The sequence below is a fragment of the Kitasatospora sp. NPDC086801 genome (assembly GCF_044745805.1).
GTDB lineage: Bacteria > Actinomycetota > Actinomycetes > Streptomycetales > Streptomycetaceae > Kitasatospora.
This window is the reverse complement of sequence record NZ_JBIVAX010000003.1, coordinates 115,344-173,014: the sequence shown is the minus strand read 5'-3', so window position 1 is coordinate 173,014 and position 57,671 is coordinate 115,344. Positions and strand designations below refer to the sequence as shown.

The following is a 57,671-nucleotide window of genomic DNA, read 5'->3' as shown; positions in this document are numbered from 1 at the left end:
CAGGCCGTGGTGAACATCGAGCCCAAGGCCGGCACAGTGGACGTCGCACCCAACGCGCTCAAGGTCGGCGCGACCGGCGGCAAGCTGACCACCGTCAAGGTCAGCGACAAGACCGGCGCGGAGGTGCCCGGCACCATCGCCGCCGACGGCTCCAGCTGGACCCCGTCGGCCGGCCTCGCGGTGGGCACCGCCTACCAGGTCAGCGCGATGGCCGCGGACGCCAACGGCGTGGTCGCCACCGCGGACAGCAGCTTCACCACGCTGACGCCGGCGGCCCTCGCCAAGGCCGCCGACAACGTGGACGACAACGCGACGTACGGCGTCGGCATGATCGTCTCGGTGAACTTCAGCAAGGACGTCAAGAACAAGGACGTCGTCGCCAAGGGCATCACCTTCGAGACCGACAACGGCACCGTGGTCAAGGGCCACTGGTTCGACAGCCGCCGGCTGGACTTCCGCCCCGAGCAGTACTGGAAGCCCGGCACCAAGGTGACCGTGCACTACCGCCTCAAGAGCGTCGAGATCGCCCCGGGGGTGTACGGCACCGACCGGGACGAGCCCTTCACGATCGGGCGATCTCAAGTTTCGACGGTTGACGCCGCCGCGCACACGATGACCGTCGAACTGGACGGCAAACCGTCCGAGATCGACATCACCTCCGGCTCGCCCGAACACCCGACCTGGAACGGCACCATGGTCGTCATGTCCAAGGAGGGCGTGGTGCGGATGCAGTCCAGCACCCTCCCCGGCATGACCGGCTCCCCGTACGACCTCCAGGTGCCGCACTCGATGCGGCTCACCGAGAGCGGCACCTACGTGCACGGCAACTACTGGAGCAACGTCTTCGGCGAGGACAACGTCAGCCACGGCTGCGTCGGCCTCAAGGACGTCAAGGGCGGCGGTGACTCCACCTCGATGGGCAAGTTCTACGACGGCTCGCTCGTCGGCGACGTGGTGGTCGTGAAGAACTCCACCAAGAAGGAGACCCTCGACCCGGCGAACGGCCTGAGTGGCTGGAACCTGCCCTGGAGCGCCTGGTAGACCGACCAGCGGACCGACCGGTAACCGCCCTGGTCGGGGCGGTTCCGTGGCAACCCGGGCTTGACGTGGACGCGGCCCGGGTTGCCTGCTTCCGGCCCCCGCCCGGCCCCCGCCCGGCCCCCGCCTGGCCCTCTCCTCGGGTTCCCCTCGGGTTCTCCTTGCACGCGGCATATGCCGACTCGGAGGAGATCGTTTGCTCATTGTCCGTACGCGGCCGCTTGCGTTCCGCAATGATGGACCGCATGGCGGGTTGGGGCGAAACAGATCAGTCATCAGTTCCCGGGGCCGGATTGGTCGCCGAGGCGTCGTGGATTGATGTCCAGGGCGCGCTGGCGGCGCTGGAACGGCTCAGCTCGGAGGAACTGGAGGAGATGTATTGCGGCAGGCTGAGCGATCAGTCCGTGCCGAACGAGGTACGACTGCCGTCCCGGCCGGAGACCGGCCCGGTGGCCCGCCGGCTGGTGCTGTCGGTTCTGGAGTCCTGGGATCTCCACCAGCACCTGGAGGCCGGTGAGTTACTCACCAGCGAACTGGTCTCCAACGCCGTCCGGCACGCCGCCGGACGCACCATCGGACTCCAGGTGATCCGCAAGCCCGGCTGGCTCCGCGTCGAAGTCCGCGACTCCTCCCGGGCGCTGCCCTGCATGATCCTCGCCGAGCCGAAGCCGGTGACCGAGCGGGGGCGGGGCCTGCGGGTCATCGACGACCTGGCCGACCGCTGGGGCGCCGACCTGCTGCCGCGCGGCAAGGGCGTCTGGTTCGAACTGAAGGTCCGCGAGCGGCACTGACCCTTCCGGGTCGGCCGGGTCGGCAGGGACTGCCGGGCCTTCCCCGGAAAACGCGCAGGGCCCCCGAAGTCGCCGTGGTCCGGCGGATGGGGGCCCCTGCAAGTCATCGCGCCGGCCAAGGGGGTGCGTGCCGCGCGATGGGCGTCGGCCGTGCCAGGTCGGGCCAGCCGAAGTCTCCACGCCCAGGCCGGCGGGCTGTGCCGCCCGCCGTTGGGCTGCTTCGACTATCGCACGGATCTCAGCATGTGGGCAAACCGGTCGACTTGGATTGAAAGGTTTGTAACCTAGTTCACCTTTGGAATTTGCATAGGTTCACGCCGTTGCCTGTGAATATTCACGATCAGCCGGGTGGGAGGGACTCCAGGGCCCCCTTCCGCGACCGGGCGCGGACGCTGTTCTCCCGGCCTGGGTAGCATCGGGCCCGTGAACCTGTACTGGCGCGTCGTGCTGCCACCGCTCAGCGCCTGATCGGGCGCACACACCGGTGACTTGATCCCCGCACTCCCTGGTGAGGCCGCTCCGGCCGCCAGGGGGTTGACGTGTGTGCTCGTTGCGAAACCAGTTCCCCTGACGGTCTTCGACGACGGAAGTTCACGACTGTGCCGAACCGCACCTCCGGGCCGAACCGCACCTCCGGGCCGAACCGCACCTCCACGCCCGCGCCCACCCGGCCGACCCCCGCCGCCCGCCGCACCGGCCCCCTCGGCGGGCCGGTCCCGATCCTGATCGCCGCACTGCTGTGGGGCACCACCGGGACCGCCAGTTCCCTCGCGCCCGACGGCGCCCCTTCGGCGGGCATCGGCGCCGCCGCGCTGGTCCTCGGGGGCCTCCTCCTCTTCCTCTCCACCCGCAGCGCCCGCGCGCTGCCCCGGGCCTGCGGCCGCCGGGAGCGGTGGCAACTCGTCGTCGGCGCGGTCGCGGTGGTCGGCTACCCGGTCACCTTCTACCCGGCGGTGGCCCGCACCGGGGTGGCGGTGGCCACCGTGATCGCGCTGGGCAGCGCCCCCGTCTTCACCGGCCTGCTCGGCTGGCTCACCCGGCAGGGGCGGCCGAGCGGCCGGTGGGCCGGTGCCACGGCGACGGCGGTCGCCGGCTGCGCCGTCCTGGTGCTGGGCCCCGAACTCACCGGCGGCGGTGCGGCGGTGGACGTCGTGGGGGTGGCGCTGGCCGCGCTCTCCGGCCTCTCGTACGCCGCGTACTCGCTCATCGGCGGGAAACTCATCACGCGCGGGCACCCGTCCGCCGGGGTGATGGGGGCGATGTTCGGCGCGGCCGGGCTGCTCGTCCTGCCGGTGCTGTTCCTCGGTGACCTGCGGTGGCTCGCCTCGCCGCGCGGCGCGGCGGTGGTGCTCCACCTCGCCGTGATCACCACCTTCCTCGCCTACCGCCTCTTCGGCCACGGTCTGCGCCGCACCTCCGCCCAGACCGCCACCACCCTCACCCTCGCCGAGCCCGCCGTCGCCGCCCTCCTCGGCGTCGCCGTCCTCGGCGAACGCCTCCCCGCCGCCTCCTGGTGCGGCCTCGCCATCCTCGCCGCAGGCCTCGCCGCCCTCGCCCTTCCCGCCAACCCCCGCCGCCGGCGCTGACCCGGCCGCCTGCGCGGGAAGTCGGCTGGGTCGACTTCCTGCGCATGGAGGGGGCATGGAGGCGCGGGGAATGTAGACCGGTCTACATAATTTCCTCTGCCTGAGGGCTGCGCTCAGATGTTGAGGTGGGTGGCGATGCCGGTGAGGACGCAGTCGAGGCCGGTTTCGAACTGCCAGGTGGGGTCGTCCTTGCGGGTGGCCTCGTGGAGGTAGTGCTGGTAGCTGGGGTAGCGGCCGGTGCCCATGAGGAAGGACATGCGGGAGGCGAGGCCGGCGCGGGTTTCGTCGCCGTCGGACCAGCCGTGGTCGCGTTGGAGGGTGTGCAGGGCGATCTCGGCGGCGACGGAGCCCTGGACGTAGCCGATGACGGTGCGGAAGACCGCCATGGTGGTGTCGGCGTCCAGGCCGTGGTCGGCGAGGGCGGCGAAGGCGCGTTCGGGGATGGCGAGCTGGTTGGGGGTGAGGGGGAGGGCGGCGGCCCGGACGATCCACGGGTGGGCCAGGTTCATGGCGCGCAGGTGGAGGGCCAGCGTGTGCATGGTGTCGCGCCAGCCGGTGGCGGGGGCGTCCAGGGGGAGTTCGCCGTAGACGAAGTCGACCATCAGGTCGATGAGTTCGTCCTTGCCGGAGACGTACCGGTAGGCGGCCATCGGGGCGACGCCGAGGGTGGTGGCGAGCCGCCGCATGGTGACGGCGTCGAGGCCCTCGGCGTCGGCGATCGCGACCGCGGCCTCGGCGATCCGGTGCGGGGTGAGGGTGGTGCGCGGCGCGGGGGCCGGGCGGGCGAGGCGCTCCCAGAGCGAGGCCTGGGGCTTGGCCTGGTCGTCGTCCCCGGTGGGGGCCTGCTGGGTGGGCATGGCGGCGGGCTCCTTGCGGCTGGGGTCCTCTCACCGTATCACCGGCGTGTACGGCGTATCGGAAGTGGACGGCGTACGCGCCGGTGTGTACGTTGTATCCAACAGATACGGTGTACGCATCGTCCCGGAGGGGGATAGCCATGTCCACGGACATCGCGGAGAAGGGCCTGCAGGTCGCGGTCATCGTCGGCAGCACCAGGAGCGGCCGGTTCGCGCCGGTCGTCGCCGACTGGCTGCTCGGCCATCTCGGCGCGCGCGGAGACATGACCGCCGACCTGATCGACCTGGTCGAGACCCCGCTGCCGACCACCTTCCCGTCCTTCGGTGGCGAACTGGAGCCGGGGGCCGCCGAGTTGCTCGCCGCCGTCACGCCCCGCCTGGAGGCGGCCGACGCCTTCGTGGTCGTCACGCCTGAGTACAACCACAGCTTCCCGGCCCCGCTGAAGAACGCCATCGACTGGCACAACGGCCAGTGGCACGGCAAGCCGATCGGCTTCGTCTCCTACGGCGGCCTCTCCGGCGGTCTGCGCGCCGTCGAGCAACTGCGGGTGGTCCTGGCCGAGGTGAACGCCATGACGATTCGCAACACGGTCAGCTTCCACGGCGCCGCCCAGTGCTTCGACGCCGACGGCAAGCCGAAGGACCCGGCCGCGGACGCCGCCGCCAAGACCATGCTCGACCAACTCGCCTGGTGGGCCGAGGCGTTGCGCGAGGCCCGGCGCGTCCGCCCGTTCGTGGCCTGATCCGCTCCGGCGACCGGGAGGCGGACGAACGATGGAGACGGTACCGGTCGAGGAGCGCCCCAAGCCGCCGCTGCTCGGCATCGTCGGGCTGATGCTCGGCATCTTCCTCTCGGCCCTCGACGGGCAGATCATCGGCACCGCGCTGCCGACCATCGTCGGCGACCTCGGCGGGCTGGACCACCTCTCCTGGGTGGTCACCGCCTACCTGCTCACCTCCGCCGCCGCCACCCCGCTCTGGGGCAGGCTCGGCGACCTGTACGGGCGCAAGGGTGCGTACCAGTGGGCGGTGCTGGTGTTCCTGGTCGGCTCGGTGCTGTCCGGACTGTCGCAGAACATGGGCGAGTTGATCGCGTTCCGGGCGGTCCAGGGAGTCGGCGCCGGCGGGCTGATGGTCGGTGCGCTCTCGGTGATCGGGGTGCTCCTCCCGGCCGGCGACCGGGGGCGGGTGCAGTCGGTGATCGGGGTGTTGATGCCGATCGCCTTCGTCGGCGGGCCGCTGCTCGGCGGCTTCCTCACCGACCGGCTGAGCTGGCGCTGGGCGTTCTACGTCAACCTGCCGGTGGGCCTGTTCGCGCTGGCGGCGGTCGGCCTCGGCGTCCGGCTGCGGACGGAACGCGTCCGCGCGCCGTTCGACTGGGCCGGGGTGGTCCTGCTGACCACCGGCATCCTCGCCCTCACCCTGATCGGCAGCTGGGGCGGCGTCACCTACTCCTGGACCTCGCCCCGGATCCTCGGCGCGGCGGTCGTCGCGGCGGCGGCGCTCGCCTGGTTCGCCCGGGTGGAGCGGCGCGCGCCCGGACCGCTGATCCCGCCCGCCCTGTTCCGCGACCGCAACTTCACGGTCGCCCAGATCCTCGGCTTCCTCACCGGCGCGGTGATGCTCGCCCTGGTCGGCTACCTGCCGCAGTACCTGCAGTTCGTCCAGGGCGCCTCACCGACCACCGGCGGCCTGCTCCTGCTGCCGCTGATGCTCGGCATGATGGGCGCCCAACTCCTCACCGCCCGGTTGATGGGCGAGCCGGGCGGCGAGCGGCGCTACCCGTTGATCGGCGGCGTCCTGGCGCTCGTCGGCGCGGCGCTGCTGCTGCTCCTCGACACCGACACCCCGACGGCCGTGGCCTCCGGGCTCACCGCCGTCGCCGGGATCGGGATCGGCCTGCTGATGCAGAGCACCATGCTGACCTCGATGGGCGCCGTCCGGCCCCGGGACATGGGCGCCGCGATGGGGGTGGTCACCCTGCTCCGCAGCATCGGCGGCTCGCTCGGCATGGCGGCGTTCGGCGCCGTCTACACGGCCCGGATGACGGACGTCCTCACCGAGCGGCTCGGCGCCGACCAGGGCGCCCGGCTGACCGGCGGCGGCGAACTCACCCCCGCCGCGCTCACCGGGCTGCCGGCCGGGGTCCGGGACGCGGTGGGGGAGGCGGTCACCGGCGGCCTGCACGGCGCCGTGGCCGGCGGGGTGGTCCTGGCCGTCGCCGCCATCGCCGTCGCCTGCCTGGCCCGCCCGAACCCGCGGCCGAACCCAGCCGAGGCTGCGGACCAGGGGTCCCGGGACGGCGCGTCGACCACGGCGCCGGCGGGCTGAACCTCGCCCGCCGCTGCGAGGGCGCGCCGGGTCGTCTCGGGCCGGGCGCCCCGCAGCGCCGAAGCCCCTCGCAGCGCCGAAGCCCCCCGCGCCGAGAGCCCCTGGACGGGTCCCGTCCAGGGGCTCAGGCGACAGCGGGCGTGATCAGCACTCGATGACGTTGACGGCGAGGCCGCCGCGCGAGGTCTCCTTGTACTTGATCTTCATGTCGGCGCCGGTCTCCTTCATCGTCTTGATCGCCTTGTCGAGCGAGACGTGGTGCCGGCCGTCGCCGCGCAGCGCCATCCGGGCGGCGGTGACGGCCTTGACGGAGGCCATGCCGTTGCGCTCGATGCAGGGGATCTGGACGAGGCCGCCGACCGGGTCGCAGGTGAGGCCGAGGTTGTGCTCGATGCCGATCTCGGCGGCGTTCTCGACCTGTTCGGGGGTGCCGCCGAGGACCTCGGCGAGGCCGCCGGCGGCCATCGAGCAGGCGGAGCCGACCTCGCCCTGGCAGCCGACCTCGGCGCCGGAGATGGAGGCGTTCTCCTTGAAGAGCATGCCGATGGCGCCGGCCGCGAGGAGGAAGCGGACGATGCCGTCCTCGTCGGCGCCCGGGATGAAGTTCAGGTAGTAGTGCAGGACGGCGGGGATGATCCCGGCCGCGCCGTTGGTCGGCGCGGTGACCACCCGCCGGCCGGAGGCGTTCTCCTCGTTGACCGCCATCGCGTAGAGGGTCACCCACTCCATCGCGTTGGCCGGGCCGATGCCCTCGGCGCGCATCGCGCGGGCGGCGGCGGCGGCGCGGCGGCGGACCTTGAGGCCGCCGGGCAGGATGCCCTCGCGGGACATGCCGGCCCGCACGCACTCCTGCATGACCTGCCAGATCTCCAGCAGCCCGGTCCGGATCTCCTCCTCGGAGCGCCAGGCCTTCTCGTTCTCCAGCATCAGGCCGGAGATCGACAGCCCGGTCTCCCGGGTGAGCCGCAGCAGCTCCTCGCCGGTGCGGAAGGGGTAGCGCAGCGCGGTGTCGTCGGGCTTGACCCGGTCCGCGCCGATGGCGTCCTCGTCGACGACGAAGCCGCCGCCGACCGAGTAGTAGGTCTTCTCCAGCAGCGTGGAGCCGTCCGCCGCGCACGCCCAGATGGTCATGCCGTTGGCGTGGTACGGCAGCGAGCGGCGGCGGTGCAGGACCAGCTGGGTGCCCGGGTCGAAGTCGATGGGGTGGGTGCCGAGCAGGTTGAGCCGCTTCTCGGTGGTGATCCGCTCGACGTCCTTGTCCGCCTGGTCGACGTCGACCGTGCGGGGGGAGTTGTTCTCCAGGCCGAGCAGGACGGCCTTCGGGGTGCCGTGGCCGTGGCCGGTGGCGCCCAGCGAGCCGTACAGCTCGGCGCGCACGCTCGCCACCGAGGCGAGCAGGTCCTCGGACCGCAGGCGCCGCGCGAACATCCGGGCGGCGCGCATCGGGCCGACGGTGTGGGAGCTCGATGGGCCGATGCCGATGGAGAAGAGGTCGAAGACGCTGAGGGCCACGGGGGACGTCCTTGTCTGTCTCGTGGAAGGACTGGCGGGCGGGGGACGACACGGGTCGGGGCACCGCGCGCACTGTCCAGTGTGCGCGGTGCCCCGGGATCCCAGGTGCCGCGGCGGGGTGACGCCGGTCACCCCGCCCGAACGATCACCGGAGTGATCAGAGGTTCGGGTAGAGCGGGTACTTCTCGGCCAGCGCGGTGACGCGGGCCTTGAGCGCGGTGGCGGTGTCCTCGTCGAAGGCAGGCTTGAGCGCCTCGGCGATGATGTCGGCGACCTCGCGGAAGTCCTCGGCCTGGAAGCCGCGGGTGGCGAGCGCCGGGGTGCCGATGCGCAGGCCGGAGGTGACCATCGGCGGGCGCGGGTCGTTCGGGACGGCGTTGCGGTTGACCGTGATGCCGACCTCGTGCAGGCGGTCCTCGGCCTGCTGGCCGTCGAGCTGGCTGTTGCGCAGGTCGACCAGGACCAGGTGCACGTCGGTGCCGCCGGACAGCACCGAGACGCCGGCCTCGGTGACGTCGGCCTGGAGCAGGCGCTCGGCGAGGATCTTGGCGCCGTCCAGGGTGCGCTGCTGGCGCTCCTTGAACTCCTCGGACGCGGCGACCTTGAAGGCGACGGCCTTGCCGGCGATCACGTGCTCCAGCGGGCCGCCCTGCTGGCCGGGGAACACCGCGGAGTTGATCTTCTTGGCGTACTCGGCCTTGGAGAGGATGACGCCGCCGCGCGGGCCGCCCAGGGTCTTGTGGGTGGTGGTGGTGACCACGTCCGCGTACGGCACCGGGTTGGGGTGCAGACCGGCGGCGACCAGGCCGGCGAAGTGCGCCATGTCCACCATCAGCAGCGCGCCGACCTCGTCGGCGACCCGGCGGAACGCGGCGAAGTCCAGCTGGCGCGGGTAGGCGGACCAGCCGGCGATGATCAGCTTCGGCTGGTGCTCCTTGGCCAGGCGCTCGACCTCGGCCATGTCGACCTGGCCGGTCTTCTCGTCCACGTGGTAGGCGGCCACGGTGTAGAGCTTGCCGGAAAAGTTGATCTTCATGCCGTGGGTCAGGTGACCGCCGTGGGCCAGGTCCAGGCCCAGGATGGTGTCACCCGGCTTGATCAGCGCGAACATCGCGGCGGCGTTGGCCTGCGCGCCCGAGTGCGGCTGGACGTTGGCGTGCTCGGCGCCGAACAGGGCCTTGATGCGGTCGATCGCGATCTGCTCGACCACGTCGACGTGCTCGCAGCCGCCGTAGTAGCGGCGGCCGGGGTAGCCCTCGGCGTACTTGTTGGTGAGTACCGAGCCCTGGGCCTCCATGACCGCCACCGGGGCGAAGTTCTCGGAGGCGATCATCTCCAGGGTGGTCTGCTGGCGGTGCAGCTCGGCGTCGACCGCGGCGGCGATCTCCGGGTCGAGGGAGTGCAGGGACTGGTTCAGAACCGTCATGGTGTGGTCTTCCCGGGAGGAGAGAGACGGGAGCAGGAGGGGGGAGCCTGGCGGGGCGGGCCGCCGCGCTGCGGCCGCCCCGTCACGAGCGGGTCAGCCGCCGATGAAGGCGGTGTACTCGTCCGCGCTGAGCAGTTCGTCGGTGGACTCCACCTGGACCTTGAACAGCCAGCCGCCCTCGAACGGGGCGCTGTTGACCAGGCTGTTGTCGTCCAGGACGTCCTGGTTGATCTCGACGATCTTCCCGGTCACCGGGGAGAACAGGTCGCTGACCGACTTGGTGGACTCCAGCTCGCCACAGGACTCGCCCGCGGTCACGTCGGCGCCGACCTCGGGCAGCTGCACGTAGACGATGTCACCGAGCGCGTCGGCCGCGTGGGCGGTGATGCCGACCGTGGAGACACCGCCCTCGACGGCGGTCAGCCACTCGTGCTCCTTGGTGTACTGCAGGTGCTGGGGGTTGCTCATGGCGTCATTCTCCAGGATGGGAAGCGGGTACGACGAAGCGGGCCGCCGCACGGACGGCTTCGACGCGGGTCTGTCGGGAAAGCGGGGCCCCGGCGGGCGCGGCCCCCGGCCTCAGCGGGCGCGCTTGTAGAACGGCAGCGCCACGACCTGGACCGGCTCGTGCTTGCCGCGCACGTCCACCGCGACGGCGGTGCCGGGGGCGGCGTGGGCCGCGTCCACGTAGGCGATCGCGATCGGCTTGCCCAGGGTCGGGGACGGGGCGCCCGAGGTGATCCGGCCGATCGGGGCGCCGTCGGCGGAGACCACGGTGTACTCGGCGCGCGGGACGCGCTTGCCCTCGGAGACCAGACCGACCAGCACCCGCGGCGGGTTGGCCTCGGCCTCGGCGGCGGCCCTCTCCAGTGCCTTGCGGCCGACGAAGGCGCCCTCGTTGGTGGTCTTGTCGAAGCGCACGACCCGGCCCAGGCCCGCGTCGAACGGGGTCAGGTCGGTGGAGAGCTCGTGCCCGTACAGCGGCATGCCGGCCTCCAGGCGCAGCGTGTCGCGGCAGGACAGGCCGCACGGGACCAGGCCGTGGCCCTCGCCGGCGGCGGTCAGCGCCTGCCAGACGGCCTCGGCGTCGCCCGGGTTGCAGAAGATCTCGAAGCCGTCCTCGCCGGTGTAGCCGGTCCGGGCGAGCAGCACGTCGCGGCCGGCGACCTGGGCCGGGAGGATCGCGTAGTACTTCAGACCGGGCAGGTCGGCCTCGGTGGTCCCGGCCAGGATCGCGGTGGCCTCCGGGCCCTGGACGGCGATCAGCGCGTAGGTGTCGCGGTCGTCGGTGACGACGGCGTCGAAGCCCTTGGCGCGGGCGATCAGCTCGTCCAGCACCAGCTGGGCGTTGGAGGCGTTGGCGACGACCAGGAAGGCGTCCTCGCGCAGGCGGTAGACGATCAGGTCGTCCAGGATGCCGCCGTCCTCGGCGCAGATCATGGTGTAGCGGGCGCGCAGCACGCCCAGCGCGGAGACGAAGCCGACCAGCGCGTGGTCCAGCATCTCGCCGGCCTGCGGGCCGGTGACGGTGATCTCGCCCATGTGGGAGAGGTCGAACAGCCCGGCCCGGGTGCGGACGGCGAGGTGCTCCTCGCGCTCGCTGCCGTAGCGCAGCGGCATGTCCCAGCCGGCGAAGTCGGTCATGGTCGCGCCGAGGGCGCGGTGCAGCGAGTCGAGCGCGGTGAGGCGGGGGGACGACATGGCCTGGAACTCCTCGGTCGGGGCACTCATGGGTGCACGCGCCGGAACCGGACCCGCACGGGGGCCGACCCTGCGCGCGGGCATGCGGCGGCGTGGGTCTCCCCATCTGTCGTCGAACCTGAGAGCTTCACCGCCCACCTGCCCGAAGCTGTTTCCAGCATCCAGGACAGCGTGGTGGCTTGCACCGTGGGTGGGCGTGCGGCAGGGCCGTGCGCCACTTTCCAGATGTGCCTAACCCGTGCGGTAGGGGGGCCTGAGAGATTCCGGGGAGGAGTTGCTCCTTCGGCGCCGGCTGTGCCGCCTGACGGGGCACTCCGGGCTCTCCCGCGCGGGTTCGAGCGGCCAGTATGGAGTTGTCGGTCCGCCGGCGCGCCGCGCCGTCGAACGCGCACATCATGGCACGTCCGCGCCGACGGCGGGAGAGGGGACCCGGTCACACCGCGCTACCCCGGACGCAGCCCTAGACTGCTGCGCGTCGGCGCAGCAGAGGGCGGCCGACCGGCAGAGGGCGGATCAGGCGCGCATGGGGTACCCGGTGGAGCAGCAGCAGGGGTGGGGCGGGCCGGAGTCGGCGCCGCCGGGCGGCGGGTGGCCGGCCAACGAGCTGGAGCAGGTGCTGACCGCCGCGCTGGGCGACCCGGGGGCGACGCCGCGGGTGATCGAGGTGCTGGCCCGCAGCCAGGTGTGGATCCCGCTGCCGGCCGGGGGTGACCCGCAGGGGCCCGCGCTGGACCTGCCGACCATCGAGCTGGCCGGCGAACCGTACGTACCGGTGTTCTCCTCGCAGGAGGTGTTCCTGCGGCAGGCACCGGGGATGGCCTTCGCGGTGGCGCCGGCCTGGGAGTTCGCCCGCGGGCTGCCGCTGGGCGTGGGCATCGCGGTCAACCCGGAGGCGGCGGTGGGCATCCCGGTGCCGCCGCAGGGCGTGGCGGAGCTGCGGCGCGGCCCGCGCGAGGAGCGCCGGGCGGAGCAGGAGCAGCACCAGCAGGGGCCGCACCAGGGCCAGGGCCAGGGCCAGGGCCAGGGCCAGCACCAGCACCAGGGCCAGGAGGCGCCGACCGGTGGCCGGGTGGCGCTGCGCGAGCCGGTGCCGGGGGAGGATCCGGAGCACTTCCTGGCCGCCTGCCGGGCCGAACTGTCGGCCCTGCCCGGGGTGTTGACCGCCCGCCGGGCGCTCGCCAGCATCGAGGGCGAGCCGACCGTGATGTTCGTGGGCGTCCAGCTGGACCAGGCGGCCCCGGCCGACCCGGGCGCGGTGAACGAGGCGCTCGGCCGCGCGCTGGGAACCGTGCCGCTGCCGGGGGGCGTCCACCTCGTACTGCTCGATCTCGTCGACGACCCGGTGGTCGAGTGGCTGCTCACCCGGGTACCCCCTTTCTACGCGCGGGGTTGAGCGGGGTTCGGATCGAAGGCACGTCGCCGTGGCGGTGGCCGGTGCCGCGCCATAGGGTGCGTGCAGACGGCCGACGGACCGGCAGGGTTGAGGAAAGAGGCGCGGCGAGGTGGGCGCATGAGTGCGGGAGCGGTAGCGGGCGGCGCACCGGGGCCCTGGGGCCAGGCATCCGCCGGGCTCCCCGGAGCGGATCCGGGCGTGCTGGAGCGCGCCCTGCGCGAGGTCGCGCCGGAGCGCTACGAGGCGTACGAGCAACTGCTGCACGCGCTGGCCGACGGCCGGGTCTGGATGCTGCTGTGGCACGGCACGCCGGGCAGCGCGGACGCCCAGTACGGGAACATGGAGATCAGCGGCCACGGCTACGCGCCGGCCGTCACCTCGTCCGAGCAGTTGGCGGCGTCCGGCTGGGCGCGGGCCCACGAGGTCATCTCCGGGCGGGAGATCGCCGCTTCGCTGTACCGGACCCGTTGGGGTCTGTGGCTCAACCCGCACGCGCCCGGCGGCGGGGTCGGTGTGCCCTGGGCGGACCTGCGGCGGGTCGCCGCGGGCCTGGAGCGTCTGCCGGCCGGGCCGTTGAAGCTGAGTGAGCCGCAGGTGAACGCCCAGCCGTTCTTCGCGCTGCTGGAGCGGCAGGCCGGTGAGGTGCGCGCGGTGCGGGCGCTGCGCCGGGCCTGGGTGCAGCCGGCCGTGGGGGAGCCGTACCTGGCGATCGGCCTGGAGCTGTACGAGAGTTCGCCGCCGGCGGTGGAGGCGGTGCGGGCGCTGATGCAGCGGGCGATCGCGGTGGCCCCGGAGGGGCTGGCGGTGTCGACCGTGGCGATGGCGGACGAGTACGACCCGGTGGCGCTGTGGATGCGGGCCCACGCACGCCCGTTCTTCGACCGGGAGGGCGGCCGGCCGCCGACCGGCCCCTATCCGCCGGTGCCGCCCCCGTCGTACCACGCGCAGCAGGGGCCGGGGTACGGCTACGGCACGCAGCCGCCCGCGCAGGGCTGGACCGGGCAGCCGCAGCAGCCGTGGCCCGGATACCCCGGGCGCTGAGCGCCAAAACCTTTCTCACGAAGCCGACTTGATTTCACATCAGGTCGGCTTCGGTGTTTTCCGGACGAACTTCCGGCCGGTACCGTCCGAAATCTTGACATGCCTGTTACAGCCGCGTGAAGAGGGATATACCGAGGATCGGGAGGCGCATGCGTACAGATCACAGTTGGGCATCTGTCGGTTGTCAGGGCTGGCGCAAGCCAGTTCGGATGGCAGAGAGTTCTGCGCAACGCACCGCGCGTACTGGGAACCCCACGAAGGTGAACGCGCACGCCGACCGCCAGAACCACGCGAAGCCCATCCCGCGTTGGGGCAGTACCCGTGCACGACGTACTGCCGCGAACACCCGTTCCAAGCACCTCCGCACGTCCGCAGCCGTACCGCCGAACCGGTGACCGGCGCCCGTGGGCCGGCCACCGTCGGCGAGGGGACCAACTGACCATGACCGCACCCATTGCAACCACCGGGAACGAACCGGGGGCGCCCGCTCCCGCGAGCCCGGCCAAGAAGATCGAGGGCCGCTCCCTCGGCCAGATCGCCTGGACCCGTTTCAAGCGGGACAAGCTCGCCGTCGCCGGCGGCGTCGTGGTGATCCTGCTGATCCTGCTGGCCGTACTGGCCAAGCCCATCGAGGGGCTGTTCGGCCTCGACCCGGACGCCCTGAACCAGGACCTGCTCGACGCCAACCTGGGCGGCATTCCGCTCGGTGACTGGGGCGCGATGAGTTGGGACCACCCGCTCGGCGTCGACCCGCTCCAGGGCCGGGACCTGCTCGCCCGCGTGATCGAGGGCTCCTGGGTCTCGCTGCTGGTCGCCTTCGGCGCGACCCTGCTGTCCAACACGATCGGCACCGTGCTCGGCGTGATGGCCGGCTACTACGGCGGCTGGGTGGACACCCTGATCAGCCGGATCATGGACGTCTTCCTGGCCTTCCCGCTGCTGCTCTTCGCCATCGCGATCTCGACCTCGCTGCAGGGCGGCGCGTTCGGCCTGCACGGCCTCCCGCTGCACATCATGGTGCTGATCTTCGTGATCGGCTTCTTCAACTGGCCCTACATGGGCCGGATCGTGCGCGGACAGACGCTGTCGCTGCGCGAGCGGGAGTTCGTCCACGCGGCCCGCAGCCTGGGCGCCCGCGGCCCGTTCATCCTGTTCAAGGAACTGCTGCCGAACCTGGTCGGTCCGATCCTGGTCTACTCGACCCTGCTGATCCCGACGAACATCCTCTTCGAGGCCGGCCTCAGCTTCCTCGGCGTCGGCATCCAGCCGCCGCAGGCCTCCTGGGGCGGGATCCTCCAGGACGCGATCAGGTACTACCAGGTGGACCCCCAGTACATGGTGGTTCCGGGGCTGGCGATCTTCCTCACCGTGCTCGCCTTCAACCTGCTCGGCGACGGTCTGCGTGACGCCCTGGATCCCAAGAACAACTGACGTCGCGTCAGAGCCCTTCTCCCTCCACATCCTCAAGGGGTTGATCTCACCCATGCGTAGGTCCCGTACCGTCGCCGTGATCGCGACGGCAGCCGCCGCGGTCCTGGTCGTGACCGGCTGTTCGTCCGGCAGCAGCAAGAGCTCCGGCTCGTCCTCCTCCGCCAGCGGCGCCAGCGCCGGTGGCGGCGGCACCGACGCGGCCACCAAGGGCATCGTCAACGCCTCGGACAAGAAGGGCGGGACGGTCACCTACGAGATGAAGGGCGGCCCGGACTCCTTCGACCCGGGCAACACGTACTACGCCTACATCTACAACTTCTCGCGCCTGTACGGGCGTCCGCTGACGACCTTCGCCCCGGGCGCCGGCGCGCAGGGCAACAAGCTGGTCCCGGACCTCGCCGAGAGCCTGGGCAAGGTCAGCGCGGACGGCCTGACCTGGACGTACAAGCTGCGCGCGGGCCTGAAGTACGACGACGGCACCGCGATCAGCTCGAAGGACGTCAAGTACGCCGTCGAGCGCTCCAACTTCGCGCGGGACGTCAACTCCAACGGCCCGACGTACTTCCAGGAGCTGCTGGTCGACAACGCGACGCCGTACCAGGGCCCGTACAAGGACAAGGAAGGGGGTCTGAACTCGATCGAGACGCCGGACGACCAGACCATCGTCTTCCACCTGAAGCAGCCGTTCGCGGACTTCGACTACCTGGTCGGCGCCCCGCAGACGGTCCCGGTCCCGCAGGCCAAGGACGACGGCGCCGGCTACGTGAAGCACGTGGTCTCCTCGGGCTCCTACAAGTTCGAGTCCTACGAGGACGGCAAGCAGCTCACCCTGGTGCCGAACACCAACTGGGACCCGAGCACCGACCCGATCCGCAAGCAGCTCGCGGACAAGATCGTGGTCCGGATGGGCATGGAGCAGTCCACCATCGACAAGGACCTGATCGCCGGCAACGCCCAGGTGGACCTGGTCGGCAGCGGCGTCGACCCGCAGACCCAGGCGCAGATCCTGCAGAACCAGAAGCTCAAGGCGAACACCGACAACGCCTTCGGCGGCCGCCTGGCCTACGTCGCGATCAACACCAAGGTCGCGCCGTTCGACAACCTGGAGTGCCGCAAGGCCGTCCAGTACGCGATCGACAAGGTCTCGGTGCAGACCACGCTCGGCGGCCCGATCCGCGGCCAGATCGCCAACACCGTGCTCCCGCCGGACGTCCCGGGCCACCAGGACTTCAACACCTGGGAGACCAACGGCAGCAAGGGCGACGAGGCCAAGGCCAAGGACGCCCTCAAGGCCTGCAACAAGCCCGACGGCTTCAGCACGGTGATCACCGCCCGCACCGAGCGCGACCCGGAGGTCCAGGCGGCGACCGCGATCCAGGCCGCACTGAAGAAGATCAACATCAACGTCGAGATCCAGAAGTACGCGCAGGGCAAGTACTTCTCGGACGCCGCCGGTGTCCCGCAGTTCACCCAGGACCACAACATCGGTCTGATGATGATGCAGTGGAGCGCCGACTGGCCGACCGGCTACGGCTTCCTGCAGCAGATCGCCGACGGCCGCGCCATCAAGGCCTCCGGCAACAGCAACCTGGCCCAGCTGAACGACCCCGGCATCAACAAGCTGCTCGACGACGCCATCGTCAACCCCGACCAGTCGGCCCGCGAGAAGATCTACGGCGACATCGACAAGAAGATCATGGACCAGGCGGTCTACGTCCCGCTGACCTACTTCAAGGTCTTCCTGTACCGCCCGGACAGCGCCACCAACCTGGTGTCCACCTCGGGCTTCTCGGGTGAGTACGACTACCTGAACATCGGCACCACCAAGTAAAGAGCCTGGCTCCACATCCCTGAAGGCAGGTGAAGGCAGCGGCCGCCCGCCGACGTCCGGCAGATCCCGGACGGCGGCGGGCCGCCGGAGCCGCCCAACTGTGTTTGCCTACATCATCCGCAGGATCTTCGCGGCCGTCGTACTGCTGCTGGTGGTCAGCGCGGTCACCTTCGCGATCTTCTTCCTGCTCCCGCGCATCGCCGGCGAGACCGCCGACCAGCTGGCCACGCAGTACGTCGGGAAGAACCCGTCCCCCGAGGCGATCGCCGCGGTCAAGAAGAACCTCGGGTTCGACCAGCCGCTGTACACCCAGTACTGGCACTTCCTCAAGGGCCTGGTCAGCGGTGCCGAGTACAAGTTCGGCCCGGATCCGGTCACCTGCCGCGTCCCCTGCTTCGGCTACTCCTTCAAGAACCACCTGGAGGTCTGGCCCGAGCTGACCAAGCGCATCCCGATCACCCTCTCGCTCGCCATCGGCGCGGCCGTGCTCTGGCTGGTCTCCGGCGTGGCCACCGGCGTCGTCTCCGCGCTCAAGCCGCGCTCGGTCTTCGACCGGATCGCCATGGGCATCTCCCTCGCCGGCGTCTCGCTGCCGGTCTTCTTCACCGGCGCGCTGCTGCTCACCCTGTTCAGCTACGAGTGGCCGATCCTGGACAACCTCCAGTACGTCGACTTCACCGACGACCCGCTGATGTGGGCCCGCAACCTGATCCTCCCGTGGATCTCGCTGGCCTTCCTCTACTCCGCGCTCTACGCCCGGCTCACCCGCGCCGGAATGCTGGAGACCATGAGCGAGGACTACATCCGCACCGCCCGGGCCAAGGGCCTGGTCGAGCGCAAGGTCGTCACCCGGCACGGACTGCGCGCCGCGCTGACACCCGTCATCACCATCTTCGGCATGGACCTCGGCCTGCTGCTCGGCGGTGCCCTCATCACCGAGCAGGTCTTCTCGCTCCCGGGCGTCGGCCAGTTCGCCGTCCAGGCGATCGCCGACAACGACCTGCCCAAGATCCTCGGCGTCACCCTGCTCGCCGCCTTCTTCATCGTCGCCTGCAACCTCGTGGTCGACCTCCTGTACGCACTCGTCGACCCCCGGGTGAGGCTCTCGTGACCGAGCTCCAGAACACCGCGGAAGCCGCCGCCCGGACCCCGGCCGGCGACCCCTTCCTCTCCGTCCGCGACCTGCGGATCCACTTCGACACCGACGACGGCCTGGTCCGCTCGGTGGACGGGGTCAGCTTCGACCTGCACAAGGGCCGCACCCTCGGCATCGTCGGCGAGTCCGGCTCCGGCAAGTCCGTCACCTCGCTCGGCATCATGGGTCTGCACCGCACCAAGCGGGCCCGGATCACCGGCGAGATCCGGCTGAACGGCGAGGACCTGATCGCGGCCGGCCCCGAGCGGGTGCGCCAACTGCGCGGCCGCGAGATGGCGATGATCTTCCAGGACCCGCTGACCGCGATGCACCCCTACTACACCGTCGGGGCGCAGATCGTCGAGGCGTACCGGGTGCACAACCCCCGGGCGTCCAAGAAGCAGGCCCGGGCCCGCGCGGTCGAGATGCTCGACCGGGTCGGCATCCCGCAGCCCGACCGCCGGGTGGACGACTACCCGCACCAGTTCTCCGGCGGCATGCGCCAGCGCGCCATGATCGCCATGGCCCTGGCCAACGACCCCTCGCTGCTGATCGCCGACGAGCCCACCACCGCCCTGGACGTCACCGTCCAGGCGCAGATCCTGGACCTCATCCGCGACCTCCAGGAGGAGTTCGGCTCGGCCGTCATCATCATCACCCACGACCTCGGGGTGGTCGCCGAACTCGCCGACGACATCCTGGTCATGTACGGCGGCAAGTGCATCGAGCGCGGCCCCGCCGAGACCCTCTTCGATGCGCCCGAACACCCCTACACCTGGGGCCTGTTGGGCTCCATGCCGCGTCTGGACCGCGAACTCCAGGACCGCCTCGTCCCGGTCAAGGGCACCCCGCCCAGCCTGATCAACGTGCCGTCCGGCTGCGCCTTCCACCCGCGCTGCCCGTACGCCGCCCTGACCGACGGACGCTCCACGAGCGAGGTGCCGGTGCTGGTCGAAGCCGCGCCCGGGCACCACGCGGCCTGCCATCTCCCGGCCGCCGAACGGCACCGCATCTTCGCCGAAGAGATCGCGCCCCGGCTGTGAGCCCGGCCTCGTACCACCTTTCTGGAGAGAACCGATGACGGACACTCAGGCGGCCACGACCCCCGCGCCCGCGCCCGCCTCCGACCGGGAGCCGCTGCTCCGGGTGACCGGCCTGACCCGGCACTTCCCGATCCGCGGCGGACTGCTGCGCCGCCAGACCGGCGCGGTGCGGGCCGTCGACGGCATCGACTTCACCGTCAACGCCGGTGAGACGCTCGGCGTCGTCGGCGAGTCCGGCTGCGGCAAGTCGACGATGGGCCGCCTGGTCACCCGGCTCGACGAACCGACCGGCGGGAAGATCGAGTTCGAGGGCACCGACATCACCCACCTGGGCGTCGGCGCGATGCGGCCGCTGCGCCGCGACATCCAGATGATCTTCCAGGACCCGTACTCCTCGCTCAACCCGCGGCACACCGTCGGCACCATCGTCGGCGCGCCGTTCCGGTTGCAGAAGGTGGAGACCGAGGGCGGCACCAAGAAGGCCGTCCAGGAGCTGCTGGAGCTGTGCGGGCTCAGCCCCGAGCACTACAACCGCTACCCGCACGAGTTCTCCGGCGGCCAGCGCCAGCGCATCGGCATCGCCCGGGCGCTCGCCCTCCGGCCGAAGATGATCATCGCGGACGAGCCGGTCTCCGCCCTGGACGTCTCCATCCAGGCCCAGGTGGTCAACCTGCTGGACGACCTCCAGCGCGAGCTCGGCCTGACCTACCTGATCATCGCGCACGACCTCTCGGTGGTCCGGCACGTCTCGGACCGGGTCGCGGTGATGTACCTCGGCAAGATCGTCGAGATCGCCGACCGCGACTCCCTCTACGCGAGCCCGATGCACCCGTACACCAACGCGCTGATGTCCGCGGTGCCGGTGCCCGACCCGCGCCGGCGCCAGCGGGCCGGCCGCGAGCGGATCCTGCTCAAGGGCGACGTCCCCTCGCCGATCAACCCGCCCAGCGGCTGCCGCTTCCGCACCCGCTGCTGGAAGGCCCAGGACGTCTGCGCCAGCCAGGAGCCGCCGCTGACCGCGCTGAAGACCGGGCACCAGGTGGCGTGCCACTTCCCCGAGAATCCGGAGAACGCGGCGGCGGTCGCCACGGCCTGACGCCGGACGTCGGAGGGGGAGGACCACCCGGGTCATAGTTGTCCGGTGACCTCGCAGATCTTCCCCTCCGACGTGCAGCAGACGCTGGACCTCGTCGGCATCTTCGTCTTCGCCCTCTCCGGAGGGCTGCTCGCCGTCCGCAAGAACATGGACATCTTCGGCATCGCGGTGCTGGCCGAGGTCACCGCGCTCGGCGGCGGGGTGATCCGGGACCTGGTGATCGGGGCGACGCCCGTCGCGGCGTTCAGCAACCTCGGCTACTTCCTCACCCCGCTGGGCGCCGCGCTGGTGGTGTTCTTCCTGCACCCCGAGGTCGAGCGGATCAACCGGGCGGTGCAGACCCTGGACGCCCTCGGCCTCGGCCTGTTCTGCGTCACCGGCACCGCCAAGGCGCACGACTACGGGCTCGGCGCGGTGTCGGCCGTCGCGCTCGGCATGGTCACCGCGGCCGGCGGCGGGGTGATCCGCGACGTGCTGGCCGGCGAGATCCCCTCGCTGCTGCGCTGGGACCGGGAGATCTACGCCGTTCCGGCCCTGGTCGGCGCCGCCCTGGTGGCGGTGCTGATCGGTACGGACCGGCTGACCGGGGCCACCGGCACCGCCGCCGCGCTCACCGCCTTCGGGCTGCGGATGCTCGCCCTGAAGTACGGCTGGCGCGCCCCGCGGGCCTGGCACCGCAACGGTTCTCGCACCAGCGAGGAGTAGGCGAGCCGCCGTACGCGAGCGAGATCGCCTCCGCCGTGCAGAGCAGTTCCGGCACCATCCGGGCGAGTTCGGCCGGCGGCACCTGGCTCGCCGGGGCGCTCAGCGCGCAGGCCGCGACCGTCCGGCCGCCGCTGCCCGCCACCGGCGCGGCCACGCAGGTCACCGGCTCCCGGTGCTCGGCCGACTCCGCCGCCCAGCCCCGGCGCCGCACCGCCGCCAGTTCGGCCGGCAGTGCCTCGTCGGGGGTGCCGTCCTCGGGCAGTCCGGCCAGCAGCACCCGGCCGATCGCCGTCCCGCCGGCCGGCGCCCGCCGCCCGATCCGGGACGGCCGCCCGGCGCCCGGCCCGGCCCAGCTGCCGGCCACCTCGTCCAGGTACAGCACCTCGCCGTCCTGGAGCACGGCCAGCTGGACGGTGTAGCCGCAGCGTGCGTTGAGCTCCGCCAGGTACGGCGCGGCGACCTGCCGGACGTCGATCTCCTCCAGCGCCCGGTGGGCCAGCGAGAGCACCCGGCCGCCGAGGCGGTAGCGCAGATCGGGCTGGCGCTGCGCGAAGCCGTGCTCCTCCAGGGTGCGCAGCAGCCGCAGCGCGGTGGACTTGTGCACCCCGATGCTGGTCGCGGCCTGCTCCAGGGTGACCGGCCCGTCGCCGAGCGACCCGAGCAGGGTCAGGGCGCGGTCGACCGACTGCGACATGGCGGCCCGCTCCTGTCCGCGCCGATGGGAAGTGACATGGGAAGTGTCCTGGGAGGTGTCCTGGGAAGTGCCCGCGGGCCGGGCCGGGGGTCCGTCCGTGGGAAGCGTCCGTCAGGCTAACCGCTCGGCCGCGCGGCGGGTCAAACGGGTACCGGACACCGGCGTCCGGTGGCCGCGGGCCCGGGGAGCGGCCCGGGGAGCGGCCCGGTGGCCACCCGGTGACCGCCCGGTGGCCGGATCAGTGCACACACCGGGACGGGTCCCGGGGAGCGCCCTCTACAATCGGATGGTTATGCCATACCTGGACCATGCGGCGACCACGCCGATGCTGCCCGAGGCGATCGCCGCGATGTCGGCGCACCTGGGGGTGGTCGGCAACGCCTCGTCCCTGCACGCGGCCGGCCGCCGGGCCCGCCGGGTGGTCGAGGAGGCCCGCGAGTCGCTGGCCGACTCGTTGGGCGCCCGCCCGAGCGAGATCGTGCTCACCGGCGGGGGCACCGAGTCCGACAACCTCGCCGTCAAGGGCCTGTACTGGGCCCGCCGGGACGCCGACCCGGCCCGCGTCCGGGTGCTGTGCAGCCCGGTCGAGCACCACGCGGTGCTGGACGCGGTGCACTGGCTCTCCGAGCACGAGGGCGCCGAGGTCGAGTACCTGCCGGTCGACCCGCTCGGCCGGGTGCACCCGCAGGCGCTGCGCGAGGCGATCGAGCGCGACCCGGGCTCGGTCGCGCTGGTCACCGTGATGTGGGCCAACAACGAGGTCGGCACCGTCCAGCCGGTGCGCGAACTCGCCGCCGTCGCGGCCGAGTACGGCATCCCGGTGCACGCCGACGCGGTGCAGGCGCTCGGGCAGGTTCCGGTCTCCTTCGCCGGGTCGGGGCTCACCGCGCTCACCGTCACCGGGCACAAGATCGGCGGCCCGTTCGGCATCGGCGCGCTGCTGCTCTCGCGCGGCGCCGCGCCCGTCCCGCTGCTGCACGGCGGCGGCCAGGAGCGCGACGTCCGCTCCGGCACCCTGGACGCGCCCGCCGCCGCCGGCTTCGCCGCCGCCGCGGCCCTCGCGGTCGAGCGCCAGCCCGAGCACGCCGTCGAGCTCGGCGCGCTGCGCGACGAACTGATCGCCGCCGTCCTGGCCACCGTCCCCGACGCGGTGCTCAACGGTGACCCGGCCCCCGAGGGGCGGCTGCCCGCCAACGCGCACTTCTCCTTCCCCGGCTGCGAGGGCGACGCGCTGCTGATGCTGCTCGACGCCCAGGGCATCGAGTGCTCCACCGGCTCGGCCTGCTCGGCCGGGGTGCCGCAACCCAGCCACGTGCTGCTCGCGATGGGCGTCGACCCGCTGCTGGCCCGGGCCTCGCTGCGGTTCTCGCTCGGGCACACCTCGGTGCGCGAGGACGTGACGGCACTGGTCGAGGCGCTCGCCCCGGCCGTCCAGCGGGCCCACAACGCGGGGCTGGCCTCGGTGCGGCGGTAGTTCCTCCGCGCGGCCGGGCATGGAACGGCGGCCACGTACTCTTGTAGTCACCATGACTGACTTCCCGGGTGCCCCGACCGCTCCGTCCACCGGCCGTCTGCGCGTGCTCGCGGCGATGTCCGGCGGCGTCGACTCCGCCGTCGCCGCCGCCCGCGCCGCCGAAGCCGGGCACGAGGTGACGGGCGTCCACCTGGCGCTGTCCGCCAACCCGCAGTCCTTCCGCACGGGCGCGCGCGGCTGCTGCACCATCGAGGACTCCCGGGACGCGCGGCGCGCGGCCGACGTGATCGGCATCCCGTTCTACGTCTGGGACCTCGCCGAACGCTTCCGCGAGGACGTCATCGACGACTTCGTCGCCGAGTACGCGGCCGGGCGGACCCCGAACCCCTGCCTGCGCTGCAACGAGAAGATCAAGTTCGCCGCGCTGCTGGACAAGGCGATCGCGCTCGGCTTCGACGCGGTCTGCACCGGCCACTACGCCCGGATCGTCGACCTGCCGTCCGGGGAGCGCCAGCTCCACCGCGCGGTGGACGCCGCCAAGGACCAGTCCTACGTGCTCGGCGTGCTCGACGCCGACCAGCTCGCCCACTCCCTCTTCCCGCTCGGCGACACCACCAAGGACGTCATCCGCGAGGAGGCCGAGCGCCGGGGCCTGGCCGTCGCCAAGAAGCCGGACAGCCACGACATCTGCTTCATCGCCGACGGCGACACCCAGGGCTTCCTGGCCAAGCACCTCGGCACCGCCACCGGCGACATCCTCGACGCCGACGGCACCAAGCTCGGCGAGCACGACGGCGCGTACGGCTTCACCATCGGCCAGCGCAAGGGCCTGCGGATCGGCCGCCCGGCGGCGGACGGCAAGCCCCGCTACGTCCTCGACATCTCGCCGGTGAACAACACCGTCACCGTCGGCCCGCTGGAGGGCCTGGACGTCACCGGGCTCACCGCGATCCGGCCGCGCTGGTGCGGCACCGAGCCGCTCGCCGACGGCCGCTACACCGCCCAGCTGCGCGCCCACGGCGAGGAGGTGCCGGTGAGCGCGTCGGTCGTGGACGGCGAGCTGCGGGTGCAGTTGGACAGCCCGGTGCGCGGCATCGCCCCCGGCCAGGCCGTGGTGCTGTACGACGGCACCCGGGTGGTCGGCTCGGCCACCATCGCCAGCACCGAGCGCCCGGCGGTCCGGGCGTAGTCCGGCTCCGAGTGCCCGGCCGTCCGGTGCGGACGGCCGGGCTCGCTCAGTGCTGCGGGACGGGGTTGCCCGGGGAGTCCAGCCAGACGTGCTGGCCCTCCAAGGTGACCGTCAGGCCGAACCGCCCGCACCCGGGGCGGCCCTGGTCCGCCCACCACCGGTAGGCCGCTTCCAGCTCATCCCAGAGGTTCCGGGGGCCGGACTGGTACACCTCGTACCTCGTGCGGTCGCGCTCGTAGTCGGCGGAGGCCCAGGAGAGGGTGTCGCGGCTGTAGAGCCACAGTGTGTAGGCGTCGTTGCCGTAGCGCTCTGTCCGCCAGAACGTACCGGGTACGCCGGATCCGATGACGAACTGCTCGAACCACCCGCCCGTGGCCCGAGGGGACAGACTGGTGGTGCTCCGCACCCCGTGTGCTGGCCACTCCTTCCCGTGCAGGTAGGCGTCGAACGACGGCCGGTCCGTGCGCTGGTGGCGGAGTCGCATGAACGCGGAGCCTCGGGTGAACTTGCCGCTCGCGCTGGTCCCGTCGTCGTTCACGGTCAGACGGATGATCTGCTCGCCGCCGTACTCGGTGCCGAACGGGGCGACGATGATTCCGCCGGGGGCCGTCTGTTCCAGCCATGCGGGAGGGATCTCCAGCAGGGAGCAGGTGGCGATGATCCGGCTGTAGGGGGTGTCGTCCGGCCAGCCGTGGCGTCCGTCGCCCTCGATCACGGTCGGTGCGAGTCCGGCCCGGTGCAGGTTCTCGCGGGCGCCGCGTGCGACGTGAGGGTCGTACTCGACGGTCACCACGTTGTGGTTGCCCAGGCGGTGGGCGAGGAGGCCCGCGTTCCAGCCGGTGCCGGCTCCGACCTCCAACACCTTGTGGCCCGGGCGGACGTCGAGGTCCTGGAGCATCGAGAACACCATGGTCGGCATGGAGTTGGAGGAACTCGGGGTGGTGCCGAGCCCGTCGCCCTGGTGGTTGCCGTCGTCCCACTGGGTGGTCAGCGGGATGTCCGAGTAGACGGCCCTGCGCCACGCCTCGGGGTCCTGTGACCGATACAGCACGGGGTTCTGGCGGGTGCCGTCCGCGATGCCCGGCCAGATGCGGTCCGGGACGAACAGCTCGCGGGGTACCGCGTTGAAGGAGGGGAGCCAGTCCGAGGAGAGTGCGCCGCCGGCCACCAGCGCGGAGGCGAGCCCCTGGGGGCCCGCCTCCTGGTGCGTTTCGCCGGTCACTCCGCCGGGGCCTTGCCGTCGCTGCTGTTGCCGCCCTCGTCGGACCCGCCGCCGCCGTGTCCGGCGCCCTTGTTGGAGTCGTCCTGCTGCTTGCCGCCCTGGCCGTCGCCGGAGCCGCCGCTGCGCTTACCCATCTCTGTACCTCCGTGTGCTGGTTGGTTGCGACAGGCGGATGCCTGCCGGGTGATGCTCAGCCGCCTCGGGTATACCGGGCGGCAGCTCCCCGAGGGCGCGCGACCGCCCTCGGGGATGCCTCCGCTGTCGACCGTGGATTGCCACTTCGCCGGACGGCGGGAGCCGGTGGGGTTACTGCCTGCCGCCCGTGCCGCTGGCCCGGCGGCACGGGCGGGGGTTTCAGTGGGAGCGGTTGATCAGAATCAGGGCCGCAACGACGATGTGCAGCCCGGCAGCGGCGGACACCCCCAGGGCAGCCCAGACTCGGTCGGGATCGGGATCGGGATCGGGATCGAGATCGGGGTCGGAAACGGACGGCGGCGCGTCTTCGGGATCGAAACCGTCGTCCGGCGGCTGCCGGCTCACGGAGAGGTCGGCTTGGGCGTCGGGAGGTCGGCGTGCACGACCTTCCCGAACGGGCGGGGGCTGGCGCCCCAACGGCAAGACCAGGGTCGAGAAGTTGGCGTTGTTCGAGCAGATCGCCGACGCCTTCCACATTCCGGGGCAACTGCTCGGTCTTGCCCGCAGGTCATGGGAGCCGGACGCCACTCCTGGACCCTCGCCCCTTGCGCAGGCTTTACCGGAAGCCGACGGCGACGACCTGGCCACCGTGGATGCCTTTCGCCGTGCGGATCGGCAGGCGGGAGGTGGACGCCTGTACTCGGCTGTGGTTCACCATCTCTCCGGCAAGGTTGCGCCGCGTCTGGTCGATGTTGCGAGCGGCCCGCAGGTGTTCGCTGCCGCCGCTGCGCTCACTGAGATGGCCGGCTGGATGGCCCACGACTCCGGCCGTGACGACCTGGCTGCCCGGCACTTCGCTCGCGCGCTCCCTCTCGCCCGCGCCTCCGGCGATCTGCCGTTGATGGCACACGTAGCAGCCAGCACCAGCCACCTTTCCCTCCAGGCCGGCGATTCGGCGGAGGCCGTGCACTGGGCTACCGTCGGCATCGAAATGGCCTGCCAGGGCCCGCATCTGCCAGGCCTCATGGCTCGGCTGAACGCCATGATGGCCCGAGCGTTGGCAGCCTCTCGGCAGCACGGTCCGGCGGCGCGGGCACTCGACCACGCTCACACCGCACTTGCGGTTGGAGCTGATGATGAGCATCCGTGGTTGAGCCCTTTCGACGACGCTACCCTCGCCAGCGAGTCCGCGTTGGCGTTCAGCGACCTGGGCCGCTCCAAGCTTGCCCTTCGATGCGGTGAGCAGGCTGTGGTCCTACGGGAAGAAGGCCGCGCGCGTTCGCTCACATTCAGCCGCATCACCCTCGCACGCATCCACGCCGATTGCGGAGACTTGGACGCCGCAATCGGCGTCGGAACAGAACTTCTGACCAGCAGCCCGACCCTCGGGTCCGTCCGAGTCGTCCATCAGATGGATGGCCTCGGTGAACTCTTCGGGCGGTACCGCGAGTACGGCCCGGTGCGTGAATACCTGGCACGATTCGATGAGGCGCGCAGAGCCCGGCTGCTCCTGCTCGCCGACATCATCCCGTCGCCTCGGGGAGGTTCAACGTGAGACCCGCACCCACCGACACCGATGCCTGGCACGCCTACCTCGCCGAGGGCAATGCCCGGCAGGCTCGCAAGCGCGTCTCTGCGGACGTGATCCTGCGCGACCAGGCTGGTCGCATCCTGACCGTCAACCCGACCTACAAGGAGGGTTGGGACCTGCCCGGAGGGATGGCTGAGGCCAATGAGTCGCCGGACGAGGCCGCAGTGCGGGAACTGCGCGAGGAACTGGGCCTGGAGATCACGGTCCACCGCCTGCTGGTCGTGGACTGGGTTGCCCCGCACGGCCCGTGGGACGACCAGATCGCGTTCATCTTCGACGCGGGCACCCTCTCGTCCGACCTGGCCGCGCGGGTGCGGCCGCACGACGACGAACTGTCCGAGGCCGTCTTCCTGTCCGCGCCGGAGGCCGCCGACCGGCTGCGAACCCGCCAGCGGAACCGGCTGAACGCGGCTGTGAGAGCGATCGCGGATGGCGGCTCACGGTATCTGCGGGACGGGGTGGAGACGTGGTGATGGATCCGGGACAGGAGAAGGACGGCCATGGTTGAGAACGGCAGGCAAAGGGCGCGGCGGGTACCTCTTCGAGGCGGGGATGCTCAAGCGGGCGAAGCGGTCGGGCTGGTGGATCGCCGGGGTGAAGGATCCCGAGACCATCGCGGAGCACTCCTGTGGATCGACAGCAGTCTCGGCAGCCTCAAGACCGAGTCCGCCCGCCAACTCGCCGAGGCGGCACTGTCGATGACCTCGTTGGAGTGGCAGCAGGCCTACCTCGCGTAGCGTGCATCCCGAACTCATGCGCGAGCACTCGCCGCAGTGAATTCATGACTGTCCGTCAAATCCGCTGATCTGTCGGCGTAAACTGCAATGGCCACCGCCCAGTTGGGCGGTGGCCATTCCCGCGTACGCCCGTAAACTTGGCGGTTCCGGCGCACGCGCATAACACCTCGGCCAGTATGCCAGCCCGGACGCGCTCCGGCTCGCATATCGGCCACGAAAGGCCGAACGTGCCCGTCGCCGTCACCACCGAAGCCCTCGCCCTCTCCCGCCCCACCGGCACCCCGCCCGCCAACGAGTTCCGGGTCCGCATCGGGCAGTGGATGCAGAGCGTCCCGACCGGTGGGCCCTGGAAGTCCCTCGGGCCGTCCTTCGTCCTCTTCCTCATGCACGCCGCGCAGAAGGCCGACGCGGACGGGACCAACCTCCACTGCCCGCCGTCCAACCTCTGGTTCTCCCGGGCCTGCCGGGTCTCCAAGGACTCCGTCCCCGGCTTCTACCGGGCCGCCGAGGCGGCCGGGGTCATGGCCCTCGTCCACGGCCCCTCCGGCACCCGGGTTCGCGGCTACGCCGTCACCGTGCCCCTGGGCGGCGTCCCCGACTGGGACGCCGCCCTCGCCGTCCTGCGCGCCGACGCCCGGCGCGTCAAGCAGGAGCAACTCCGCTGCGCCGCCGGTAAGTCCGCACGTGCGGAGTCGGTGAAGTCCGCACCTGCGGCGCTGCCGAGGCCGCGCTGCGGCGAACGGAAGTCCGCACGTGCGGAGCCGGACAAATCCGCACGTGCGGGCTCGTCGCTCCGCACGTGCGGACGCAACCAGGAAGTCCCTTACCAGGACAAGAAGATGGTTGCTGTTGTAGTGACGGGTACCACTCCGCGCGCGAGCGAACAGCCCGCACCGGCACCGCTGCCGCCGCCGCCCGACCCCACGGGCTGGGAGCGGATGACCGAGCACCTGCCGCCCGACCTCCAGGAGCCCGCCCGCGCCGTCCCGGAGGACGACCTGCTGCGCCGGTTCACCACCATGGCCGTCCGGGCGGGCTGGGCGTCCCCGGGTTGGCTGGCCGCCCGCCTGGCGTCCCACCGGCCCGAGAACACGCCCGGCGCCGACCCCGCGGACCGTCTCGCAGCCGGTCTGGTCGCCGTCCTGGGTGTCCTCTCGGACCGACATGCCCACCCGGGCCGGGGGCTCCTGCCCTCCTGCGCGTGAGCAGCAGTGCCGGCCAAGGGGGACGATCACCCTGTCGACCCGGCCGGATCGAACGCTCCTGGCATACTCGCAGTGCCGGCTGCGCGGCTTCCTCGCACGGGACAACGTGACTGCCCGGGCCCGGGAGGTGGACTGCTACCAGCTCTCAGCAGCCCGAAGGCCGAATCGGCAACTCGCCGCCGCCGGCACACCCTCCGGAGAGGACGGCATGACCTTCTACGAGCAGCACCGCGACTTCATCGAGGAACTGGAGCGGATCGCCCCGGAAGGCGTCCGGATCGAATGGTCCGGAGACACGCTGATCGTGCAGGCGTCGCCGTCCAACATCCACCAGCTCAATGTGGCCCAGGTGCGCAGGCAGTTCGAGCAGCATGCTCCGGACGGCTATCTGCCCAGCGAGCGGAGCGAGATCGTCAGCCCGGATGCCTCCAAGGGGCGCGAGCCGGACCTGACCTACCTCCCGCTGGACGTCCTCTCCCAGCCGGGCAACAAGGCTCCCGCCGTGGAAGCCCTGATCGCGGTGGAGATCGTCTCGCCGTCCAATCCGGGCAACGACTGGATGGACAAGCTGCACGACTACGCCGTGATGCGCATCCCGCTGATCTGATCGTGGACCCGCGTCAGCAGACGGTGACGCTGTTCTCCGAGCCGAACCACGACCGGTACCACACCCGCAGCGACCGGAAGTTCGGCGACGCGATCAGCATTCCGGAGCCCTTCGGCTTCTCGCTGAGCCTGGCGAAGCTCGTCCCGTACCAGGACTGATGCTCGGAGGAGGCTGGCCGAGGCCTAAAGCCGGTGAGTGAGTGCGCCGGGGCGTGATAGACCAGATGGCACTATGAACATCACAGTCTTCTGCTCCGCGTACTCGCTCGACGACCGCTACACCGCCCCCGCCGCCGAGTTCGCGCGGCTCCTCGGCGAAGGTGGCCACACCCTGGTGTGGGGCGGGTCCAACGCCGGGCTGATGGGGCTGCTGGCCGACGAGGTGAAGGCGGCCGGCGGGAAGCTGGTCGGGGTGCTGGTCGAGATGCTCAAGCACAAGGGGTACGTCGGCGCCGACGAGCTCGTCATGACCCGTGACCTGGCCGAGCGGAAGGCGGAGCTGGCGGCCCGGGCGGACGCGATCGTCGTGCTCGTGGGCGGGCTGGGCACCCTCGACGAGGTGACCGAGGTGCTGGAGCTCAAGAAGCACGGCATGTTCGACAAGCCGGTGATCGTCCTGGACACCGAGGGCTTCTACGTGGGCCTGCGCACGCAGATGGAGCGGATGGACGTCGAGGGCTTCCTGCCCCGCCCGCTCGCCGAGCTGATCCGGTTCGCCGACACCCCGGCCGAGGTCTTCGCGCAGCTCAAGGCCTGAGAGGATCACCACCATGGCCACTCATCTGATCACCGGCGCCGGCTCCGGCATCGGCGCCGTCCTCGCCGAACGCCTCGCCGAGCGCGGGGACGACCTCTGGCTGCTGGCCCGCGACGCCCGCCGCGCCGCCGAGCTGCGCGAGCGCTTCCCCGGGGCGAAGACCCTGGTCGGGGACCTCGGCGACCCGGCCAAGCTCTCCTGGGCCTTCGGCCACCAGGCGCTGCCCGTCGAGCTGGACTCCGTGCTGCACGTCGCCGGCATGGTCGAGCTGGGCACGGTCGGCGAGCTGCCGGTCAAGGCCTGGCAGGAGACGCTCAACGTCAACCTGCTCGCCCCGGCCGAGCTGACCAGGCTGCTGCTGCCCTCGCTGCGCCTGGTCAAGGGGCACGTGGTGTTCGTCAACTCCGGTGCGGGCCTGAACGCCCACGCAGAGTGGTCGGCCTACGCGGCGAGCAAGCACGGCCTGAAGGCGCTGGCCGACGCGCTGCGCCAGGAGGAGCACGCCAACGGCGTCCGGGTCACCTCGGTCTACCCGGGCCGCACCGCCACCGCGATGCAGGCCAAGGTGCACCAGCAGGAGGGCAAGGCCTACGACGAGGACCGCTGGATCGCCCCCGAGTCGGTGGCCAAGGCGATCCTCGCCGCCCTCGACGCCTCCCGTGACGCGGAGCTCACCGACATCACCGTCCGCCCGGGGCGCTGAAACGCGCGCGGCGCCGCGCACTAGGCTCGGGCGGGTGAGCACCCCACAGCCCTTCCCCGACCTGCGCGGCGCCGCCACCGGCGTCGGTTCGCTGCCCGGCACCGACGCCCGGGAGGCCGCCAAGACCTCCACCGGGGCGTTGGAGCAGCTGCCGTTCCTGCCCGAACTGCCCGCCCGCGGGCCGGGTGCCGACATGATCGGCCGTGGCGCCGGCCTGCTGGTCGAGCTGTTCGCACAGACCGAGCCGAGCGGCTGGCGCTTCGCCGACCGCCCCGGCCGGGACACCCGGCGCGCCCACTCCTGGCTGCGCGAGGACCTGGACGCGCTGGAGGAGTTCACCCAGGGCTACCAGGGCGCGCTCAAGCTGCAGGCCGTCGGGCCGTGGACGCTGGCCGCCTCGATCGAGCTCAAGTACGGCGAGAAGGCGCTCTCCGACCCCGGCGCCTGCCGGGACATCGCCGGTTCGCTCACCGAGGGCCTGCGCCGTCACCTCGCCGACGTCCGCAGTCGGGTGCCGGGCGCCCAACTGGTCCTCCAGCTCGACGAGCCCTCGCTGCCCGCCGTGCTGACCGGCCAGGTGAAGACCGCCAGCGGCTTCCAGCGGCTGCGCTCGGTGGACCGGCAGGTCGCCGAGGAGGTGCTGCGCGAGGTGATCCGGGGCCTGGACGTGCCCGTCGTCGTGCACTGCTGCGCGCCGGACGTCCCGATCCCGCTGCTGCGCCGGGCCGGGGTGGCCGGGGTCTCGCTGGACTTCTCGCTGCTGACCGAGCGGGCGGACGACGACCTCGGCGAGGCGGTCGAGGCGGGCACCGCGATCCTCGCTGGTGTCGTGCCCTCCACTGACCAGGCGGTGTCCGACCCGGCCGGTAGTGTCCAGGGGGTCAGGACCTTGTGGCGCAGGCTCGGGTTCGCCCCGGAGCTGCTGGGCCGCCGCGTGCTGGTGACGCCGACCTGCGGGCTGGCCGGGGCGTCCCCGGCGTACGCGCGCAAGGCGCTGTCGCTTGCGGCGCGGGCGGCGCAGAGCCTGGTGGACAACCCGGAATGAGAACGTAGGAGGGCTTGCGGTGGTGGCTGTCGAGGGCTGGGAGGACGTCCCTGCGGAGGTGCGCAGGCGGCACGCCGAGCTGGCCGTGGAGATCACCGAGCACCGCGCCCGGTACTACGAGCAGGACGCCCCGGTCGTCAGCGACGCCGAGTTCGACGTCCTGATGCGCGAGCTGGAGGCGATCGAGGCCGCGCACCCGGCCCTGGTGACGCCGGACTCGCCGACGCAGGAGGTCGGCGGCGACGTCGCGGAAGGCTTCACCAAGGTCGAGCACCGCGAGCGGCTGCTCAGCCTCGACAACGCCATGGACGACGAGGAGCTGGCGGCCTGGGCGGACCGGGTCGCCCGCGAGCTGGACGGCATCGACTACCACTACCTGTGCGAGCTCAAGGTGGACGGCCTGGCGGTCAACCTCACCTACGAGCGCGGCCAGTTGGTCCTCGCCGCGACCCGGGGCACCGGCCGGGTCGGCGAGGACATCACCGCCAACGTCCGCACCATCAAGGAGATCCCGCAGCAGCTCAAGGGCGACGACCTGCCCGAGCTGGTCGAGATCCGCGGCGAGGTCTACCTGCCCACCGAGGCCTTCGAGGAGCTGAACGCCTCGCTGGCGGCGGAGAACGAGCGCCGCCGGGCGGAGAACGAGGAGCGCGCCAGGGAGGGCAAGCGTCCGCAGGCGCTGCTCCACCTGTTCGCCAACCCGCGCAACGCCGCCGCCGGTTCGCTGCGCCAGAAGGACCCGCTGGTCACCGCGTCGCGTCCGCTGCACATGGTGGTGCACGGCATCGGCGCCCGGGTCGGCTTCGACATCGACTGCCAGTCGCACGCCTACGACCTGCTGCGCGCGTGGGGCCTGCCGACGGCCCGGCACAACGAGGTGGTCGGGACGCTCGACGAGGTGCGGGCGTTCATCAAGCACTTCGGTGAGCAGCGGCACTCGGTCGAGCACGAGATCGACGGCGTCGTGGTCAAGGTGGACGAGATCGCCCTACAGGGCCGGCTCGGCTCCACCTCCAAGTCCCCGCGCTGGGCGATCGCCTGGAAGTACCCGCCGGAGGAGGTCACCGGCAAGCTGGCCGCGATCAAGGTCGGGATCGGCCGCACCGGCCGGGCCACCCCGTACGCGGTGCTGGCCGAGCCGGTGAAAGTGGCCGGCTCGATGGTGCAGTACGCGACGCTGCACAACCAGCAGATCGTCAAGGCCAAGGGCGTGCTGCTCGGCGACACCATCGTGCTGCGCAAGGCCGGTGACGTCATCCCGGAGATCCTCGGCCCGGTGGAGAGCCTGCGGGACGGCACCGAGCAGGAGTTCGTGATGCCCTCGCACTGCCACGAGTGCGGGGCCGAGCTGCGCCCGATGTCGGAGGGTGACATCGACCTGCGCTGCCCCAACGCGCAGTTCTGCCCGGCGCAGATCCGCGAGCGGATCGCCTTCCTGGGCGGCCGTTCCTCGCTGGACATCGAGGGCCTGGGCTATGTCGCGGCCACCGCGCTGACCCAGCCGCTGGAGCCGGCCGAGGCGCCGGTGAAGGACGAGGGCGACATCTTCGGGCTGACGATGGAGCAACTGCTGCCGATCGAGGTGCTGGTCCGCGACCAGAAGACGGGCATGCCCAAGCTGGACGACCGCACCGGCGAGGAGAAGAAGGCCACCTTCTTCGCGAACCAGAAGGGCGAGCCCAAGAAGACGGCGAGCGTGCTGCTGGAGAACCTGGAGAGGGTGAAGGAGCGCCCGCTGTGGCGGTTCCTCAACGGCCTCTCGATCCGGCACGTCGGGCCGGTCGCGGCGCAGGAGCTGGCGCGGGAGTTCCGGGACCTCGACCGGATCTTCTCGGCCACCGAGGAGGAGCTGGCCGCCGTCGAGGGGGTCGGGCCGATCATCGCCCGTTCCGTCGTCGAGTGGTACCAGGAGGAGTGGCACCGCGACATCCTGGAGAAGTGGCGCGCGGCCGGCGTCCGTTTCACCGAGGAGCCCGCCGAGGAGGAGGAGGCGGAGCGCCCGCTGGAGGGCCTGACCGTCGTCGTCACCGGGACTCTGGCCGGGCACACCCGGGACGGGGCCAAGGAGGCGCTGACCTCGCGCGGTGCGAAGGTGACCGGTTCGGTATCGAAGAAGACCGATTTTGTCGTCGCCGGTGACAATCCCGGGTCCAAGTACGACAAGGCCGTTCAGCTGGGTCTGCCGGTCCTGGACGACGCCGGCTTCGCGGTGCTGCTCGCCGACGGAGCGGCCGCGGCCCGCGCCCACCTGGGCCTGCCCGAGGTCGGGGAGGCTCCTGCCGAAGCCGCCCCGGAGGCCGACCCGAGCGGAGCGTGACCGAACCCGTCTTGTTATCGTCCTGATGCAACGTCACCGGGTGTCGCGCCGTGAAAGCGGGCATTGTGTCACTGTGCGACACCCGGGCGCGGTGGCGCGTTTCCGGTTGTCCGAAAGTCTGCCCACCGGGTGGACCCCGGCATACCCTGGAGCGCAACAGAGTGTCAGCAGGGGTGGGGGCACCGGCTGAGCCGGTGCTCCGCGGGGTCGCTCCATGCCCGGCAGCTGTCGGTACCGGCACGGTGCCTCACCGTAAGGCGGCCTGACGGGGCGGGCCCGACGGAGGACAGGGCTTATGGATCGTACGACCGGCGGTGCGCCCACACGCCCGCCGCAGGGGGTGGCAGGTGCGGTCCTGCTGCTCGGCGTGCTGCTGGCCGGTGCCGCGCCGCTCATCCCGCTGGCCGTCCTGGTCTACCGGTACGAACCCGAACTGCTGCCGCTGTTCGCGGTGCCGCTGGCGGTGCTGGTCGCCGCCTGGCGGATCGCCCGCGACCGCGCCCGCGACCAGCTGACCGACCCGCTGACGGATCTGCCCAACCGTCAGGCCCTACTGATGGCTGCCCAGGAGGCGATCGCGGAGCGTGCGGACGGCTACAGCGTCGGTCTCATCCTGCTCGATCTCGATCGTTTCCGATCGCTCAACGACACCCTCGGCCACACCGCCGGCGACCGGCTGCTGGTGCACATCGCCCGTCGGCTGCACCGGGCGCTGCGCTCCGGCGGCCCGGCCGGCAGCGCCACCCGGGAGTCCATCGACGACGTCTTCGCCGGCCTGCCCCGGCACTACCGGCGCGGCCGCCCGATGGTGGCCCGGATGGGCGGCGACGAGTTCGCCGTGCTGCTGCCCGGCATCAACTGCCCGGACAGCCTGGAGCGGGTCGCCAAGGCGCTGATCGCCGAACTCGCCGCGCCGATCCGGCTGGACGGGCTGCTGCTCGTGCTGGAGGCCAGCGCCGGCGTCTGCGTCTACCCGCAGCACGCCCAGGACGCCGAGGCGCTGCTGCGCCGCGCCGACGTGGCGATGGGCCACGCCCAGCGCGGTTGCAGCGGCGTCGCGCAGTACGACGAGACCCAGGACGCCGACACGCCGTACCGGATAGGGCTGCTCGGCGATCTGCGGCGGGCCCTGGAGACCGGTGAGGTGCAGCTGCACTACCAGCCCAAGGTGGCCTTCGACGGCCGGGTGGTCGGGCTGGAGGCGCTGCTGCGCTGGGATCGCCCCGGCCAGGGCCGGGTCCCGCCGGACGAGTTCGTCGGGCTCGCCGAGTCCAGCGGCCTGATGCCCCGGCTCACCGACTACGTGCTGGAGGCCGCCGTCGGGCAGCTCGCCTACTGGCGGGACCAGGGCCTCCAGGTGCAGGTCGCGGTCAACGTGTCCCCGCGCGACGTGCTCAACCCCGGTTTCGCCCAGCGCGTCGCCGGACACCTCGTCCGCCACCAGGTGCCGGCCCACGCGCTCCAGCTGGAGATCACCGAGCGGCTGCTGCTGGACGACTCCCGCCGGGCCGCCGACACCCTCGCCGAACTGCGCGGCTACGGCGTCGGGATGTCCCTGGACGACTTCGGCACCGGCCACTCCTCGTTGGTGCGGCTGCGCAGCCTGCCGGTCGGCGAGCTGAAGATCGACCGCTCCTTCGTCTCCCGGATGGTCGCCGACGACCACGACGCGGCGGTGGTGCGCTGCTCGGTGGAGCTCGCCCACTCGCTGGGCCTGACGGTGGTCGCCGAGGGCGTCGAGGACGACGAGACCTGGGAGCGGCTGCACTGCATGGGCGTGGACGCCGTCCAGGGCTGGCTGGTGTCGGCCGCGCTGCCGGCCGAGCAGGCCACCGCCTGGCTGCGGGTGCACCGCACCGGCGCCCCGCCGGTGGAACGGCTGGTCGCCCCGCCGGGCCGGCTGCCGCCGGCCCTCCACGCGGTGCAGGGGGGCCAGGCCCGGCAGGGCCAGTCGCTGCTGCCGCAGGTCGTCCAGCCGGTCGTCCAGCAGGCCATGCCCCCGACCCTCCCGCCGCTGCCCCCGACCCTCCCGCAGGCCGTTCAGGCCGTTCAGGCCGTTCAGGCGGTCCAGGCGGTCCAGGCCGTTCAGGCGGTCCAGGCCGTGCCCGCGCCGCAGCCCGTGCCGGCCGCGCAGATCGAGATCAAGGCGCCGGGCACGCAGAGTTGGGCCCGTACCAGGCCGCAGTAACGGGCGCGCAGGTTCACTCGTTGGCCGGTGGCCGGGCCGGGCCCCATAGGATGGGGTCCAAAGACCACGAGGACGGAGCACCGGACCGGTTGCTCCTGCCCGGGCCCGGCACCGCCTGCGCGCGGCGCCGGGTCTCACCAGAACTCACCCTGAGGATCGCTGCATGCCTGGCATCACGCGCGAGGAGGTCGCCCACCTCGCCCGGCTGTCGCGTCTTGAGCTGAAGCCCGAAGAGCTGGACCACTTCGCCGAGCAGCTCGACGTGATCATCGGCGCGGTCGCCCGCGTTTCCGAGGTCGCCGGACAGGACGTCCCGCCGACCTCCCACCCGCTCCCGCTGACCAACGTCATGCGCGCGGACGAGGTGCGGCCGTCGCTCACCCCGGAGCAGGCGCTGTCCGGCGCCCCCGCCGCCGAGGAGCAGCGTTTCCGTGTGCCGCAGATCCTCGGGGAGGACTGACCGAGATGACCGAGCTGATCAAGTACACCGCCGCTGAGACGGCCTCCGCCATCGCCAAGGGCGAGGTGTCCGCCGTCGAGGTGGCGCAGGCGCACCTGGACCGCATCGGCGCCGTCGACAAGAAGGTCAACGCCTTCCTGCACGTCGACACCGAGGGCGCGCTGAACGCCGCCAGGGCCGTCGACGAGAAGCGCGCCAAGGGCGAGGAGCTGGGCCCGCTGGCCGGCGTCCCGCTCGCGCTGAAGGACGTCTTCACCACCAAGGGCGTGCCGACCACCTGCGGCTCCAAGATCCTCGAAGGCTGGATCCCGCCGTACGACGCCACGCTGACCACGCGTCTCAAGGACGCCGGCGTGGTCATCCTCGGCAAGACCAACATGGACGAGTTCGCGATGGGCTCCTCCACCGAGAACTCCGCCTACGGCCCGACCGGCAACCCGTGGGACCTCTCCCGCATCCCCGGCGGCTCCGGCGGCGGCTCGGCCGCCGCGCTGGCCGCCTTCGAGGCCCCGCTGGCGATCGGCACCGACACCGGCGGCTCGATCCGCCAGCCCGGCGCCGTCACCGGCACCGTGGGCGTCAAGCCGACCTACGGCTCGGTCTCCCGCTACGGCCTGGTCGCCTTCTCGTCCTCGCTGGACCAGGGCGGCCCGTGCGCCCGCACCGTGCTGGACACGGCGCTGCTGCACGAGGCCATCGCCGGGCACGACCCGCTGGACTCCACCTCGATCGACGCGCCCGTCCCGGCCGTGGTCGAGGCCGCGAAGCTGCGCGACGTGCGCGGCATGCGGATCGGCGTGGTCAAGGAGTTCGCCGGCGAGGGCTACCAGGCCGGCGTGATGCAGCGCTTCAACGAGTCGGTGGAGCTGCTGCGCGAGCTGGGCGCCGAGGTCGTCGAGGTCTCCTGCCCGTCCTTCACCCTGGCGCTGCCGGCGTACTACCTGATCGCGCCCAGCGAGTGCTCCTCCAACCTGGCCCGCTTCGACGCGATGCGTTACGGCCTGCGGGTCGGCGACGACGGCTCCCGCTCGGCCGAGGAGGTCACCGCCCTGACCCGCGAGGCCGGCTTCGGCCCCGAGGTCAAGCGCCGCATCATCCTCGGCACCTACGCCCTCTCCTCGGGCTACTACGACGCCTACTACGGCTCGGCCCAGAAGGTCCGCACCCTGATCTCGCGGGACTTCGACGCCGCCTTCGCGGGCGTGGACGTGCTGGTCTCGCCGACCACGCCGACCACCGCCTTCCCGATCGGCGAGCGCGCCGACGACCCGATGGCGATGTACCTGGCCGACCTCTGCACGATTCCGTCGAACCTCGCGGGCAACGCGGCCATGTCGCTGCCCTGCGGTCTGGCCCCGGAGGACAATCTCCCGGTCGGCCTGCAGATCATCGCACCCGCGATGGCGGACGACCGCCTGTACCGGGTGGGCGGCGCCGTCGAGGCCGCACTCAACGACAAGTGGGGGCACACCCTGCTGGAGGAGGCACCGGCACTGTGAGCAAGATCGACAAGGCGAAGGCCCCGTCTTCCCTCAAGGCCCCGTCGTCCGTCAAGGCCCCGTCGTCCAAGGCCTCGTCGTCCCTCAAGGGCTTCAAGCACAGCAAGCCCGGCCTCTGGCTGTCCATCGGCACCAGCGCCTTCGGCGCGGTCTCGGTCGTCAAGGACGTCCGGAAGGCCCGCGAGGAGAGCGACACCCTCAAGCTGGTCAACGCCCTGGTCGGCGCCGCCGCGCTGATCACCGGTACCGCCCTGCTGGTGCGCGAGCTGCGCCAGCTCGGCTCCGACGACGTCCTGCTGGGCTGAGCTGAGCGCCCCGGCCCGGCCCCGCGCGAGCGGCGGCCGGGCCCGTACCTCCCAAGTCTTTTAGTGAAGGGGACGCTGTGAGCGTCATGAACCTGGTCTCCTACGAGGACGCTCTCGCGTCGTACGACCCGGTGATGGGCCTTGAGGTCCACGTCGAGCTGGGCACCAAGACCAAGATGTTCTGCGGTTGCTCGACCGAGCTGGGTGCCGAGCCGAACAGCCAGACCTGCCCGACCTGCCTGGGCCTGCCCGGCTCGCTGCCGGTGGTCAACGCGATCGGCGTGGAGTCGGCCGTCAAGATCGGCCTGGCGCTGAACTGCGAGATCGCCGAGTGGTGCCGGTTCGCGCGGAAGAACTACTTCTACCCGGACATGCCCAAGAACTTCCAGACCTCGCAGTACGACGAGCCGATCGCCTTCAACGGCTACCTGGACGTGCAGTTGGAGGACGGCTCGACCTTCCGCGTGGAGATCGAGCGCGCCCACATGGAGGAGGACACCGGCAAGTCCAGCCACGTCGGCGGCGCCACCGGCCGGATCCACGGCGCCACCCACTCGCTGCTCGACTACAACCGGGCCGGCATCCCGCTGATCGAGATCGTCACCAAGCCGATCGAGGGCGCCGGCGAGCGCGCCCCCGAGGTCGCCAAGGCGTACGTCGCCGAGCTGCGCGAGCTGATCAAGGCGCTGGGCGTCTCCGAGGCCCGGATGGACAAGGGGCAGATGCGCTGCGACGTCAACCTGTCGCTGCGCCCGAACGGCACCGAGACCTTCGGCACCCGCTCGGAGACCAAGAACGTCAACTCGCTGCGCAGCGTGGAGCGGGCCGCCCGGTTCGAGATCCAGCGGCACGCCACCGTGCTGACCGACGGCGGCACGATCATCCAGGAGACCCGGCACTTCCACGAGGAGGACGGCAGCACCACCTCGGGCCGGATCAAGGACAACGCCGAGGACTACCGCTACTTCCCCGAGCCGGACCTGGTGCCGATCGCCCCCGCCCGCGCGTGGGTCGAGGAGCTGCGCGCCGGCCTGCCCGAGCTGCCGCGGGTGCGCCGGGCCCGGCTGCAGGCCGAGTGGGGCCTGTCCGACCAGGACATGCAGTCGGTGCTGAACGCCGGCGCCGTCGAGCCGATCCAGGAGACCATCGCCGCCGGTGCCCCGGCCGACCAGGCCCGCAAGTGGTGGATGGGCGAGCTGGCCCGCCGGGCCAACGAGACCGGCACCGAGCTGAGCGAGCAGCCGATCACCCCGGCGCAGGTCGCCCGGGTCACCGCGCTGGTCGCCGAGGGCAAGCTGAACGACAAGCTGGCCCGCCAGGTCATCGAGGCCGTGCTGGCCGGCGAGGGCGAGCCGGACGAGGTCGTCGAGAAGCGCGGCCTGGCCGTCGTCTCGGACGACTCCGCGCTCGGTGCGGCCGTCGACCAGGCCATCGCCGAGAACGAGGCGATCGCCGCCAAGATCCGCGACGGCAAGGTCGCGGCGGTCGGCGCGCTGGTCGGTGCGGTCATGAAGGCCACCCGGGGCCAGGCCGACGCGGCCCGCGTCAAGGACCTGATCCTGGAGCGGCTGGGCGTTTCCGCCTGAGGTCCTAAGGCGCCTAAGGCATCTAAGGCCCCCTAAGTAAGGCCTAAGGCCCGGTCTCACCTCTAAATCGAGGTAAGGCCGGGCCTTTGTCGTCCCCTGGGCCCCGATCTAAGGCATCCGGGGCCCGGAAGATCGGTAGGGCTTCCGATGCGGCACCCCCCGCTGGGAGAGGAAGCTCTTACTCGACAGCGAAACGCAGTGAAACCCGCAGGGGGAACCGAAAGTGATCGAGTACGAGCTCATCCAGCAGCAGGCCCACGAGCTTGCCGCCCGCGCCGAGCACCAGCGCCTGGTCCGGGAGGCCAAGGAGGGGCGCCGCCTGCGGCAGCGTCCGGTGGCCGCCCGCTTCCAGCGGCGCCCCGCGCGCCAGCGCGAATGCTGACGGTCCGGCACCACGACGGTGCCGAGGGAGTTCCGGAGGGGGAGGCGCGGCAGGTGAGCGCCTCCCCCTCCGGGCGTTCGCCAGGGGAGATAACCCCTCGGCCCGCCACCTCCGGCTATGGCATGCTCGCCTCCATGCAGCAGATATCGGTGAGTCCCGTCTTCGTCGGCCGCGGCAGCGAGATCACCGAACTGACCGACGCGCTGCGCCGGGCCGGGTCCGGCAGCCCGCAGGCCGTGCTGATCGGCGGCGAGGCGGGCGTCGGCAAGACCCGGCTGCTGGAGGAGTTCCTGCAGCGGGCCGCCGACGGGGGAGCGGTTACCACGCTCGGCGGCTGTCTGGAGATCGGCGCCGAGGGCCTGCCGTACGCCCCGCTGGCCGCGGCGCTGCGCCGGCTGCACCGCTCGCTGGGCGCCGAACTGGAGGCCGCGGCGGCCGGCAGCGAGGGGCACCTGGCCCGGCTGCTGCCCGAGTTCGGCGAGGCCGACGGCGAACCCAACGACGAGTACGGCCGGGCCCGGCTGTTCGAGCACACCGCGAGGCTGTTCGAACGGCTCGGCGCGGAGCGTACCCTCGTGTTCGCCGTCGAGGACCTGCACTGGTCCGACCGCTCCACCCGCGAACTGCTCGCCTTCCTGGTCCGCACCCTGCACCGGTCCCGGGTGCTGCTGGTCGCCACCTACCGCTCCGACGACCTGCACCGCCGCCACCCGCTGCGCCCCTTCCTGGCCGAGCTCGAACGGCTGCGCACCGTCCAGCGGCTGGAGCTGGAGCGGTTCGGCCGCGGCGAGGTCGCCGCCCAGCTGGCCGGCATCCTCGGCACCGCCGACCCCGACCGGAAGCTGGTGGACCGCATCCACCGCCGCTCCGAGGGGAACCCGTTCTTCGTCGAGGAACTGGCCACCGCCTTCGAGGACGGCTGCGGCGCCGGGCTCACCGACTCGCTGCGCGACATCCTGCTGGTCCGGGTGGAGAGCCTGGACGAGGAGGCCCAGCGGGTCGTGCGGATCGCCGCCGAGGGCGGCTCGCACGTCGAGCACGCCCTGCTGGCGGCCGTCCTGGACGACGACGAGGAGGCGCTGATCGAGGCGCTGCGGGCGGCCGTCGGCGCCAACATCCTGCGCCCGGACGGCGAGGGCGAGGGCTACCGCTTCCGGCACGCGCTGGTCCGCGAGGCGGTCTCGGACGACCTGCTGCCCGGCGAACGGCACCGGATCAACCGCAAGTTCGCGCTCGCCGTGGAGGCGCAGCCGCACCTGGTCTCCTGTGACGCCCTGCCCGCCCGGCTGGCCAACTACTGGTACCACGCGCACGACCCGGCCCGCGCCCTGCCGACCGCCCTGGACGCCGCCCGCGCGGCCCGCCGCCGCAACGCCTTCGCCGAGCAACTGGGCATGCTGGAACGGGCCCTGGAGCTGTGGGACATGGTCTCCGAGGAGGTGCTGGCGCACACCCTGCGCCCGTACGACTGGGCCGAGACCTACCCGCCCGGCTCGTGCGACCACAGCACCGCCGACAAGGACTGCGACCGGATCCAGCTGGTCGACGTGCTGGCCGAGGCGGTGGTCGCGGCCCGGCGCTGCGGCGACCGCGAGCGAGGCCTGAGCCTCGCCAGGCGGGGGCTGCGGCTGGTCGACGAGGCGGTGCACCCGGTGCGCGCGGCCTGGTTCCGGATCAACCGGGCCCGGATGCTGGGCAATCTGCGCCGCTCCGGCGACGACGAGGAGATCCTGCACGCGCACCGGCTGGTCGACCACCTGCCGCCGTCCGCCGTCCAGGCCGAGGTGTTCGCGCTCGGCGCCGGGGTGGCGATGCTCAAGAAGCCGGGCCCCGAGCACATCGAGCTCGCCGAGCGGGCGATCCGGATCGCCCAGGAGGTCGGCGCGCACTCCGTCGAGGTGCACGCCCGGATGACGCTCGGCGGCCTGCGCTACGACGTGCACGGCGACGCCGAGGGCGGGCTGGCCGAACTGGCCGGGGCGGTCGAGGCGGCCCGCCGGCTGGGCGTGCCGGACCTGCTGCTGCGCGGCGTCAACAACCTGGCCAGCATGCACCGCGGGGTGGGCCGGGCCGAGGAGGCGGTGGTGCTGGCCCGCGAGGGCCTGGTCTACGCGGACGGCAACGGCCTGCTGCGCAACATCGGCACCATCCTGACCGGCAACCTGGCCGAGGCGCTGACCGACCTGGGGCGGGTCCGGGAGGCCGCCGAGGTGCTCGACGCCTGCGAGCTGACCAGCCTGACCGGCACCCACGCGGAGTTCCTGGACCGGATGCGCGGCGACCTCGCCCTGCTGCGCGGGGACCTGGCCGGCGCGGCGACCATGCTGGCGCAGGCCCGGTCGGCCAACCGGGTCGGCCAGCTCCAGCACAGCGTGCCGATCAGCCGGCTGGCGGTGCGGATCGCCGCGCTCGCCGGGCGGCCGCTGGAGGCCCGGGAGGAACTGCTCGCCGCGCTGGCGGAGGAGGGGCGGCTCGGCCACGAGTCCGACGTGTACCCGTTGCTGGTCGAGGCCGCCACGGTGGAGGCGGACAGCCGGGGCCTGCCGGAGGCCGCGGCGGGCCGCGCCGAGGTGCTGGCCGCGATCGCGGGGCGGGCGGCCCGGCTGCGGCCGCGGGCGCCGATGCACCACGGCTGGGCCCGGCTACTGGAGGGCGAACTGGCCCGCGCCGAGGCCGTCGACACCCCGGAGCAGTGGGCCGCCGCGGTCGCCGCACTGCGGCCGATCGGACTGCCGTACCCGCTGGCGGTCGCCCTGCTGCGGGCCGGCGAGGCCGAGGTGCTGGCCGGGCGGCGCGAGGCCGGGACCGAACTGCTGCGCGAGGCGCGGGAGATGGCCACCGTCCGGGGCGACCGCCCGCTGCTGGCGGAGATCGCGGGCCTGGCTGACCGGGCCGGGTTGACGCTGATCCCGGCGGCGGCCGCGCGCCCGGCCGCCGGGCCCGCCGCGACCCCGCCCGCCGGGGAGTCGTTCGGCCTCACCCCCCGTGAGCGGGACGTGCTCCGGTTGCTGGCGCGCGGCTGGAGCAACCGGCAGATCGCGGAGGAGTTGTACATCTCTCCGAAGACCGCGAGCGTGCACGTCTCCAACATCCTGGGCAAGCTCGCGGTAGCCGGCCGGGGCGAGGCGGCAGCGCTGGCGCACCGGCTGCGGCTGTTCCCCGACGATCCGGCCCAGGCCGCCCGCTGACCCACGCGCCCGGCCCCGGGCCCCCGACCGTCTTCGGTCCGGGGGCCCGGGTCCGGGCGCCGTCGCGTGCTCCTGTGCGCGCCGCGTGAGCCCCCGGCCGCGCGCCGCCGCCAACCGGGCCGATCCGCCGGAATCGGGTGCATTTCCCCACCCCCTCACCATTACTCTAAGTTGAGTGCATGTGTCATTGAGTGACGGATTTGGTGTAGGGTCCCGATCGGGAACATCGGTGCGGTGCGGTGACCGGAAGGCCGCCCACCCCCTGGGCCACCGTCCTGACGGGGAGCCAGGCCACCGCGTACGACCGAGAGGCGCGCGGCCGGTGGCCCGTGGCCGGGGCGCCAGGCCCCGGGCCGGAGGGGGAGAGGCCGAGTGAGCTCCACCGATACGGTGCTGCCCGGGGCCGGACGGCCGGGTGTGCCGCCCGCCGACACGTCCGCGCCCGATACGTCCGCGCCCGACGCGGCCCCACCCGACACGTCCGCACCCGCTGCGCCCACCCCCGGCCGACGCGGCCCGCTGCGCCGGCTCAGGGAGAGCCGGACCCTGCCCGGTCTCGTCCTCGGCGCGCTCTGCCTGGCCTACGCCCTGGGTGCCGCCACCGGCTGGGGATCCTTCCAACTCTCCATCTTCATGGGAGACTTCGGCCTGGCCGCGGCGGCCCTCGCGGCCGCGCTGTCCTGCCTGGTGTACGGCTGCACGGTCGGCGGGCACGCCCGCCCGGCCTGGCTGCTGTTCGGCCTCTCCTCGCTCATGGTGGCCTTCGGCAACGGCACCTGGGGCTGGTACGAACTGGTCGCCCGCAGTCCGCTGCCGCAGGAATCGCTCGCCGAGTACGCCTTCCTGCTGTTCTCCCCGCTCGCCATCACCGGCGTCCTGGTGCTCGCCCAGCGTCCGCGCTCGGCCGCCGGCTGGCTCTGCCTGCTGCTCGACGGCTGGCTGATCGCCGGTTCGCTGTTCACCCTCAGCTGGAGCCTGGCGCTCGGCCGGATCGCCGCCGGCGAGGTCGGCTCGCCGCTGCGGCTGGCCCTCAACCTGGCCTACCCGGTCCTGGACATCCTGCTGGTCAGCCTGGTCGTCGGGCTGCGCTTCGGCGGCCGGGACGGCAACCGGGCGGCCGTGCACACCGCGATGGTGGCGCTGGCCGTCACCGTCCTGTGCGACGCCCTGTTCACCTCCCCGGAGCTGCGCAGCAGCTACCACTCGGGCGAACTGCTGGACGCCGGCTGGTTCTCCGGCAGCCTGCTGCTCGCCTGGGCGCCGTGGTCGCCGCGCTGGCGCCGCCCGCTGCGCGAGCACCCCTCGGCCGGCGGCCTGCCGCGCCGCCGGGTGGCCACCACCTTCAGCGCGCTCACCCCGTACGCGGCCGCCGCGGTCTGTACCGCCGGGATCCTCTACAACGCCCTCGGCGGGCGGGAGTTGGACCGAGTGGTGGCCGCGGCCGCCTGCACCGTCGGGCTGGCGCTCATCCTGCGCCAGGGCGTGATGCTGCTCGACAACCTGTCGCTCGCCCAGGAGCTCGCCCACAAGGAGGCGCACTTCCGCTCCCTGGTGCAGGGCTCCAGCGACGTCATCATGATCGCCGGCGCCAACGGCGTGCTCTCCTACGTCTCCCCGGCCGCGCTCGGCGTCTACGGGCGGGACCCGGAGGAACTGGTCGGCGGCAACCTGCTGGACCTGGTCCACCCGGAGGACGTGGAGCGGGTGCTCGCCGAGGTCCGCCGCTACCTGGCGAGGGTCCGGCTCACCGCCCACCGCTCCCCGGGCACCGCCGAGCCGTCCGCCCGGGTGGAGTGCCGGATCAGCTCCGGCTGCGGCGAGTGGCTGCACGTCGAGTCGACGGTCAGCCGGCACCGCGACGGCCTGATCCTCAACAGCCGGGACGTGACCGAACGCGTGATACTCCAGGCCCAGTTGCAGCACAACGCCTTCCACGACCCGCTCACCGACCTGCCCAACCGGGCGCTGTTCGCCCAGCGGCTGCGGGCCGCCCTCGGTGCCCGCGGCCAGCAGGGCGAGGCCGGCGCCGGGGTCGCGGTGCTCTTCCTCGACCTGGACGGCTTCAAGGCGGTCAACGACACCGCCGGCCACCAGGTCGGCGACGAACTGCTGGTCCAGGCGGCCCGCCGGCTCCAGGGGGCCGTCCGCTGCGGGGACACCGTCGCCCGCTTCGGCGGCGACGAGTTCGCCGCACTGGTCTGCGGCCCGCTCGGCCGGCTCCAGGTCCAGGAGCTCGCCGAGCGGCTGCGGGTCGCGCTCTCCGAGCCGTACTGGATCGGCGGCGCCGAACTCGGCGTCGCCGCCAGCATCGGCATCGCCTTCGGCACCCCCGAACGCGGCCCGGCCGCCGACCCGCGGGCGGCCACCGACGAGCTGATGCGCAACGCCGACCTCGCGATGTACCGGGCCAAGTCCGAGGGCAAGGGCCGGGTGGTGCTCTACACCCCCGCGATGCGGGCCGATCTGGAGCGCCGCACCGAACTGGAGGAGCGGCTGCGGGCCGCCGTCCGGGAGGGCGGCTTCACCCTGCTCCACCAGCCCGTGGTGGACCTCGCCAGCGGCGCGGTGACCGGCGTCGAGGCGCAGGCCCGCTGGCGTTCGGCGGGCGGCCTGCTGCTCACCCCGGCCGAGTTCCTGCGCTCGGCCGACCACGGCGACGCGGCCACCCGGTTCTCCCGGTGGCTGGTCCAGGAGGCGGTGACGGCCGCCGCCGCCCGGCGTGGGCAAGCCGGCCGCAGCCGCAGCGGCCCCGCCCCCGTCCCGGTCGCGGTCCGGCTCTCCACCGAGCGGCTGTGCTCGCCGGGCCTGTACGAGACGGTGGCCGCGGCGCTGCGCGACAGCCGGCTGCCGGCCGGCGAGCTGGTGATCGAGGTGGCCAGGATGGGCCCGGACTCGCTCGCCGACGAACTCGGGCGCCGGCTGGCCGCGTTGCGCCGGCTCGGGGTCACCACCGTGCTGGCCGGCTACGGCGCCGGCAGCGGCTCGCTCGGCGAACTGGCCCGGCTGCCCCTGGACGGGCTCAAGCTGGACCGCACGCTGGTGCAGGACCTCGGGGAGTCCGCGCTCAGCCGCACGCTCGCCGGCCACGCGCTGCGGCTCGGCCGCGACCTCGGCCTGGTGACCGGCGCCGAGGGGGTGGACCTGCCCCGCCAGGTCGCCGCACTCCAGGAGCTGGGCTGCCGACAGGGCCAGGGTTCGGCCTTCGCGCCGCCGCTGGACGAGACCCGGCTGCGCCGGGCGCTGGTGCGCCGCGGCTACCCGCTGCCCAGGCCGCCCGGCTCGGTCTCGGCCCGGCGCGCGTACCTGGCCGCGGAGGCCCGGACGGGTGGCCGCGGGGAGGGCGGCGGGGGGCGTGTCGTGCATCACCACGGTGCCCCCGACCTGCCCGAACACCGCGCGGTGACCGGTCCAGGGCCCGGTCCGCATGGCGAGACGGTCATCCCACCTGCTTGACACGTGCCCCCGGACAGGAGGAGGGTCGTTGCCATGCGCACCCGAATTCTCGTACTTGGCGGGCGCGTCGGCTGAGCGGGTTCACACACCCCGCTTGTGACAGACCGACGCGCCACCCCTCGCATGCCCTTGGCACGAGGGGTTTTTTGTTGCACTGACGCTGTTCCACCACCGCAAGACCCCTGGCCCCAACCGCCCGATCCGCCCCGATTCGCGGGGAGGAAGCGGGACGATTGAGGCAGAGCCGGCGATCGGCCCGAAACCGGGACCCCACCCCCGCACCACCGGGGCCCGCAACCACCGGGCCGGCACATTCCGAGAAGAGACAGGCAGATGACTGAGCACGCCGCATCCCCCCGCCGCGGGGACACCCCGGCCGCCCACGCTCCCGCTCCCCAGCACGTCGTCGAAACCATGACCGGCGCCCAGTCGCTCATCCGCTCGCTGGAGGCCGTGGGCGCGGACACCGTCTTCGGCATCCCGGGCGGGGCCATCCTTCCCGCGTACGACCCGCTGATGGACTCGGCCAAGGTGCGCCACATCCTGGTCCGGCACGAGCAGGGCGCCGGCCACGCCGCCACCGGCTACGCCCAGGCCACCGGCCGGGTCGGGGTCTGCATGGCCACCTCCGGCCCGGGTGCGACCAACCTGGTGACCCCGATCGCCGACGCCTACATGGACTCGGTGCCGATGGTTGCGATCACCGGCCAGGTCTCCTCCAAGGCGATCGGCACCGACGCCTTCCAGGAGGCGGACATCTGCGGCATCACGATGCCGATCACCAAGCACAACTACCTGGTCACCGACCCCGCCGAGATCCCCCGGGTGATCGCCGAGGCGTTCCACATCGCCGCCACCGGCCGCCCCGGCCCGGTCCTGGTCGACATCGCCAAGGACGCCCTGCAGGCCACCACCACCTTCCGCTGGCCGGTCGATCCCGCGCTGCCCGGCTACCGCCCGGTCACCAAGCCGCACGCCAAGCAGATCCGCGAGGCCGCGAAGATGCTGGTGGGCGCCAAGCGCCCGGTGCTGTACGTCGGCGGCGGCGTGCTCAAGGCGCAGGCCACCGCCGAGCTGCGGATCCTCGCCGAGCTGACCGGCGCCCCCGTGGTCACCACCCTGATGGCACTCGGCGCCTTCCCCGACAGCCACCCGCAGCACCTGGGCATGCCCGGCATGCACGGCTCCGTCCCGGCCGTCACCGCGCTGCAGAAGGCCGACCTGCTCTTCACCCTCGGCGCCCGCTTCGACGACCGCGTCACGGGCAAGCTGGACGGCTTCGCCCCGTACGCCAAGGTCGTCCACGCGGACATCGACCCGGCCGAGATCGGCAAGAACCGCCCCGCCGACGTGCCGATCGTCGGCGACGCCCGCGAGGTGCTGGCCGACCTGATCGTGGCCGTCCAGGCCGAGTTCGACGCCGGCCACAAGGGCGACTACGCGGAGTGGTGGGAGAAGCTCGACGAGTGGAAGAGGACCTACCCGCTGGGCTACGAGCCGGCCCCGGGCGGCCAGCTCTCCCCGCAGCAGGTCATCGAGCGGATCGGCCGGCTGGTCGGCCCGGAGGCGATCTACGCCGCGGGCGTCGGCCAGCACCAGATGTGGAGCTCGCAGTTCATCCGGTTCGAGAAGCCGGGCACCTGGCTCAACTCGGGCGGCGCGGGCACCATGGGCTACGCCGTCCCGGCCGCGATGGGCGCCAAGGCCGGCCGGCCGGACACCGCGGTCTGGGCGATCGACGGCGACGGCTGCTTCCAGATGACCAACCAGGAGCTGGTCACCTGCGCCCTGAACGACATCCCGATCAAGGTCGCGGTCATCAACAACGGCTCGCTCGGCATGGTCCGCCAGTGGCAGACGCTGTTCTACAACCAGCGCTACTCCAACACCGTGCTGCACGCCGGCCCCGATCACGACGGCATCGAGCCGCCGGCCCAGGGCACCCGGATCCCCGACTTCGTCCTGCTGGCCGAGGCGATGGGCTGCGTCGGCCTGCGCTGCGAGCGCCCCGAGGACCTGGACGCCGTCATCAAGCAGGCGATGGAGATCAACGACCGCCCGGTCGTCATCGACTTCATCGTCCACCAGGACGCCATGGTCTGGCCGATGGTCGCGGCCGGCACCAGCAACGACGAGATCCAGTTCGCCAAGGGCGTCCGCCCCGACTTCGGCGACGACCTCGACTAACGTCCCCCTTCAGCTCCAGAACGCCTGAGGAACCCCATGTCCAAGCACACCCTCTCCGTCCTGGTCGAGAACAAGCCCGGCGTGCTCGCCCGCATCGCCGCCCTGTTCTCCCGTCGGGGCTTCAACATCGACTCCCTCGCCGTCGGCCCGACCGAGCATCCGGACGTGTCCCGGATGACCATCGTGGTCAACGTCGAGGACCTCCCGCTGGAACAGGTCACCAAGCAGCTCAACAAGCTCGTGAACGTGATAAAGATCGTCGAACTCGACCAGTCCGCTGCGATCCAGCGGGAACTGGTCCTGGTGAAGGTCCGCGCCGACAACGAGACCCGGTCGCAGATCGTCGAGATCGTCCAGCTGTTCCGTGCCAAGACCGTCGACGTGTCCCCCGACGCGGTGACCATCGAGGCCACCGGAAGCTCGGACAAGCTGGAGGCCATGCTCCGGATGCTGGAGCCGTACGGCATCAAGGAGTTGGTCCAGTCCGGCCTGGTCGCCATCGGGCGCGGCGCCCGTTCGATCACGGACCGCTCGCTGCGCGCCCTCGACCGCAGCGCCTGAGCACCCCCGAGACGCAGGCCGTCTCACACCCTGAAGCACCGTCCCACACCACCGCCGGTACGCCTACCGTAGAGATCGCGTACCCGGCAACCATCACGCAAGGAGATGTGCCCCCGTGGCCGAGCTGTTCTACGAAGACGACGCCGACCTGTCCATCATCCAGGGCCGCAAGGTCGCGGTCATCGGCTACGGCAGCCAGGGCCACGCCCACGCGCTGTCCCTGCGCGACTCCGGCGCCGACGTCCGGGTCGGCCTGAAGCCGGAGTCCAAGTCCCGTGCCAAGGCGGAGGAGGCCGGCCTGCGCGTCGTCACCCCGGCCGAGGCCGCGGCCGAGGCCGACGTCATCATGATCCTGGTGCCGGACCCGATCCAGGCCGACGTCTACGAGGCCGACATCGCCCCGCACCTGAAGTCCGGCGACGCCCTGTTCTTCGGCCACGGCCTGAACATCCGCTTCGGCTTCATCAAGCCCCCGGCGGACGTCGACGTCTGCATGGTCGCCCCGAAGGGCCCGGGCCACCTGGTCCGCCGCCAGTACGAGGAGGGCCGCGGCGTCCCCGCGATCGTCGCCGTCGAGCAGGACGCCACCGGCAAGGCCTTCGACCTGGCGCTGTCCTACGCCAAGGGCCTGGGCGCCACCAAGGCCGGCGTCATCAAGACCACCTTCACCGAGGAGACCGAGACCGACCTGTTCGGTGAGCAGGCCGTCCTCTGCGGTGGCACCGCCGCCCTGGTGAAGGCCGGTTTCGAGACCCTGGTCGAGGCCGGCTACCAGCCGGAGATCGCCTACTTCGAGTGCCTGCACGAGCTGAAGCTCATCGTCGACCTGATGTACGAGGGCGGCCTGGAGAAGATGCGCTGGTCGGTCTCCGAGACCGCCGAGTGGGGCGACTACGTCACCGGCCCGCGGATCATCACCGACGCCACCAAGGCCGAGATGAAGAAGGTCCTCGCCGAGATCCAGGACGGCACCTTCGCCAACACCTGGATCGCCGAGTACAAGGCCGGTCTGCCCAAGTACAACGAGTACAAGAAGGCCGACGAGGACCACCTGCTGGAGACCACCGGCAAGAAGCTGCGCTCGCTGATGAGCTGGGTCAACGACAAGGCCTGAACCGGCCTCGGGCCCTGCCCGATTTCGTAACTTCCTTGTACAAGTAGGCTGCTCCCGTCCGGGTGATTTCGCCGGACGGGAGCAGCCTGGTACCCAGCCCGTCGATACACTTCCGAGTGCGCGTCAGGCCCACAGCGTCGTGCGTCTACCTACGCGGCATGCCACCTTCCCCCCGCCGTCCACGCCACCGCACGTGCCGGGGGGAACCGCAGAGTTAAGGACACACTGTCGTGAGCACTGTGACATCCAAAACCGCCGTCGTCCTGATCGCCGAAGAGCTGTCGCCCGCCACCGTCGACGCCCTCGGCCCCGACTTCGAGATCCGCCACTGCAACGGTGCCGACCGCACCGAGCTGCTCGGCGCGATCGCCGACGTCGACGCGATCCTGATCCGCTCCGCCACCAAGGTCGACGCGGAGGCGCTGGCCGTCGCCCGCAAGCTCAAGGTGGTCGCCCGGGCCGGCGTCGGTCTGGACAACGTGGACGTCGCCGCCGCCACCAAGGCCGGCGTGATGGTCGTCAACGCGCCGACCTCCAACATCGTCACCGCCGCCGAACTCGCCTGCGGCCTGCTGATCTCCGTCGCCCGCAACATTGCGCCGGCCAACGCCGCGCTCAAGCAGGGCGAGTGGAAGCGCAACAAGTACACCGGCGTCGAGCTGAGCGAGAAGGTCCTCGGCGTCGTCGGCCTCGGCCGGATCGGCGTCCTGGTGGCCCAGCGGATGTCCGCGTTCGGCATGAAGATCGTCGCGTACGACCCCTACATCCAGGCCGCCCGCGCCGCCCAGATGGGCGTCAAGCTGGTCACCCTGGAGGAGCTGCTGGAGGTCTCGGACTTCATCACCGTCCACCTCCCCAAGACCCCCGAGACCATCGGCCTGATCGGCGACGAGGCGCTGCACAAGGTCAAGCCGACCGTGCGCATCGTCAACGCCGCCCGCGGTGGCATCGTGGACGAGGAGGCGCTCGCCAACGCCCTGCGCGACGGCCGGGTGGCCGGCGCCGGCCTGGACGTGTACACCAAGGAGCCGTGCACCGACTCCCCGCTGTTCGGCTTCGACAACGTGGTCGCCACCCCGCACCTGGGCGCCTCCACCGACGAGGCGCAGGAGAAGGCCGGCATCGCCGTCGCCAAGTCGGTGCGCCTGGCGCTGGCCGGTGAGCTGGTGCCGGACGCCGTCAACGTCCAGGGCGGCGTGATCGCCGAGGACGTGCGCCCGGGCCTGCCGCTGGCCGAGAAGCTCGGTCGGATCTTCACCGCGCTGGCCGGCGAGGTCGCCGTCCGGCTCGACGTCGAGGTCCGCGGCGAGATCACCCAGTACGACGTGAAGGTGCTCGAACTGTCCGCGCTGAAGGGCGTGTTCGAGGACGTGGTGGCGGAGACGGTGTCCTACGTCAACGCCCCGCTGTTCGCCCAGGAGCGCGGTGTCGAGGTCCGCCTGACCACCTCCAGCGAGAGCGCCGAGCACCGCAACGTGATCACCGTCCGCGGCACGCTCGCGAACGGCGAGGAGATCGCCATCTCCGGCACCCTGGCCGGCCCGAAGCAGACCCAGAAGATCGTCGGCGTGGACGCCTTCGACGTGGACGTCGCGCTCACGAACCACATGGCCTTCTTCAAGTACGAGGACCGCCCCGGCGTGGTCGGCGTGCTCGGCCGCCACCTCGGCGACGCCGGCATCAACATCGCCGGCATGCAGGTCGCCCGCGACGGCGGCGGCGCGCTCGCCTCCATCACCGTGGACAGCCAGATCCCGCAGGACGTGCTGTCGGCGATCGCCGCCGAGATCGGCGCCCGCTTCGCCCGCTCGGTCGACCTGGGCGCCTGAGCCCGACGCCCCCCGGGGCGCGGGCCCCCCGGGGGGGGGGGGGCCGGCCCCCCCCGGGGCCCCCCCGGGGGGCCCGGAGGAATGAATAATTAATAAAAAATAATTATGGGAAAAAGGGCACGGCCCCGGGGGTACGGTGGGCGACCGCCGCCGCCCGCGGCGCCCGCTCCCCCCGCGGGGTCGCCGGGGGCGCCGGCCCCCCCCCCCCCCGGGGGCCGGGCCGGCGGGGGGCGGGGGGCCCGGGCCCCGCTGCGTTCCCCCGGGCGGCACCCGTCTCAGATACTAGGAAATCCAAGTATTCGTGCAGACACGGCCCGGGCCCGGTCGTACCGTGGAAGGGCGATACGGCGTGCCGCCCCTGCAGCCAGGGCGTTCGGCCCGTGTCCGCGTGCGCCCTCACGGGCAGGCGATCCCTGCCCCGCGCGTACCCCTCCCCCTTCCGCGCCCTCTTCGGTGCGCCGCTTCCAAGGAGCCCGGTATGCCCACCACCGCCGACCGCCACGCCACTCCCACCCCCGCCGCCACCCCCGTCCGCGCCCCGCGCCGCCGCCGGGCCGCCGAGCGGAACCCCTTCGCGGCCGCCGCCCTGCAACGGGCGCTGGACCGCCGCGACAACGGCGGCGCGACCGGGCACCTCTGACGGACGCTTCCGGCGGACCGCTCCGCCGGGTGCTGCCGAGCGGCGCCTCCGGCGGTCCTCGCCGGCCCGCTGCCGGGCCGGCCGTCCATCCGCCGAATAGGCCGCTCGGGCTGTTGCCGGGTCACCCGGTCGAGTGCAACCCGCGTCCGTCCGAGGGAAGTTGCTCGCGCTCGCCAGCGCGATCATCCTAATTTGGGGCCCCCGGAAGGGTGATCGACGTCCGCGCGGGCGGGCGTCAGCGACACGGTGTGCGGATCAGTCCCCCTACCGGGGGAGAGGGCCCAGTGCGCCTGCCACCCGTCCGCCGACCCGTCACCCGGATCGGCCTCACCCTGGCCCTGCTGGCCGGGAGCGCGGCACTCGCCGCCACCCCGGCCTCCAGTGGCCCCCCGACGGAGCCGTCGAGGGCCGGCCGAACGGCCACCGTCCTGCTCGAACTCGGCACCGAGGCGGCCGGCCCCGCCTGGCGGCGCGCCGGCGAGGGGGCCCGGCGGGCCCAGCGCTCCCCGGAAGCCGCCCGCCGGGAGGCCGCCGACGCCGGCGCCGCCCAGCGCGCCAAGGCCGGCGACGCCCTCGACCGGCTCGCCGCGGCCGTCCACCGGGCGGCGCCCACCGCCGGCGAGCTCTACCGCACCCGCACCCTGCTCACCGGCCTCGCCGTCAACGTGCCCGCCGACCGGCTGCCCGCCCTGCGTGCGCTGCCCGGCGTCCGGGCCGTCCACCCGATCGTCCGCAAGCAGCGGGACAACGCCTACTCCGTCCCGCTGACCGGCGCCCCGCAGGTCTGGGCCGGCGCCACCGGCGACGGCAACACCGGCCAGGGGGTGCGGATCGGGATCATCGACAGCGGCATCGACTACACCCACGCCGACTTCGGCGGCCCCGGCACCGAGGCCGCCTTCCACTCCGTCGAACGCGGCAAGCCCGCCCCGCCCGACCTGTTCCCCAACGCCAAGGTGATCGGCGGCAAGGACCTGGTCGGCGACGACTACGACCCCGACCCGTCCTCCCCGCACCACCAGCCCGTCCCGCACCCCAGCGACAACCCGATCGACTGCGACCGCAACGGGCACGGCACCCACGTCGCCGGCACCGCCGCCGGCTACGGCGTCACCGCCGACGGCCACCCGTACACCGGCCCCTACCGGCCCGGACTCGACCCCGCCGGGTTCAAGGTCGGCCCCGGCGCCGCCCCCGGCGCCCAGCTGTACGCGATCCGGGTCTTCGGCTGCGAAGGCTCCACCGACCGGCTCGCCCAGGCCCTCGACCTCGCCGCCGATCCCAACGGCGACGGCGACCTCGGCGACCGTCTCGACGTCGTCAACCTCTCCCTCGGCAGCCGCTTCGGCAGCCCCGACGACACCGACGCCCTCGCCGTCGACCGGCTCGCCGCCCTCGGCACCGTCGTGGTCGCCGCCGCCGGCAACGACGGCGACGTCTACGGCATCGGCGGCAGCCCCGGCACCGCCGCCCGGGCCATCGCCGTCGCCGCCTCCGTCGACCCGCACAGCGACACCGACGGCCTCACCGTGCTCACCCCCGACGACCTGGCCGGCGTCGTCCCGGCCCACTGGAGCGAGCGCTACCAGGGCTGGTCCAGCGCCGACGTCAGCGGCCAACTCGCCCTGCCCGCCGACCAGTCCGACGGCTGCGCCGCCTTCAGCGAAGCCGACCGGCAGCGGCTCGCCGGAAAGATCGCCGTCCTCACCTGGCGCACCCGCGACACCGAACGGGCCTGCAACTCCGGCCCCCGCGCCGACCACGCCGCCGACGCCGGCGCGATCGGCGCCCTCTACGCCGCCGACACCGACCACCTCGCCGAGATCTCCGGCAACGACCGCATCCCGGCCGCGCTGCTCGCCCACGACGACGGCGAACGGCTCCGGCAGGCCGCCGCGGCCGGCCCCGTCCAGATCCGGCTCGCCGCCCCCGGCAACCCGCTGCACGGCTCCGTCTCCCAGAACCAGCCCGCCCGCACCGACACCCTCACCGATTTCACCTCCCGAGGCATCGGCGTCCCCGGCGTCGTCAAACCCGACCTCGCCGCCCCCGGCGAGACCATCTGGTCCGCCCTCGTCGGCAGCGGCAGCGGCGGCCAGCGCGAGGACGGCACCTCGATGGCCACCCCGCACATCACCGGGCTCGCGGCCCTCGTCCGCGCCGCCCACCCCGACTGGCCGGTCGAACAGCTCAAGGCCGCGCTCATGAACACCGCCGTCGACACCTGGCTCGGCGACGACCACGGCGGACCGGTCTACGGCCCCGAGCGCACCGGCGCCGGCCGGGCCCAGGTCGACCGGGCCGTCCGCACCCCCGTCGTCGCCTACGCGGCCGGCGAAGGGGCGGCCGAAGGCAGCGTCGGCGTCTCCTACGGCCCGGTCGAGATCGCCGGGCCGACCGCCCTCGGCCGCGACATCGAGGTGCTCAACCACGCGGACCGGCCGCTGAGCTACCGCACCGGCTACGCGGCCGCCACCGAACTGCCCGGCGCCACCTTCGAGGTGACGCCGAGCCAGGTCGACGTCCCGGCCGGCGGCACCGCGCGGGTGCACGTCACCCTCGCCGTCCCCGGGGAGCTGGGCCGCGCCCCCGACCCCACCATCGACACCCTTCAGGACGGCAAGGCCCGCAGCTACCGCGCCGAACTCTCCGGCCGCGTCCTGCTCACCCCCGTCACCGACCCGGCGCTGCCCCAGCTGCGCGTCCCCGTCCTGGCCGCCCCGCGCCCGGGCACCGACCTCACCGCCACCGCCGCCGCCCGCACCACCCGGGACGGCAGCGTCCTCATGCTCGGCGGCAGCAGCGCCCCCGGCAACCAGCCCGGACTCGTCACCGCCCTCACCCTCGGCGGCGAAGGCACCCGCTGGGCCGACTGCCCGCCCGACAGCGAAGCCGCCGTCGGACCGGGCGCCGGCATCCGGCCCGACGACGCCGCCGAACCGACCGAGCCCCCGCAGGACGTCTGCGTCCAGCACCCCGGCGACCGGGCCGCCAACCTGCGGGTCGTCGGCGCCGCCGCCACCTCCGACCTGCTCTACGTGGGCGCCCAGCTCTGGGCCCCGGCCGCCACCCCGGTCGGGCTCTACGGCGTCCGGGTCTCCCTGGACACCGACGGCGACGGCACCACCGACGTCATCCTCGAAGCCGACCGGCTGCGCGGCAGCGACGTCCTCGTCTCCCGCGCCCTCGACGCCCGAACCGGCGCCGAACTCGACGTCCAGCCGCTCAACGGGCACTGGGGCGACACCGACACCGCGCTGCTGGACAGCGACGTCCTGGTCCTCCCCGTCCGGCTGAGCGCCCTCCCGGGCGTCGGGGAAGGCCACAGCACCATCCACTACGGCGTCTGGACCAGCACTGTCGCCCCCGGCACGCCCGACCCGGCCGAGTCCTACTCCTCCATCGGCCTGCGCGGCACCCGCCCCGCCCTGGCCCTCGACGTCCTGCACCCCGCCGTCGACATCCGCGCCGGCCTCGGCGGCCCCGCCGCCCTCGCCACCCCGGTCCGGCCCGGCACCGTCCTCGACGTCCACCGCACCCCCGGCGACACCTCCCGGCTCCTCCTGCTCCACCACCTCAACCCCGCCGACCACCGGAGCCAGGTGATCACCCTCCCCTGACCGCACCCGCCCACGGGGCGGCCCGCCGAGCCGGCGGGCCGCCCCTGCGCGTTCCTGCGGCGAGGGC

At 72.5% G+C, this 57,671-nt stretch carries 46 protein-coding genes, 2 pseudogenes and 1 riboswitch (1 of these 49 only partly in view); of the genes and pseudogenes, 39 read left to right on the top strand and 9 right to left on the bottom strand.

All coding sequences use genetic code 11. From position 1 onward, the window contains the following. The 3 genes from ACIPLC_RS05965 to ACIPLC_RS05955 all read left to right on the top strand — a co-directional run. On the top strand, positions 1–1,041 hold the 3' portion of the coding sequence (locus ACIPLC_RS05965; protein WP_400471471.1) for an Ig-like domain-containing protein. Its footprint begins 189 nt before the window's first position; only the last 1,041 of its 1,230 coding nucleotides appear in the window; its start codon lies off the left edge, out of view; its stop codon occupies positions 1,039–1,041. Positions 1,042–1,331: 290 nt separating this feature from the next. Beyond that, complete coding sequence (locus tag ACIPLC_RS05960; RefSeq protein WP_244293363.1) at positions 1,332–1,829, top strand: ATP-binding protein; 498 nt, start codon at positions 1,332–1,334, stop codon at positions 1,827–1,829. 599 nt (positions 1,830–2,428) lie between these two features. Beyond that, entirely contained in the window at positions 2,429–3,415 is a 987-nt protein-coding gene (locus ACIPLC_RS05955; RefSeq protein ID WP_400471469.1) for a DMT family transporter, read from the top strand. Between the two features lie 113 nt (positions 3,416–3,528). On the opposite strand, the gene ACIPLC_RS05950 is transcribed toward ACIPLC_RS05955, so the two are convergent. Then, positions 3,529–4,272: a TetR/AcrR family transcriptional regulator gene (locus ACIPLC_RS05950; RefSeq protein WP_400471468.1), complete on the bottom strand. Its 744-nt coding sequence runs from the start codon at positions 4,270–4,272 to the stop codon at positions 3,529–3,531. A 140-nt stretch (positions 4,273–4,412) separates the two neighbouring features. Between ACIPLC_RS05950 and ACIPLC_RS05945 the strand changes: the two genes are divergently transcribed. Both ACIPLC_RS05945 and ACIPLC_RS05940 read left to right on the top strand, forming a co-directional pair. Then, the gene (locus ACIPLC_RS05945) at positions 4,413–5,015 is read left to right on the top strand and encodes an NADPH-dependent FMN reductase (protein WP_400471466.1); all 603 of its coding nucleotides are present in this window, start codon (positions 4,413–4,415) and stop codon (positions 5,013–5,015) included. Positions 5,016–5,046: 31 nt separating this feature from the next. Then, positions 5,047–6,603 (top strand): MDR family MFS transporter, encoded by a 1,557-nt coding sequence (locus ACIPLC_RS05940; protein WP_400471464.1) that lies wholly within the window; start codon positions 5,047–5,049, stop codon positions 6,601–6,603. A 144-nt stretch (positions 6,604–6,747) separates the two neighbouring features. On the opposite strand, the gene ACIPLC_RS05935 is transcribed toward ACIPLC_RS05940, so the two are convergent. The 4 genes from ACIPLC_RS05935 to gcvT form a co-directional block, all read right to left on the bottom strand. Then, a complete protein-coding gene (locus ACIPLC_RS05935) occupies positions 6,748–8,115 on the bottom strand; it encodes an L-serine ammonia-lyase (protein WP_400471462.1) in 1,368 nt (455 codons plus the stop codon). Between the two features lie 157 nt (positions 8,116–8,272). Continuing rightward, positions 8,273–9,541 carry a serine hydroxymethyltransferase gene (gene glyA / locus ACIPLC_RS05930; protein ID WP_400471460.1) on the bottom strand — a complete coding sequence of 423 codons (1,269 nt, stop codon included), beginning with the start codon at positions 9,539–9,541 and terminating at the stop codon, positions 8,273–8,275. Positions 9,542–9,634: 93 nt separating this feature from the next. Next, complete coding sequence (gcvH, locus tag ACIPLC_RS05925; RefSeq protein WP_350884663.1) at positions 9,635–10,009, bottom strand: glycine cleavage system protein GcvH; 375 nt, start codon at positions 10,007–10,009, stop codon at positions 9,635–9,637. 111 nt (positions 10,010–10,120) lie between these two features. Next, complete coding sequence (gene gcvT, locus ACIPLC_RS05920; protein ID WP_400471458.1) at positions 10,121–11,242, bottom strand: glycine cleavage system aminomethyltransferase GcvT; 1,122 nt, start codon at positions 11,240–11,242, stop codon at positions 10,121–10,123. A gap of 231 nt (positions 11,243–11,473) precedes the next feature. Next, a riboswitch (glycine riboswitch) is annotated at positions 11,474–11,579 on the bottom strand. Positions 11,580–11,765: 186 nt separating this feature from the next. Here gcvT and ACIPLC_RS05915 point away from each other — a divergent pair. The 8 genes from ACIPLC_RS05915 (at position 11,766) to ACIPLC_RS05880 (ending at position 20,917) form a co-directional block, all read left to right on the top strand. After that, positions 11,766–12,635: an enhanced serine sensitivity protein SseB C-terminal domain-containing protein gene (locus ACIPLC_RS05915; protein WP_400471456.1), complete on the top strand. Its 870-nt coding sequence runs from the start codon at positions 11,766–11,768 to the stop codon at positions 12,633–12,635. Positions 12,636–12,752: 117 nt separating this feature from the next. Continuing rightward, complete coding sequence (locus ACIPLC_RS05910) at positions 12,753–13,676, top strand: enhanced serine sensitivity protein SseB C-terminal domain-containing protein (protein WP_400471455.1); 924 nt, start codon at positions 12,753–12,755, stop codon at positions 13,674–13,676. A gap of 441 nt (positions 13,677–14,117) precedes the next feature. Further along, the gene (locus ACIPLC_RS05905) at positions 14,118–15,107 is read left to right on the top strand and encodes an ABC transporter permease (RefSeq protein ID WP_400471454.1); all 990 of its coding nucleotides are present in this window, start codon (positions 14,118–14,120) and stop codon (positions 15,105–15,107) included. A gap of 52 nt (positions 15,108–15,159) precedes the next feature. Continuing rightward, positions 15,160–16,938: an ABC transporter substrate-binding protein gene (locus tag ACIPLC_RS05900; protein WP_400471452.1), complete on the top strand. Its 1,779-nt coding sequence runs from the start codon at positions 15,160–15,162 to the stop codon at positions 16,936–16,938. Between the two features lie 100 nt (positions 16,939–17,038). Beyond that, a complete protein-coding gene (locus tag ACIPLC_RS05895) occupies positions 17,039–18,049 on the top strand; it encodes an ABC transporter permease (RefSeq protein WP_400471450.1) in 1,011 nt (336 codons plus the stop codon). Beyond that, positions 18,046–19,116, top strand: a complete 1,071-nt coding sequence (locus tag ACIPLC_RS05890) for an ABC transporter ATP-binding protein (RefSeq protein WP_400471448.1) — start codon at positions 18,046–18,048, stop codon at positions 19,114–19,116. The genes ACIPLC_RS05895 and ACIPLC_RS05890 overlap by 4 nt, the downstream gene beginning before the upstream one ends. Positions 19,117–19,150: 34 nt before the next feature. Continuing rightward, the gene (locus ACIPLC_RS05885) at positions 19,151–20,212 is read left to right on the top strand and encodes an ABC transporter ATP-binding protein (RefSeq protein WP_400471446.1); all 1,062 of its coding nucleotides are present in this window, start codon (positions 19,151–19,153) and stop codon (positions 20,210–20,212) included. A gap of 45 nt (positions 20,213–20,257) precedes the next feature. Further along, a complete protein-coding gene (locus ACIPLC_RS05880; RefSeq protein ID WP_400471444.1) occupies positions 20,258–20,917 on the top strand; it encodes a trimeric intracellular cation channel family protein in 660 nt (219 codons plus the stop codon). Here the strand turns inward: ACIPLC_RS05880 and ACIPLC_RS05875 are convergent. Further along, positions 20,823–21,611: an IclR family transcriptional regulator gene (locus ACIPLC_RS05875; protein ID WP_400471442.1), complete on the bottom strand. Its 789-nt coding sequence runs from the start codon at positions 21,609–21,611 to the stop codon at positions 20,823–20,825. The genes ACIPLC_RS05880 and ACIPLC_RS05875 overlap by 95 nt on opposite strands. A 292-nt stretch (positions 21,612–21,903) precedes the next feature. Here ACIPLC_RS05875 and ACIPLC_RS05870 point away from each other — a divergent pair, with 292 nt between their 5' ends. Both ACIPLC_RS05870 and mnmA read left to right on the top strand, forming a co-directional pair. Continuing rightward, a complete protein-coding gene (locus ACIPLC_RS05870; RefSeq protein ID WP_400471440.1) occupies positions 21,904–23,085 on the top strand; it encodes a cysteine desulfurase family protein in 1,182 nt (393 codons plus the stop codon). Between the two features lie 52 nt (positions 23,086–23,137). Continuing rightward, positions 23,138–24,274, top strand: a complete 1,137-nt coding sequence (gene mnmA / locus ACIPLC_RS05865) for a tRNA 2-thiouridine(34) synthase MnmA (protein WP_400471438.1) — start codon at positions 23,138–23,140, stop codon at positions 24,272–24,274. Between the two features lie 46 nt (positions 24,275–24,320). Here the strand turns inward: mnmA and ACIPLC_RS05860 are convergent, their stop codons facing one another. The 3 genes from ACIPLC_RS05860 to ACIPLC_RS05850 all read right to left on the bottom strand — a co-directional run bounded on the left by ACIPLC_RS05860 (position 24,321) and on the right by ACIPLC_RS05850 (position 26,036). Further along, a complete protein-coding gene (locus ACIPLC_RS05860; protein ID WP_400471436.1) occupies positions 24,321–25,496 on the bottom strand; it encodes a methyltransferase domain-containing protein in 1,176 nt (391 codons plus the stop codon). Beyond that, entirely contained in the window at positions 25,493–25,630 is a 138-nt protein-coding gene (locus tag ACIPLC_RS05855; protein WP_400471434.1) for a hypothetical protein, read from the bottom strand. Before ACIPLC_RS05855 ends, ACIPLC_RS05860 begins: the two co-directional genes overlap by 4 nt. Before the next feature lie 220 nt (positions 25,631–25,850). Next, a complete protein-coding gene (locus ACIPLC_RS05850) occupies positions 25,851–26,036 on the bottom strand; it encodes a hypothetical protein (protein WP_400471432.1) in 186 nt (61 codons plus the stop codon). Positions 26,037–26,136: 100 nt separating this feature from the next. On the opposite strand from ACIPLC_RS05850, the gene ACIPLC_RS05845 reads away from it, so the two are divergent. From ACIPLC_RS05845 to ACIPLC_RS05730, 24 genes and pseudogenes are all read left to right on the top strand, one after another. After that, positions 26,137–27,186, top strand: coding sequence for an XRE family transcriptional regulator (locus ACIPLC_RS05845; RefSeq protein ID WP_400471430.1), 1,050 nt, complete (start codon positions 26,137–26,139; stop codon positions 27,184–27,186). Continuing rightward, on the top strand, positions 27,183–27,695 hold the full coding sequence (locus ACIPLC_RS05840; protein ID WP_363633237.1) for an NUDIX hydrolase: 513 nt from the start codon (positions 27,183–27,185) through the stop codon (positions 27,693–27,695). Before ACIPLC_RS05845 ends, ACIPLC_RS05840 begins: the two co-directional genes overlap by 4 nt. Positions 27,696–27,774: 79 nt before the next feature. Next, positions 27,775–27,849: pseudogene (locus ACIPLC_RS05835) on the top strand (HAD family hydrolase); the annotation flags it as partial. 337 nt (positions 27,850–28,186) lie between these two features. After that, positions 28,187–29,164, top strand: coding sequence for a hypothetical protein (locus tag ACIPLC_RS05830; protein ID WP_400471428.1), 978 nt, complete (start codon positions 28,187–28,189; stop codon positions 29,162–29,164). 208 nt (positions 29,165–29,372) lie between these two features. Next, positions 29,373–29,771, top strand: a complete 399-nt coding sequence (locus ACIPLC_RS05825) for a Uma2 family endonuclease (RefSeq protein ID WP_400471426.1) — start codon at positions 29,373–29,375, stop codon at positions 29,769–29,771. 2 nt (positions 29,772–29,773) lie between these two features. Further along, positions 29,774–29,929: a hypothetical protein gene (locus ACIPLC_RS05820; RefSeq protein WP_400471424.1), complete on the top strand. Its 156-nt coding sequence runs from the start codon at positions 29,774–29,776 to the stop codon at positions 29,927–29,929. A 73-nt stretch (positions 29,930–30,002) separates the two neighbouring features. Continuing rightward, entirely contained in the window at positions 30,003–30,527 is a 525-nt protein-coding gene (locus ACIPLC_RS05815; RefSeq protein ID WP_400471422.1) for a TIGR00730 family Rossman fold protein, read from the top strand. A 13-nt stretch (positions 30,528–30,540) separates the two neighbouring features. Then, entirely contained in the window at positions 30,541–31,230 is a 690-nt protein-coding gene (locus tag ACIPLC_RS05810; protein WP_400471421.1) for an SDR family oxidoreductase, read from the top strand. A 34-nt stretch (positions 31,231–31,264) separates the two neighbouring features. After that, complete coding sequence (locus tag ACIPLC_RS05805; protein ID WP_400471419.1) at positions 31,265–32,275, top strand: methionine synthase; 1,011 nt, start codon at positions 31,265–31,267, stop codon at positions 32,273–32,275. Positions 32,276–32,294: 19 nt separating this feature from the next. Further along, entirely contained in the window at positions 32,295–34,592 is a 2,298-nt protein-coding gene (gene ligA / locus ACIPLC_RS05800; protein ID WP_400471417.1) for an NAD-dependent DNA ligase LigA, read from the top strand. A gap of 358 nt (positions 34,593–34,950) precedes the next feature. Next, positions 34,951–36,438: pseudogene (locus ACIPLC_RS05795) on the top strand (putative bifunctional diguanylate cyclase/phosphodiesterase); the annotation flags it as partial. Positions 36,439–36,943: 505 nt separating this feature from the next. Further along, complete coding sequence (gene gatC / locus ACIPLC_RS05790) at positions 36,944–37,240, top strand: Asp-tRNA(Asn)/Glu-tRNA(Gln) amidotransferase subunit GatC (RefSeq protein WP_030057414.1); 297 nt, start codon at positions 36,944–36,946, stop codon at positions 37,238–37,240. A gap of 5 nt (positions 37,241–37,245) precedes the next feature. After that, positions 37,246–38,739, top strand: coding sequence for an Asp-tRNA(Asn)/Glu-tRNA(Gln) amidotransferase subunit GatA (gene gatA / locus ACIPLC_RS05785; RefSeq protein ID WP_400471415.1), 1,494 nt, complete (start codon positions 37,246–37,248; stop codon positions 38,737–38,739). Positions 38,740–38,858: 119 nt separating this feature from the next. Beyond that, on the top strand, positions 38,859–39,044 hold the full coding sequence (locus ACIPLC_RS05780; protein WP_400471783.1) for a hypothetical protein: 186 nt from the start codon (positions 38,859–38,861) through the stop codon (positions 39,042–39,044). Positions 39,045–39,121: 77 nt separating this feature from the next. Then, a complete protein-coding gene (gene gatB, locus ACIPLC_RS05775) occupies positions 39,122–40,630 on the top strand; it encodes an Asp-tRNA(Asn)/Glu-tRNA(Gln) amidotransferase subunit GatB (protein WP_400471414.1) in 1,509 nt (502 codons plus the stop codon). A 223-nt stretch (positions 40,631–40,853) separates the two neighbouring features. Next, the gene (locus ACIPLC_RS05770) at positions 40,854–41,012 is read left to right on the top strand and encodes a hypothetical protein (protein WP_400471412.1); all 159 of its coding nucleotides are present in this window, start codon (positions 40,854–40,856) and stop codon (positions 41,010–41,012) included. Between the two features lie 134 nt (positions 41,013–41,146). Then, a complete protein-coding gene (locus ACIPLC_RS05765) occupies positions 41,147–44,200 on the top strand; it encodes an AAA family ATPase (protein WP_400471410.1) in 3,054 nt (1,017 codons plus the stop codon). A gap of 519 nt (positions 44,201–44,719) precedes the next feature. Next, complete coding sequence (locus ACIPLC_RS05760; RefSeq protein ID WP_400471781.1) at positions 44,720–47,653, top strand: putative bifunctional diguanylate cyclase/phosphodiesterase; 2,934 nt, start codon at positions 44,720–44,722, stop codon at positions 47,651–47,653. A 333-nt stretch (positions 47,654–47,986) separates the two neighbouring features. Beyond that, entirely contained in the window at positions 47,987–49,840 is a 1,854-nt protein-coding gene (locus tag ACIPLC_RS05755) for an acetolactate synthase large subunit (RefSeq protein WP_400471408.1), read from the top strand. A 36-nt stretch (positions 49,841–49,876) separates the two neighbouring features. Further along, entirely contained in the window at positions 49,877–50,401 is a 525-nt protein-coding gene (gene ilvN, locus ACIPLC_RS05750; protein ID WP_030302941.1) for an acetolactate synthase small subunit, read from the top strand. A 115-nt stretch (positions 50,402–50,516) separates the two neighbouring features. Beyond that, positions 50,517–51,515: a ketol-acid reductoisomerase gene (gene ilvC, locus ACIPLC_RS05745; RefSeq protein WP_400471406.1), complete on the top strand. Its 999-nt coding sequence runs from the start codon at positions 50,517–50,519 to the stop codon at positions 51,513–51,515. A gap of 239 nt (positions 51,516–51,754) precedes the next feature. Continuing rightward, positions 51,755–53,344, top strand: a complete 1,590-nt coding sequence (gene serA, locus ACIPLC_RS05740; protein WP_400471780.1) for a phosphoglycerate dehydrogenase — start codon at positions 51,755–51,757, stop codon at positions 53,342–53,344. A gap of 478 nt (positions 53,345–53,822) precedes the next feature. Next, the gene (locus ACIPLC_RS05735) at positions 53,823–53,984 is read left to right on the top strand and encodes a hypothetical protein (protein ID WP_400471404.1); all 162 of its coding nucleotides are present in this window, start codon (positions 53,823–53,825) and stop codon (positions 53,982–53,984) included. Positions 53,985–54,268: 284 nt separating this feature from the next. Continuing rightward, the gene (locus ACIPLC_RS05730; protein WP_400471403.1) at positions 54,269–57,604 is read left to right on the top strand and encodes a S8 family serine peptidase; all 3,336 of its coding nucleotides are present in this window, start codon (positions 54,269–54,271) and stop codon (positions 57,602–57,604) included. The last annotated feature ends 67 nt before the right edge of the window (positions 57,605–57,671 follow it).

What these genes read in the sequence shown, in the direction of transcription:
- ACIPLC_RS05950 (WP_400471468.1), bottom strand. Translation starts at nt 4,272, where the DNA reads ATGCCCACCCAGCAGGCCCCCACCGGGGACGACGACCAGGCCAAGCCC.
- ACIPLC_RS05945 (WP_400471466.1), top strand. Translation starts at nt 4,413, where the DNA reads ATGTCCACGGACATCGCGGAGAAGGGCCTGCAGGTCGCGGTCATCGTC.
- ACIPLC_RS05940 (WP_400471464.1), top strand. Translation starts at nt 5,047, where the DNA reads ATGGAGACGGTACCGGTCGAGGAGCGCCCCAAGCCGCCGCTGCTCGGC.
- glyA (WP_400471460.1), bottom strand. Translation starts at nt 9,541, where the DNA reads ATGACGGTTCTGAACCAGTCCCTGCACTCCCTCGACCCGGAGATCGCC.
- gcvH (WP_350884663.1), bottom strand. Translation starts at nt 10,009, where the DNA reads ATGAGCAACCCCCAGCACCTGCAGTACACCAAGGAGCACGAGTGGCTG.
- gcvT (WP_400471458.1), bottom strand. Translation starts at nt 11,242, where the DNA reads ATGTCGTCCCCCCGCCTCACCGCGCTCGACTCGCTGCACCGCGCCCTC.
- ACIPLC_RS05915 (WP_400471456.1), top strand. Translation starts at nt 11,766, where the DNA reads ATGGGGTACCCGGTGGAGCAGCAGCAGGGGTGGGGCGGGCCGGAGTCG.
- ACIPLC_RS05910 (WP_400471455.1), top strand. Translation starts at nt 12,753, where the DNA reads ATGAGTGCGGGAGCGGTAGCGGGCGGCGCACCGGGGCCCTGGGGCCAG.
- ACIPLC_RS05905 (WP_400471454.1), top strand. Translation starts at nt 14,118, where the DNA reads ATGACCGCACCCATTGCAACCACCGGGAACGAACCGGGGGCGCCCGCT.
- ACIPLC_RS05900 (WP_400471452.1), top strand. Translation starts at nt 15,160, where the DNA reads ATGCGTAGGTCCCGTACCGTCGCCGTGATCGCGACGGCAGCCGCCGCG.
- ACIPLC_RS05885 (WP_400471446.1), top strand. Translation starts at nt 19,151, where the DNA reads ATGACGGACACTCAGGCGGCCACGACCCCCGCGCCCGCGCCCGCCTCC.
- ACIPLC_RS05875 (WP_400471442.1), bottom strand. Translation starts at nt 21,611, where the DNA reads ATGTCGCAGTCGGTCGACCGCGCCCTGACCCTGCTCGGGTCGCTCGGC.
- ACIPLC_RS05870 (WP_400471440.1), top strand. Translation starts at nt 21,904, where the DNA reads ATGCCATACCTGGACCATGCGGCGACCACGCCGATGCTGCCCGAGGCG.
- mnmA (WP_400471438.1), top strand. Translation starts at nt 23,138, where the DNA reads ATGACTGACTTCCCGGGTGCCCCGACCGCTCCGTCCACCGGCCGTCTG.
- ACIPLC_RS05855 (WP_400471434.1), bottom strand. Translation starts at nt 25,630, where the DNA reads ATGGGTAAGCGCAGCGGCGGCTCCGGCGACGGCCAGGGCGGCAAGCAG.
- ACIPLC_RS05825 (WP_400471426.1), top strand. Translation starts at nt 29,373, where the DNA reads ATGACCTTCTACGAGCAGCACCGCGACTTCATCGAGGAACTGGAGCGG.
- ACIPLC_RS05815 (WP_400471422.1), top strand. Translation starts at nt 30,003, where the DNA reads ATGAACATCACAGTCTTCTGCTCCGCGTACTCGCTCGACGACCGCTAC.
- ACIPLC_RS05810 (WP_400471421.1), top strand. Translation starts at nt 30,541, where the DNA reads ATGGCCACTCATCTGATCACCGGCGCCGGCTCCGGCATCGGCGCCGTC.
- gatC (WP_030057414.1), top strand. Translation starts at nt 36,944, where the DNA reads ATGCCTGGCATCACGCGCGAGGAGGTCGCCCACCTCGCCCGGCTGTCG.
- gatA (WP_400471415.1), top strand. Translation starts at nt 37,246, where the DNA reads ATGACCGAGCTGATCAAGTACACCGCCGCTGAGACGGCCTCCGCCATC.
- ACIPLC_RS05765 (WP_400471410.1), top strand. Translation starts at nt 41,147, where the DNA reads ATGCAGCAGATATCGGTGAGTCCCGTCTTCGTCGGCCGCGGCAGCGAG.
- ACIPLC_RS05755 (WP_400471408.1), top strand. Translation starts at nt 47,987, where the DNA reads ATGACTGAGCACGCCGCATCCCCCCGCCGCGGGGACACCCCGGCCGCC.
- ilvN (WP_030302941.1), top strand. Translation starts at nt 49,877, where the DNA reads ATGTCCAAGCACACCCTCTCCGTCCTGGTCGAGAACAAGCCCGGCGTG.
- ACIPLC_RS05735 (WP_400471404.1), top strand. Translation starts at nt 53,823, where the DNA reads ATGCCCACCACCGCCGACCGCCACGCCACTCCCACCCCCGCCGCCACC.